The following is a 42,964-nucleotide window of genomic DNA, read 5'->3' as shown; positions in this document are numbered from 1 at the left end:
TCAAGTACTCGTTACGAACATTCTCAACGAATGCCAAGCATTGTGCGCTATCCGTTTCGCTCTCACCCAAAGCCTTGATGTTGAAACGACGATACAACGGAGCGTCATCGATCTCTACAGCGAAAGCCGAGTTACGAGCCTCATTGCTGTTTTCAGAGAAGAACTTATCATCGATGTCACCGTTTACCAAATCCAACGTGTTGTCATCAACAGAGACCTTCACTGAAGCGTAATCTACAGATTTCGATCCCGATAGATCATCCTCACCTACTTTCTTCAACGCGATCTTACCATCAACGTCCTGATAAGTGTAGAAGTCTACCTTACTACCATCAGCTACCAATGGCTTGCCATCTTTATCATAGATCGGAACACCAACAAAGTCACCATTTGGATCAACCAAATATTTGGGTGCGTCCTTACCTTCCTCACCTTCCTTATCATCACTCTCCTTCTCAGCCTCCTTATAATCAGGAGTTTCTCCTCCATAATACTTTGCGATAGTCGGTGCGTCATCTTTTTTCAGACCCTCACACCATTTCGGATACCATGCCTCTGCTTGCGTCTGCGTCACTTTTACGTAACGGAAGTTAGCCTCAACCAAAGTATAATATTCTTTTCCTTCGACATCGTTATTCTCTTTCAAGAAATACACACCATAAGCACTTTTTGACAAGACATACTTCTTCGTCTTTGAATCATAACCTAAGCAACGTCCCCAGTTATCAACAATGCGGTATACATTTCGAACCAACTTATCGCCATAACCATACTTATCCTCAAGAACGACCTCCAAACGGAAGTTAGACTTCGCACCATTCTCGTCTACACGTACGATGGAATCCTTATCGCTCGGTACGCTCAAGAACTTATCGTCTGCCAAGCCGTGCAAGTAGTTGAACAAGTAACGCTCTACATCCGTATCCAACTCCGTCACATACTTGTAACCCAGCTTATCGTTCTCTGCGCTTTCCTTAGATACCTTAACGAACTCCATAGTATCAGTATCAGCTAAGAATACGTTATCTCCAGCCTTGAACAACTGGCCACTAAACATCTTATCCCCAAACTCACGGTTATAGATCTCCACAGGAGCTGTAGCGGAAGTTCCATTCTTCTTAACCACCCACTGAGCGGCCGGCATGTGATCGAAGTTCTGATTCTTCTGCTGCGGCATATAACCATATGCACCCGCTAAGTTTGCGATGTAATAATCGCCATCAGATACACTTCTCTTCCCACCATTCGCATTTAAACCAGAAGTACGCAGCTTGATCATATAAATACCCTCTTCCAAAGTAGTCTGAGTCAAGCCCGTGAAGTTCGTGCCTAAAGTGATCTTCGTACGTTGCAACTCTTTTGTAATGTCGGTAGTTGTTGCGTCTCCAGTAGTAGTATTGACGAGATCTGCATCCGTATCATCCGTATTGACCGTCAGAACCTTGTTCCCAGCCAAGTTAGCCATGTAGATATACTTATTGGAAGCGGGGTCAGTAACCGTAACCGTGGTATTATTATCCTTCCATTCTTCTGACACTGAAACTGGCCATGCCGCATTCTCTGTATTAGCCTTCAACCAATTAGAATAGTCAGAAGCAGATACATCATCTTTCTTCTCAATCTTATAAACTACCTTCCGAACTTGAGCATACAACTCGTTCTCTTGAGCGTTGTAAGTGAATTTAAAGTGGTAAGACCACGGCTCACGACCTTTAGCACCCAGTTCATCATAAGTAAACTTCAACAACTTGGAATCCTCTGTAGCCTCATAGTAAGCCGTATCGACAACTACATAATGATACTTATTATTAACCTTATCTTTAAGCCGCAATTTGACATAGTCAGTAAGTATTGGCTCAGTAGCAGTTTCAGTAGCAGCTTCAGTAGCAGCCTTAGTAGCAGCCTCTTCCTTAACCTCCTCTGCCACCAATGCCTTAGCCGTCAAATGGTTTGTATTTCCATCTGAAACCTCGGGAGACATCGTCAAACCAAAGGATGATCCTGCAGGAGCAGATTGCAACAGCGTATTCAAATCAGCGGCATACAACGGCATGCTTGTAGGGATCTGATCCTGGTTGAAAGTGATAGCGACCTTGACATCGCTTTTGATCTCCTTATCTTTCACTAAGATTTTTCTCTCATCAGCACCCTCACCCTGTTTTGCCAAATACACGAAATTCTCACCATCCACATAAGAGACTAAAGTCCCGTCTTTAACAACCCATTCTGTAGCGCTACCGCCCAGGGTAACCTCTTTGGCCTCAGCCGTCTTATCTGAAGCGACAGCCATGGAAGGATCCACAGCGAAAGACAAACCCGTAGCCTTGTTCACGAAAGAGAATACATTCACACCCAGATTGCTCTTCTTTGCGGAAACCGTCCACATAGCCTGGTTCAATTGCGTCAATGTAAAGCTTTCTTTAGTGCCTTCAACTGTAACAAACTTACCAAAATCAGCCTTGTCTTTACCAGCAGCCAAGAATTTGAACCCGGCTTCAGTCTTATCACCACCCAAATAAAACAAGACTGTTTGATCTTTCGCCAACTTAGTTTCGTTAACCGTCGCCGGATTAGAACCATCAGCCTCTGGCTTAGGAGTTTCCTCTACTGCAGGAGCAACAGCCCCAACATACGCTGCTACCGAGCCTACTGAGAAAGCAGATACAAGCACGGCACTAGCCAGAAACGTTGTAAACTTTTTGTTCATAAATCGAAAATTTAATATTAATAATAGTGTTAATTAAGTACTTATCCACTTCTTCGATAGCCTACCGCCGCTCGAAAACGGCTAATCTAAACCATCGTTTAAATCTTGCGTTTTTGAAAGGGAAAAAGGGTGGGTTTGTCAGAGGAAGCGGCGGGTTTGTCAGCGATAGGCTATCCTATTGATAAGAAAGCGGATAAGGAATAAAAAAAATAGCCCGGAAGGGTTGCAAGTATTAAAGAAACGCGTACCTTTGCAAATGACGAATTTAAACGATCGTTTAAACTCGCCGTTTTCTACCTATAATTAATGTACGTGCGTACATTAAAGATATGCTAAGATCGTTTACGAACCCATCTATTCCCTTGTTATCGCCGTGGGACGTATAGACCACGCTGTGGTCTGTAGAATTATGTCGTATGCGAGCAAGAATCCATAGGCGATCCTATCGATATCCACGCGGAAGCAAGGAGGATTTCGTGCCTTAAACAATTCATGACTCTTTCGAAAGGATAATTGACAAGTAGTCGTTATCTTTGCCCGCTGACAAACTATTATTGTAACAGATATGAGACATTTCACTTGCGTACAGGATTTAGGTGACTTGAGACAAGCGCTTAATGAAGCTTTCGAGATCAAGAAGGATCGTTTCCGGTTTAACGAACTGGGGAAAAACAAGACGTTGTTGATGATATTTTTCAACTCAAGCCTGCGTACCCGCCTAAGTACCCAGAAGGCGGCCATGAACTTAGGCATGAATACCATCGTACTCGACGTTAACCAAGGGGCATGGAAGCTGGAGACAGAGCGCGGTGTTATCATGGATGGCGATAAGCCGGAGCATTTGCTGGAAGCCGTCCCCGTGATGGGCTGCTATTGCGACGTGATCGGCGTCCGCTCTTTCGCACGCTTTGAGAATAAGGAAGATGATTATAACGAGAAGATATTAAACCAGTTCATCAAGTATTCCGGCCGCCCGGTATTCAGCATGGAAGCGGCGACACGCCATCCGTTGCAAAGTTTCGCCGACTTGATCACGATCGAGGAATATAAGAAGACGGCTCGCCCGAAGGTGGTCATGACTTGGGCGCCTCATCCGAAGTCGTTGCCGCAAGCCGTACCGAACAGCTTCGCCGAATGGATGAACGCGACCGATTATGAGTTTGTTATCACTCATCCGGAGGGTTATGAGCTTGATCCCGCGTTCGTTGGCGACGCGAAAGTGGAATACGATCAGAAGAGGGCTTTTGAAGGCGCCGATTTCATTTACGCGAAGAACTGGTCCGCTTATAGAGATCCGTATTACGGACAGGTGATCAGCATGGATCGTAACTGGACCGTAGACGCGGAGAAAATGGCGCTTACGAATAACGCTTATTTCATGCATTGCCTGCCGGTCCGCCGCAATATGATCGTCACCGACGATGTGATAGAGAGTCCGCGAAGCATCGTGATCCCCGAGGCGGCAAACCGTGAGATCTCCGCGCAAACCGTATTGAGGAAACTGCTGATGGGGTTGTCCGGCCTTTAAAGAGGAAAGATAAAATAATGGCAGAAAAGTAGGGGTTTCTTACGATGGGCATTGTTAGGTGCTTACGATGGGCATTGTTAGGTGTTAAGAATGCCCATTGTAAGCGCCTAAGAATAGGCATCCGGGTTTTTCGATGTCGACGGGCTTGGCCCAACAAGAAAAGTACGCCCCCACTCCTGTAGGAACGTACTCTCCCTATGGCTGAGAACAGATCGGTCAAGCCTCTCCTGCCGGACCCGCGAAGTCCTCGAAATTAGCTGTTTTGTTATTACTATTTCCTGCTTGAAGTTGCTCTCCAAATTTCTTGATATTGTCTTGCAAAGCGAATAACAGACGTTGAGCGTTATCCGGAGTCAGGATCACGCGGCTTTTTACCTGTGCCTTAGGAGCTCCCGGAACCACCCGGATGAAATCCAGGATAAATTCAGAGCTTGAATGAGATATAATAGCCAAATTGGCGTAAGTTCCTTGTGCCATCTCTTCAGACAACTCGATCTGAATCTCGTTATTGGCCGGTTTGTTGTTTTCCATACGTTCTTCTTTTAAATTTATGGTGATTAAAAATTGCGAAGACAAATATACATATTTATTCCGGGTCGCAAAGGAATTGAAGGCTATAAACGCAAAAACGGCCACCTTCGCAGGCAGCCTCAAGAGCACGCGGATATACGCGGGTAGGAACTTCCGCGATCCCCTCATTATTTAACAAACAAATCATCGAGCCTGATCTCACTCTGGATGTTCCCACTATACATATTTTTCTTCACACCATAAGTAGTAACGAATGTCTGATGCAATGCCTTGCGGGTTTTCGTCGCTGAACGGAAGCTTTCTGCTCGTTCTCGCAGATGCGAGTCGTACTGTTTCGTAATCTCAAACTCACCTTGCGCGAATTTCATCTCGCAAAGATTGATGGTCTGATCCCTTCGATCAATCAGTAAGTCTATTTGACCGCCTTCTCCTTTCCATGCGCAAACATCGCTCTGCACGCCAGTGATGCCCAGTTTCTGTTTGATCTGGCGAATATGGTGCAGGCATAATTGTTCGAAAGAGTAGCCGCTCCAAGCTCTGCGGGAGGGAGAGTCGATCATATTTTGCCAGTGATGCTCGTCCTGCCCGCGGTAGCCTTTGACATAGCGCAAATGGAACAACGAAAACAAATCGGTCAGCTGATATATCGTTCCACGCTCACTTTTGCCAAATGCCGTATATTGGCGAATAAAATCACAATCGTTCAAGTTTCGCAAGGCTTTTGTCAAGACTCCCCCGTCTTCGATTTTCGCTACGGTCATAATTTCTTTTCGAGTCATTCCAATTGCTTTACTTGCCAACGTTTCGATAATCTGCCGGTGTACCGTAGCTTCATTAAACAGCGAGCGGAACAGGAAATCGTACTCTCGTGCCAATGGCGCGCCCTGTATAAAAAAGAGATTATCTATATTTTGCGTAAGGCTCAGATTACGTTCGAGCATTTGCAAATAAAGCGGCGTACCACCCAAAATCATATAACACTCCGCGATCTGACATCGATTCCAGCTAATGCCTCGCGAAAGAAGGTATTGTTCTGTCTCATGCAATGTGAAAGGAGCAAGATAGATACTACGCGTAGTACGATTGTACAATCCACCTTTATCGGAAAGCACATTTTCTCGCATCCATGTCGTGGCACTTCCACACACAATCAATTTTAGCCGTTTGTTTGTTACACCCCACGAATTCCAGAAATATTCGAGTGCCTTGATGAAGCGGCTTTTCTGAGTATCCATCCATGGCAATTCATCAAGGAAAACGACAATGGGTTTACAGCCATCTAACGATTCAAGGTATTCGCGCAGCTGGGCAAACGCATCGAACCAGTCCTTTGCGGACGTCCATTTATGTCCCGAATAATATTCCAACTGACGGTTAAACTCTCCGAGTTGTTCTTTCTTCGTACCTTGATAAATCCCAGTAGAATAGAAGCTAAACGCATCATTAAAATACTGACGAACTAAAAAGGTCTTGCCAACTCGACGACGGCCATAGATAGCTATTAGCTCAGAGGAATCTGAGCCTACGCGTTGGCGCAATATCTCCTGCTCGGTTGCTCTTCCTATAATTGCATCTGTCATCTTGCAATACTTTTAAATTCCATGCAAGGATAGTAAAATAAATCCGATTCTTTATCGGTAAATCAAAAAAAAATCGCGTTACCGATAAAGTATACGTAAAGAATCGGTCTTTGTGAGTCATCCCGGCAAACACGGACAGCACCGTCCGCTTGGCGACAGAGGCGAGTTTGAAGGCTATAAACGCAAAAACGGCCACCTTCGCAGGCAGCCGTTTTCCAGTTGTGTTTTTAATTCTCAATTCTTTAGACCAATGTAAAAATACCTTTAGTGTTTGATATACATGATTTTGGCGTTTTAGTTAAGGTCGTCTCGTTTAAGTGCCAATCTCTCTCACTTGAACTTTACAAAAGTAAGGCCTTTAGCGAAGACCTCCAAATACTATATGTGCAATAAGTAATACTATATCATCAACACTTGACTCAAATCAATGCAAACATGCTTTAAATCCTGTTTTAAATTATAAACCTCGAACGGGCATACTTCTCCCTGTACTCCGTAGGGGTACTCCCCCTGCGCCGTTTGAATACCCGGTTGAAATTCGACAGGTTATTAAAACCGCACCTATAACATATTTCAGAAATGCTGTCACTTGTATCGATCAGGCGGCATACCGCCTCGGCTACCCGGATCTCGTTCAAGTTATCGATAAATGTCTTTCCCGTCCACTTTTTCAAAAAACGCATCAATGAGGCATCACTCATATTTGTCGACTTGGCCACTTCCGACAAGGTGATACGTCTCTGATAGTTCTCGTGTAAATATAACATGATACTATCTAATCGATCGGTATCGTCATCATTATAGTTCTTTACCGTGTTCACGGCATTCAACCGACGGGCGGCTTTATCCAATGACAGGATTCTAAGGATCTCGATCAAACGCAACAGGTTCTGGAAAGAATCCGACTTGCTATCGTTCGACAGCATCCTTAAATTATCTTGGATACCCAGTATCATCTCCCGGCTGAAAACAAGACCGCTGGAGGCATTATCGAACATATCTTTCATCGTCTTGAAATGCCGCTTATTGATCAAGCTGTCAAATATGGATTTATGAAATTGTATCGTTATCTCAAAGATTCCATCACACGCACACTCGTGGTTCGAGTAAGCATGCTTCGTCCCACCCGCGATCAACACCAAGTCCAGATCATCGATTTCCTCGACCGAATCGCCGACTATCCGGATGGCGCCGGCGGCATTCTCCAGATAGTTCAACTCAAACTCCATGTGTACATGCAACGGAAAATTAAACCCCGATTTCAGGCGCTGCATGACCAAGAAGCAATCTTCTGATGAAAGCGGGGTCGTTTCCTTCCACACGTCGACTTTCCCCATACATACAAAGTTTTTCTTATTCGAGCACCAACGTACAGATTACCGGGCAATGGTCGGATGGGAACAGGTTATTCAACGTATCAGTCAATACACCATGACGCAATACCTTGATATCCCCTTTCACGAAGATATAATCGATTCCTTTACGCCGGTCATAGGGGATCTTCCCAAAATTATGGAATGTCCATTCCGGGCCGTAGGTCATTCCCGCGATCGTACGGGAATGGGTCAGATGGCGTGGATCACTCGGATGAGTCAATACCTGTATCGGATCATCGGAAGACTCGGCGTTGAAATCGCCCGTCACGATCACGGGCAAATCCTCGGATAATTGCTTCGCTTGCTCCAGCACCAAAGCAGCGCCTTCATGACGAGCCACTTTCCCTATATGATCCAAGTGTGTATTCAGGAAGAAGAATTTCTTCCCCGTATGCTTATCTCGCAAGATCGCCCAGGTAGCCACACGCTCGCACGCGGCGTCCCAACCTTTCTTGCCAACGGCATTTATATCTTCGGCCAACCAGAAATTACCGCTTTTCTCGACAGAGAAACGATCTTTACGATAGAAAATCGGAGCGTACTCCCCTTTTGTCTTGCCGTCCTCACGCCCGACACCCACATAAGCATATCCCGGTAAACGATCAAGCAAATCATTCAGCTGATTGTTCAAGACCTCTTGCGCGCCGAACACATCCGCCTCATGGAATTTCACCAAATCGGCGGCGAAGTCTCTTCTGAATTTCCATTGATTATCCTTATCCCCCGAATTATCGTAACGGATGTTATAAGACATTACATTCATTTTCTCATCGTTGTTTTTAGCGAATAAGCAGCCCCCGGCAAATAATGCCACCATCAAACAAAGTAAAATTCTCTTCATGACATTGATTATTATATGTTTTTTATAGGTCTCAGCATTTATCTATGGCCTTTGATACCCCGCAAAAGTAAAGTTTATCCATTGATTAAGCAAATAAGGGAGAACAAAAAAGGCCGACAGATGCTTCTGCCAGCCTTTCTTTATAGTTTATTAATGTTTCCTATTCCTCATCATCATCTTTGTCCACGGCACTGAAATCAACCACGCTCTTGCGATTTGAGACGATACGGTCGAACTCTTCCTTCGCGCCTACGATCAGCTTATCAAACTCACGCTGACCGGTACCGGCAGGAATCAGGTGACCGCAGATAACGTTCTCTTTCAAACCTTCCAAGCGATCTACCTTTCCGTTGATAGCCGCCTCGTTCAACACTTTCGTCGTCTCTTGGAAAGACGCGGCAGACATGAAGCTGTTCGTCTGCAAGGCGGCGCGTGTGATACCTTGAAGGATCTGGTTCGCTGTAGCGGGGATAGCGTCACGTACCTCGACCAACTTAAGGTCGCGGCGTTTCAACATACTATTCTCGTCTCTCAACTTCCGTGCGGTCACGATCTGTCCGGCCTGCAATGCCTGAGAATCTCCCGGATCGGTAACCACTTTCTTACCCCAGATACGATCGTTCTCGTCCATTACCTCCAACTTATCAACGACCTGCTGCTCCAAGAAGCGAGTATCTCCCGGATCAACCACCTCTACCTTACGCATCATCTGACGAACGATAACCTCGAAGTGCTTATCATTGATCTTCACACCCTGCAGACGATATACATCCTGAACCTCATTCACGATGTATTCCTGTACGGCCGTCGGACCCTTGATAGCCAAGATATCCGAGGGGGTGATAGCACCGTCTGATAGCGGCATGCCCGCACGGATATAGTCGTTCTCCTGCACCAATAATTGTTTAGACAGAGGAACCATATATTTCTTAACCTCACCCAACTTGGACGTTACGGTGATCTCGCGGTTACCGCGTTTGATCTTACCGAATCCTACCTCACCGTCGATCTCAGATACGACAGCTGGATTAGACGGGTTACGGGCCTCGAACAACTCGGTCACACGGGGAAGACCACCGGTGATATCACCCGTCTTGCCTACGGCACGAGGAATCTTGACCAAAACCTCACCGGCCTTCACTACATCACCATTGTCTTTCACGACGTGAGCGCCCAACGGCAAAGAGTAGTTCTTCAAGTAATTACCATTCTCGTCTACGATATGAGCGGCCGGAGCCTTCGTCTTATCCTTAGACTCAATGATGATCTTCTCCTTCAAACCGGTAGTCTCATCACTCTCAACCTTGTAAGTTACGTTCTCTACCAAACTCTCGAACTCGATCTTACCGGAGACCTCTGATACGATTACGGCATTGAACGGATCCCACTCGATGATTACGTCGCCCTTCTTTATTGAGTCACCGTTGTTGAAGAACAATTTAGAGCCATAAGGTATATTATGCGTCAGCAACACGATCTTCGTGTTCGGATCAACAATGCGCACTTCAGCCAGACGGCTTACCACTACCAAATGTTTCTTTCCGCTCACCTCGTCCTCCGCCTCAACAGCACGGAGCTCGTCGATCTCTAAAATACCATCGTATTTGGATGTAATACTATTCTCTGTAGCGATGTTGGACGCGATACCACCGACGTGGAATGTACGCAACGTCAACTGTGTACCCGGCTCACCGATAGACTGCGCGGCGATTACACCGACAACCTCTCCCTTCTGAACCATACGGTTCGTAGCCAAATTACGTCCGTAGCACTTAGCGCAGACACCTCTCTTAGACTCACAAGTCAATACGGAACGAATCTCGACGCTCTCGATCGGAGAGTCTTGGATTGCCTTAGCCGCATCCTCGCGGATTTCCTCACCGGAACGAACAATTATCTCGCCCGTGATCGGATGGATCACATCGTGGACAGATACACGACCTAAGATTCTCTCATACAAGGAAGCGATCACTTCCTCGTTATTCTTCAATTCCGTACAAACCAAGCCACGCAATGTACCACAGTCTTCCTCGTTTACGATCACGTCGTGAGAGACGTCGACCAAACGACGAGTCAAGTAACCTGCGTCGGCAGTCTTCAAAGCGGTATCGGCCAATCCCTTACGAGCACCGTGAGTAGAGATGAAGTACTCCAACACGGACAAACCTTCCTTAAAGTTAGATAGGATCGGGTTCTCGATAATCTGACCACCTTCAGCACCACTCTTCTGCGGTTTCGCCATCAAACCACGCATACCGGACAACTGACGAATCTGCTCCTTAGAACCACGGGCACCGGAATCCATCATCATGTAGATTGAGTTGAATCCATCGTTATCCGCCGTCAATTGCTTAATCAAGATATTAGACAAGTTACTGTTAACGTGTGTCCAAGTATCGATGATCTGGTTATAACGCTCGTTGTTGGTGATGAAACCCATATTATAGTTAGCCATGATCTGCTCAACCTCCTCATATCCCTTCTGAACCAACGCATCTTTTTCAGCAGGAATAAGCACATCGGCCAAGTTGAAAGACAGACCCCCCTTAAATGCCATATAGTACCCCAAGTTCTTGATGTCATCCAGGAACTGAGCGGTACGAGCCACACCACAAGCCTTGATTACCCGACCGATGATGTCACGAAGAGGCTTCTTACCCAACACCTCGTTTACATAGCCAATCTCTTTCGGAACAAACTCATTGACCATCAAACGTCCAACGGAAGTCTCGACCATCGTCTTCACAAAGTTACCGTTCTCATCCAAATCCTCCACGTAAACATGGATCGGAGCATGGATATCCAGACGTTTCTCATTGTAAGCGATCGTAGCCTCCTCCGGACCGTAGAAAGTCAAGCCCTCACCTAGTGTACCCTTGCGCAACTTGGTAATGTAATACAAGCCAAGCACCATATCCTGAGAAGGTACGGTAATCGGAGCGCCATTCGCGGGGTTCAAGATATTGTGTGAAGCCAACATCAACATTTGAGCTTCCAAAACAGCCTCATTACCTAACGGCAAGTGAACAGCCATTTGGTCACCGTCGAAGTCGGCGTTGAATGCCGTACATGCCAACGGGTGCAACTGGATAGCCTTACCCTCGATCAGCTTCGGCTGGAACGCTTGGATACCCAAACGGTGCAATGTCGGGGCACGGTTCAACAATACCGGATGACCCTTCATCACGTACTCCAAAATATCCCAAACGACAGGCTCCTTACGGTCAACGATCTTCTTGGCGGATTTCACCGTCTTCACGATGCCGCGCTCGATCAATTTACGGATAACAAATGGCTTATAAAGCTCGGCAGCCATATTCTTCGGCAAACCGCACTCGTGCATCTTTAATTCCGGACCTACGACAATAACCGAACGGGCGGAATAGTCAACACGCTTACCCAACAAGTTCTGACGGAAACGACCTTGTTTACCTTTCAAGCTGTCGGACAAGGACTTCAACGGGCGATTGGCATCTGTCTTAACGGCGCTCGATTTACGAGAGTTGTCAAACAAAGAGTCTACGGCCTCCTGAAGCATACGTTTCTCATTGCGCAAGATCACTTCCGGAGCCTTGATATCGATCAATCGTTTTAAACGGTTATTACGGATAATAACACGACGATACAAATCATTCAAGTCAGAAGTAGCGAAACGGCCACCGTCCAACGGAACCAACGGACGCAGCTCGGGAGGGATCACCGGGATCACCTTCATAATCATCCATTCCGGTTTGTTACGGCCTCTGGACGCACGGAAAGACTCAACCACCTGAAGGCGTTTCAAGGCCTCGTTTTTTCTCTGTTGGGATGTATCCGTGTTCGCGCGGTGACGCAACTCATACGAAAGAGAATCCAAGTCCAAGCGAGCCAACAGATCATAAACGGCCTCAGCGCCGATCTTAGCGATGAACTTGTTTGGATCCGTATCCTCCAGCAATTGATTTTCTCTTGGTAGGCTATCCAAAATGTCCAGATATTCCTCCTCTGATAACAGGTCTAACTCACCGACCGTGTCTACGCAACCCGGCTGGATCACGACGTAGCGTTCGTAATAGATGATGGAATCCAGTTTCTTGGTAGGAAGGCCTAGCAAGTAACCGATTTTATTAGGCAAAGAACGGAAATACCAAATATGGGCAACGGGAACCACCAAATGGATATGTCCCATACGTTCACGACGAACTTTCTTTTCCGTAACTTCCACTCCACAACGATCGCAGACAATGCCTTTGTAACGGATACGCTTGTACTTACCGCAATGGCACTCATAGTCCTTGATCGGACCGAAGATACGCTCACAGAACAAACCGTCACGCTCAGGCTTATACGTACGATAGTTAATTGTTTCCGGTTTCAAGACCTCACCGCTGGAGTTCTCCAGGATCTCCTCGGGGGATGCCAGACCAATGGTTATTTTTGAAAAGTTACTCTTTATCTTGTTTTCTTTTCTAAAGGCCATATTATTTATTTATAAAGAGTTATCAATAGATAAAGCAGACGGGCCGTAGCCCATCTACTTCTTTATTGTTATTGAATTAATCCAGAGTGAAACTCAAACCAAGTCCCCTCAACTCGTGCAATAATACATTCAGAGATTCAGGGATACCCGGCTGTGGCATCGGATCACCCTTCACGATCGCCTCATAAGCCTTCGAACGTCCTACAACGTCATCAGACTTAATCGTAAGAATTTCCTGAAGAACATGAGCGGCACCGAAGGCTTCCAGTGCCCAAACCTCCATCTCTCCGAAACGCTGACCACCGAACTGAGCCTTACCGCCTAACGGCTGTTGCGTAATCAAAGAGTACGGACCGATTGAACGGGCATGCATCTTATCGTCAACCATGTGACCCAACTTCAAGAAGTAAGTAACACCCACCGTAGCAGGCTGGTCAAAACGCTCACCGGTACCACCATCATACAAATAAGACTTACCGTAGCGAGGAATACCAGCCTTGTCTGTCCATTCGTTCAAATCATCCAAAGTCGCGCCATCGAAGATCGGAGTAGCAAACTTAACGTCCAACTCACGTCCAGCCCAACCCAACACGGCCTCGAAAATCTGTCCCAAGTTCATACGAGAAGGCACACCCAGCGGGTTCAAGCAGATATCTACCGGAGTACCATCTTCCAAGAACGGCATATCCTCCTGACGAACGATCTTTGATACGATACCCTTGTTGCCATGGCGACCGGCCATCTTATCACCTACCTGAATCTTACGTTTTTTGGCGATATAAACCTTAGCCATCTGTACGATACCTGTCGGCAACTCATCACCGATCGTCAAGTCGAACTTCTTACGTCTCAACTCAGCGTCAAGCTCCTTGTACTTCTTCAAGTAATTCAAGATAACCAGCTTGATCAACTCATTCTTCTGAGCGTCTGCCGTCCACTTGCTTACTTGGATGGAGTTATAATCCAATTCTTCCAGAGATTTGCGGGTAAACTTAGCACCCTTAGCGATAATCTCCGTATTCATATAGTCTTTAACACCTTGAGAAACCTTACCGTTTGTAAGCACTAACAACTTATCAACTAACAAAGTCTTCAAGCTAGCCATCTTTTCTTCGTATTCCTCGTCCAACTTCGGCAAGATCGCCTTATCAGTCAATCTGGATTTACGTTTCTTGATAGCCTTCGAGAACAAAGCAGTCTCGATAACCACACCGCGCAAAGACGGGGTAGCTTTCAAGGAAGCATCCTTCACATCACCCGCCTTATCACCGAAGATAGCACGCAACAGCTTTTCCTCCGGAGAAGGATCAGACTCTCCCTTCGGAGTGATCTTACCAATCAAGATATCACCCGGCTCGATACGAGCACCTACACGGACGATACCTCTCTTATCCAAATCCTTGGTAGCCTCTTCGCTGACGTTAGGGATATCGGAAGTCAATTCTTCCATACCACGCTTTGTCTCACGTACCTCAAGGATATACTCGTCAACGTGAACAGACGTAAAGAAGTCCTCGCGAACCATACGCTCGTTCAACACGATAGCATCCTCATAGTTATACCCCTTCCAAGGCATGTAAGCCACCTTCACGTTACGTCCCAAAGCAAGCTCACCATTCTGGGTTGAGTAACCTTCGGTAAGGATATCGCCGGCTTTCACACGCTGTCCGCGATGACAGATCGGTTTCAAATCGACCGTCGTGCTCTGGTTAGTCTTACGCCATTTCGGGATATTATATGTCTTAACCGCATCCTCGAAGCTAACGAATTCCTCATCCTCCGTGCGGTCATATTTAACCTTAATACAAGTAGCATCAACGAACACAACCTCACCCTCACGCTCAGCCATAATCTGAGTACGGGAGTCACGGGCAACCTGCGCCTCAATACCGGTACCAACAATCGGAGCGTCCGTACGTAACAAAGGAACTGCCTGACGCATCATGTTAGATCCCATCAACGCACGGTTAGCGTCATCGTGTTCCAAGAACGGGATCAAAGAAGCCGCGATAGAAGCGATCTGCTGCGGAGCCACGTCCATCAAGTCTATCTCTGAAGGAGGGACAACCGGGAAGTCGGCCTCAAAACGAGCCTTTACCTTATCACGGATAAACTTACCGTCATCATCCAATGGAGCGTTACCCTGAGCGATTGTCAACTCTTCCTCTTCCTCCGCCGTGTAGTATTGTAAGCCATCCTCTGAGAAGTCAACCCTTCCATCTGCCACCTTTCGATACGGAGTCGAGATGAAACCAAGATCATTGATCTTAGCGTATACACACAAAGAAGAGATCAAACCGATGTTCGGACCTTCCGGGGTCTCAATCGGACAAAGGCGACCATAGTGCGTGTAGTGAACGTCACGAACCTCGAATCCGGCACGCTCTCTAGACAAACCGCCCGGACCTAGGGCTGATAAACGACGCTTATGCGTGATCTCCGCCAACGGGTTCGTCTGGTCCATGAACTGAGACAAGGCATTCGTTCCGAAAAAAGAGTTAACCACGGAAGAAATCGTCTTCGCGTTGATCAAATCAATCGGAGTGAACACCTCATTATCGCGAACGTTCATACGCTCACGAACTGTACGTGACATACGAGCCAAACCAATACCGAACTGGTTATACAATTGCTCACCAACCGTACGTACACGACGGTTGCTCAAGTGGTCGATATCATCCACGATAGCCTTCGAGTTGATCAACTCGATCAGGTACTTGATGATCTCGATAATATCTTCTTTAGTCAAGACCTTAACATCAGCGTTTGTAGTAAGGCCTAACTTCTTGTTGATCCTGTAACGTCCTACCTCACCCAGATCATAACGTTTCTCTGAGAAGAACAGGTTCGTGATAACCTCGCGTGCGCTAGCCTCGTCAGCCGGCTCCGCATTTCTCAATTGTCGGTAGATATACAACACCGCTTCCTTCTCGGAGTTGCTCGGGTCTTTCTGGAGTGTATTATATATAATCGCATAGTCGGATAGATTCTGGTCCTCACGATGCAACAAAATATTTTGCGTACCTGAATCCAAGATAGCCTCGATATTATCGCTATCCAATACAGACTCACGGTCAATGATTACATCGTTACGTTCAATAGAAACCACCTCACCGGTATCCTCATCTACGAAATCCTCCACCCAAGTTTTCAAAACACGGGCGGCTAGCTTACGTCCGATAAACTTCTTCAGGTTTGCTTTCGTTACCTTCACCTCTTCCGCAAGGTTGAAGATTTCAAGAATATCTCTATCGCTTTCAAAACCAATAGCTCTCAAAAGAGTAGTTACAGGCAATTTCTTTTTACGGTCAATGTAAGCGTACATCACATTGTTGATGTCCGTAGCGAACTCGATCCATGACCCCTTGAACGGGATAATACGCGCGGAGTACAATTTCGTTCCGTTTGCGTGCGTGCTTTGCCCGAAGAATACGCCAGGAGAACGGTGCAGCTGAGACACGACGACACGCTCGGCGCCGTTGATCACGAAAGTACCTCTGTCCGTCATATACGGGATCGGACCCAAGTATACATCTTGGATCACCGTATCGAAGTCCTCATGATCCGGGTCCGTACAGTACAGTTTTAACTTCGCTTTTAAAGGCACGCTATAAGTTAACCCATGAGCGATACACTCATCGATAGTGTAACGAGGCGGATCTATATAATAATCTAAGAACTCCAACACAAAATTGTTACGGGTATCCGCAATCGGGAAATTCTCGGCAAATACCTTATACAATCCCTCCTTCTTTCTCTTTTCAGGAGGAGTGTCTAGTTGAAGAAAGTCTTGGAACGACTTCAATTGAACTTCGAGAAAGTCCGGATACGGGAACTGATTCTTTATCGAAGCAAAATTAACTCTTTGGTTTTCAGCTGTTGAAGACATCTAGTAAGGAATTTATTGAACTTATTGAAATTATAGACACAAAAAGGTTAAGAGTCTTCGTAGTCGGAGACTCTTAACCAAATCACCTGGAAACCAGGTTATAAATACTATTTAAGCTCAACTTCAGCTCCAGCCTCTTCCAACTGTTTCTTCAATGCCTCAGCATCAGCTTTGGCGATACCTTCCTTGATTGCATTAGGAGCGCTATCCACCATATCCTTAGCCTCTTTCAAACCAAGACCAGTTAATTCTTTAACTAACTTAACGATAGCTAACTTATTAGCACCAGCTGCTTTCAATACAACATCGAAAGAAGTCTTCTCTTCTACAGCGGCGGCGGCACCACCAACAGCAGGACCAGCGACAGCAACAGCTGCAGCAGCAGGTTCGATACCGTACTCTTCTTTAAGGATAGTAGCCAATTCGCTAACTTCTTTAACGGTCAAGTTTACTAATTGTTCTGCAAAAGCTTTCAAATCTGCCATTTTTGTATGATTTAAATGATTATTTACCTGTGTAATGTTTTAATGAAAAAAAATTATCTTTCTTCCAAAGTCTTCAACAGACCATGGATAGTTTGTCCTGATGACTGAAGAGCAGAGATAACGTTCTTCGCCGGAGATTCCAACAATGCGATAACATCGGCGATAAGTTCGTTTTTGCTCTTGATATTTACTAATGCCTCTAGATTCTCAGCACCTACGTAGAAACTTTCTTGTACGTAAGCAGCCTTCAAAGCCGGTTTAGCGACTACATCTTTCTTGGCGTCCTTAGTAAAATCCTTAATCAGGCGAGCGGGAGCATTAGCGACCTGTGAGAACATCACAGCCGTATTGCCCTTCAATGCTACGTTAAGAACGGAGAAGTCACCTTCAATGTTCTCCAACGCTTTCTTAAGCAAGTTATTCTTTACAACGACTAACTTAACCTCACGCTTGAAACACTCTCTTCTCAATTTGCTGGTTTTCTCAGCGTCCAGCGCCTCGATATCCGTCAAATAGAAATTAGGATATTCCTTTAATACCTCAGTTAATTGAGCGATAACAGTTCCTTTATCTTCCTTTCTCATTGTCCAATTGTTTTTTAGTTTTCTTCAACTGATTTGGGGTCAATTTTAATACCCGCACTCATAGTACTAGAAAGATAAATACTCTTTATATACGCACCTTTAGCCGCAGCAGGTTTCAACTTGATCAAAGTTGAAATGAACTCCTTAGCGTTGTCACGAATCTGTTCCGGAGTGAATGACACCTTACCAACAGAAGTGTGAACGATACCGCTCTTATCTACCTTAAAGTCGATCTTACCTTGCTTAACTTCCTTCACCGCTTTTCCGATCTCATTGGTAACCGTACCACTCTTTGGGTTAGGCATCAAACCACGAGGGCCTAACACGCGACCAAGAGCACCGATCTTACCCATGATAGAAGGCATAGTGATGATAACGTCAATGTCAGTCCAACCGCCTTTAATCTTATCAATATACTCATCCAAGCCAACATAGTCAGCCCCAGCGGCAGTAGCTTCAGCTTCCCTGTCCGGGGTACATAATGCGAGAACCCTAACCTGCTTACCAGTTCCGTGAGGCAATGAAACCACGCCTCTCACCATTTGATTGGCTTTACGGGGGTCAACACCTAAACGGACATCGACATCTACAGACGCATCAAACTTGGTTGTAGTAATTTCCTTCACCAAAGCTGAAGCTTCTTTCAATGTGTATGCTTTCCCAGCTTCAATCTTGCCCAAAGCCAACTTTTGATTCTTTGTAAGTTTACTCATCTCAATTGAAGTTTATTAATTATTACCCGGGAATGTCCCTTTAACAGTGATACCCATACTTCTGGCTGTTCCTGCAACCATTCTCATGGCTGACTCGACAGTAAAGCAGTTTAGATCGACTAATTTGTCTTCAGCGATAGCTCTCACCTGCTCCCATGTGATCTCAGCGATCTTAGCACGGTTAGGTTGAGCGGAACCGCTCTTCTTCTTGGTAGCTTCCAACAACTGGATTGCCACAGGAGGAGTTTTAACGACAAAGTCGAAAGACTTATCGACATAGTAAGTAATTACAACGGGTAATATCTTACCAGCCTTGTCTTGGGTCTTGGCATTAAATTGCTTGCAAAACTCCATAATGTTAATACCCTTAGAACCCAAAGCAGGTCCTACTGGGGGAGAAGGGTTTGCTGCTCCTCCTTTAATCTGCAATTTGATTTGTCCAGCAACTTCTTTAGCCATTGTTTCTAAATTTTTTTAGATATATAACATCAATAACAGAAAGGTAGCACTTTTCGTAACCAGAGCACTATTCTTTCTCAACTTGCATATAGCCCAACTCAAGGGGAGTCTTTCGTCCGAAGACCTTAACCATCACCTTAAGTTTCTTTTTCTCGGCGTTGACCTCTTCGATTATACCCATGAAACCGCTAAACGGTCCAAAAGTGATCTTCACACTCTCTCCAACATAGAACTGGATATCCAAATCCTCCTGTTGTTCCTGCAACTCGTCGACCGTACCTAAAATACGATTTACTTCCGCAGGGCGTAATGGCACGGGGGTATCAGAACCACCCAAGAAACCAATCACGTTCGGAATGTTCCGCAACCGATGGGCAACCTCACCGACCAAAGCGGCCTCGACCAGCACATAACCCGGCAGGTAAGCTCTCTCTTTCATGACCTTCTTGCCGTTTCGTACCGTAAAGATTTTCTCGGTCGGAATCAAGACTTGAGATACATATTCTCCCAGATCCGTATTCTTCAGCTCAGCCTCTAGATATTCCCGTACCTTGTTCTCCTTGCCACTAATGGCACGCAGAACATAAAATTTCTTTTGGATATCAGACATACCTCAACTGATTAGAAAATTTGGTTGTAGAAGAAACGCATAACAGCCTCGAAGACCCCGTCAACAACAAAGATCAATGCGGCGATGATAAGGGAAGCAAACATAACAACAACCGCACTATTAGAAAGCTCTGCTCTCGTAGGCCAAGAAACTTTATAAACAAGTTCGTTATAAGATTCCTTAATATAAGCAATTATCTTTTTCATCGAATCTATAGATTTTAGCACGGAAGGAGAGGCTCGAACTCCCGACACCTGGTTTTGGAGACCAGTGCTCTACCGACTGAGCTACTTCCGTAGAAATAGCCAGTCCCTAAAAGACTGGCTATAACATTATCTAGTGTTTGAATTAGTTCTCTAATTCTGTGATCTGGCCTGCACCTACCGTACGTCCACCCTCGCGGATAGCGAAACGAAGACCTACGCTACACGCTACCGGATAGATCAACTCAACCTCGATCGTTACGTTATCACCCGGCATTACCATCTCAGTTCCTTCCGGCAAAGCGATTTCACCAGTCACATCCAATGTGCGGATGTAGAACTGAGGACGATATTTATTGTGGAACGGAGTGTGACGACCACCCTCCTCTTTCTTCAAGATGTAAACCTCAGCCTTGAACTTAGAATGCTCTTTAACCTGACCCGGGTGGCAGATTACCATACCACGTCTGATCTCATTCTTGTCGATACCGCGAAGCAACAAACCAACGTTGTCACCAGCCTCTCCTTGATCCAATAATTTACGGAACATCTCAACACCCGTAACAACAGATTTCTTGCCGGCAGCGCCAAGACCGATGATCTGGATTTCCTCACCCACCTTAACGATACCTGTCTCGATACGACCTGTAGCAACAGTACCACGGCCCGTGATTGAGAATACGTCCTCAACCGGCATCAAGAACGGCTTGTCGATTTCGCGCGGAGGCAGAGGAATCCACGTATCACAAGCATCCATCAACTCCATCACTTTAGCTTCCCATTGAGGATCACCGTTCAATGCGCCAAGAGCAGAACCACGGATGATCGGAGTGTTGTCGCCGTCGAATTGATAGAATGAAAGCAACTCTCTCATCTCCATCTCGACCAATTCCAACATTTCCTCGTCGTCAACCATGTCACACTTGTTCATGAAAACAACCAATCTCGGAACGTTTACCTGACGAGCCAAAAGGATGTGCTCGCGAGTTTGAGGCATAGGGCCATCAGTAGCAGCCACCACGATGATAGCACCGTCCATCTGAGCAGCACCAGTTACCATGTTCTTTACGTAGTCGGCGTGACCCGGACAGTCTACGTGAGCATAGTGACGATTTGCGGTCTGATACTCTACGTGAGCAGTATTAATAGTGATACCTCTCTCTTTTTCTTCAGGGGCGTTGTCGATAGAATCGAATGAACGCAACTCTGAAAGACCTTTCTTTGCCAATACTGTCGTGATAGCAGCTGTCAAAGTTGTTTTACCGTGGTCAACGTGACCAATCGTACCAATGTTCACATGTGGTTTCGATCTGTCAAATTTCTCTTTTGCCATAACTTAATTGTTCTTTATTTGATTAATGATCATGTTCAATCTCCAATTGAGCCGGTGCCGAGACTTGAACTCGGGACCTCTTCCTTACCAAGGAAGTGCTCTACCGCTGAGCTACACAGGCAATACATAAGAGCGGAAGACGGGGCTCAAACCCGCGACCCTCAGCTTGGAAGGCTAATGCTCTATCAACTGAGCTACTTCCGCAAGACCGAATGAACCAACCGATTCCGTCCTTTGCTTCATCCGTGTGGGCAGTGATGGATTCGAACCACCGAAGGCGAAAGCCAGCTGAGTTACAGTCAGCCCCATTTGGCCACTCTGGTAACTGCCCTTTCCGATACATTCTCCGAGCCTCTTGTCGGATTCGAACCAACGACCCCGAGATTACAAATCACGTGCTCTGGCCAACTGAGCTAAAGAGGCGATACTTCTAAAAGCAGCCGTTTCGTCACCATGGCGAAACGGCTGCAAATTTAGACATTATTTCTTACATACCAAATTTATCTACCGTTTTTTTATTTGGCTCTGATTTTTTCTTTGAATTTAACCAGTTGTTTCTCCAAAGCCTCCACGCAATCGTCTATCGCCCCTTCGAAAGTATCGTTTATTTTATCAGCGAAACATTCCCCGTTCTTCACGGACAACATTACACTGGCCTGCTTATTCTTCACCGTCTCAGGCTTAACCACCTTCAACGTAACCTCTGCCAATATAATACCATCGAAGTATTGCTCCAATTTAGAAACTTTCTTCTGAATAAACGCCTCCAACTGTGCAGTTGCGTCGAAATGAATTGCTTGAATTCTAACGTCCATAATAACCTCCTTCTTTTTTTGCTCTTGGATGAGCATGATACACTTTTTTTAATTCCTCAAAGGTTGTATGCGTGTAAACACTCGTAGACGCCAAACTGCTATGACCTAACAAATCTTTCACAGCGTTCAGCTCGGCCCCGTTGTTTAACATACTCGTCGCAAATGAATGTCGCAACACGTGTGGGCTTCGCTTCGCCAACATAGGTATCTCCGACAATTGCTTTTTTACTATATTGTAAACAATCCCCGTCGACAACTGCTTCCCGTTCTTCCGAACGAAAAGCCACTCACTGGCTGCCTCAACCTCACGATCACGGACCTCCGTGTATGCAAGCATCAAGTTTTTTAAACCCTCCGCAAAAGGAATCAACCGCTGCTTGTTCCGCTTTCCAGTTACCTTGACCTGCATCGCCTCATAATCCACATCCACGTTGCGTATGCCGATTAACTCAGAGCGGCGCATCCCGGTATCGTACAGCATCTCTATGACCAATCGATTCCTCACACCTTCAAAATCCTCATCAAATCCGTCTCCGTCCAACAACGCCTCCAACTCGCTATCCTTAATAAAATAAGGTAAGGGCTTCTTCGTTTTCGGGCCGTGCACCAATCTCAACGGATTTGCGGAGACAATGCCCCGTTTCATGAGAAACTTAAAAAAAGACTTCAAAGAACTTAATTTCCGGTTTACCGATACAGGAGAGAGCTTCTCGTCCATCAAACTGACGACCCAACTTCTCACGAAATCCGAGTCGATTTCACCGGGTTCGAATACACCCTCCCGATGCTCTCTTACATACCTCTGGAATTGGTCTAAGTCTTTCGAATAAGCACCAATCGTATAATCGGAATAGTTCCGCTCATACCGGAGATAGTTTAAAAAGTCATCGATCAGCAATATTCTCGTCGCATCAACATTCATGCAACGAAAATAGGAATAAGAATTCAATAAAACAAGCCCAGAAGCTATAATTATTCTTCTACTTGTTGCAAATGCTGTACGTAGATAGCACGCATAGTCTGCTTTCTCTTCGTGACAGACGGTTTCTCGAAAGCCTGACGGCCTCTCAATTCCTTGACTACACCTGTTTTCTCGAACTTTCTCTTGAATTTCTTAAGCGCCTTCTCGATGTTTTCGCCTTCTTTTAATGGAACTACGATCATAATTTAAATTGTTATATTGTTTAGTTATTTATATCCTCAAATTGAGCGGCAAAATTACTGATTGTTTCGGGATTAGCAAAACTTTCAACGATTATTTTCATAAAAGATACCTTTCTCCGTAATTATCGCCGTGATCAGTTCGTGAGGCGTAATGTCGAAGGCAGGGTTGTAGACTTTCACGTTTTTCGGGGCCATACGCCTTGAATACCACATTTCGGTAATCTCATCAGGGTTACGCTCCTCTATCACAATGGAATCGCCGTCCGGACACGAGCTATCGATGGTAGATGTCGGACCTAATACATAGAAGGGAATCTTATAATGGCGGGCCAAGATAGCCACTCCGGACGTGCCGATCTTATTCGCCACGTCGCCATTGGCAGCTACACGGTCACAACCCACGACCACGGCTTGCACCCAACCTCTCCGCATGACGATGGAAGCCATATTATCGCAAATCAGCGTCACATCAACTCCGGCCCTGTTTAGCTCATAGGCTGTGAGACGGGCACCTTGCAACAAAGGGCGGGTCTCGTCGGCGAAAAGCTTGAAGCCATAGCCTCTCTCCTGCCCCAGATAAATCGGAGCCAGGGCGGTACCATATTCCGAGACCGCCAGATGTCCGGCGTTGCAATGCGTAAGGATTCCCATCCCGGGACGGAGCAGCTCCAGACAATTCTCGCCGATCTGCCGACAAGCGGCGGCATCTTCCTCACGGATCGCGATCGCTTCCTTATATAATAACCCTTTCCATTCCGGGACGGAGAAGGCAGGATGAGCGACCAACACCTGTTCCATCCGGTTCAGCGCCGCCACCAGATTCACCGCCGTCGGACGGGAACTGGCCAGATACTCCTTGATCCTCCGAAACTCATCCCTGAAAACAGATTTCTCCGTCGTATCGATCCGACGGGCGCAAACATAGATACCATAAGCGGCCGCTACCCCGATAGCGGGCGCTCCACGTACCTTTAATTTATAGATAGCGTCCCATATCTCCTCAGCAGTGGTAAGGGTCAGATACGCTTCCTTACCCGGCAGCAGCGTTTGGTCCAAAATTATCACGCTGTCCGCTTGCTCATTGAAACGCACGGTCCTTAAGTCAGATAGAGTTTGTATCATTCGCCTGAATCTATTAATAATTCACGGGACCCAGCGTAGCCTCTATCGCCACGCCTGCGGCGGTAACCGCTATCGCTCCTACGACAAGGCCAGCCGTAGCCCCATGAGTCTCTTTCACATAAAAGAAATCGCCGGATTGCTGTTGCCCCTCATCGAAATACTGGGGGGCCACGTCGCCGACCTTAATCAATTTCGCCAGATAGAAGTTCCGCTCAAAAGAGGAATGCCTCAAGGGCATCCCATTGGTCCCTCCGGCGAGCAACGTCAGGTAGCTGCGGAACTTCAGCGGAGAATCTTCTTCCGTAAAATCCTTTACACGGATATTTACGGTGGTGGCCGCCTTCGTTATCATTTGCTCCTTTACATACGCCTCCTTCGGGATCTCGTTGAACGGGAAGTTGGCTAAATGCAAAGGCGTATTGACTAATTTGGAATGCGGCGGGATAAACTCAACGCCTTTCGGCAAACTCACATTGCCGGAGAAGGCACCTTCCGAGTAGTTCCACCCGCTGCTGCTCCTATCGCTCCAATGGAAGGAGCTACCGGATGCCGCACCAGAGGTCTCTCCTCTCACCGAGACCTCTTTCGAGTCGTAGGTGGTAGCCACGTCATCGATAATCAGCGCCGACCGCCCCCAATCCACATACAAGGGTTCATCCAATTTGTTATAAATGGTGATAGTAATCGGGGCGTTCTCTCCCCAGAAACGATAAGAGATACGTACCGTATCGTTTTCCTGCACAAAATCACCTCTCTCATTCTTCTCCCCAACGGGGTCATTCGAGTTCAACATCGAATAATAGTAAGAAGAACATGCGCTCAAGCCGAGAAGCTGAGTCGCAAAGACAAAAAGATAAAGCAGATTCCTCATGGCACTTCCTATTTGTTACCACAAAACTAGCAAATTATTCCTTGATACCCTATTGGGTTCCTCATCTTTAACTTGATTTAAAGCAACAGGCTCACAAGCTTGTAAAACACAAAGTCATGAACGGATTGAATTGCCGACAGAGTGCATCATCTGTCTTAAGCCCACATAATTCGCGCCGCACCTCAATCTTGAGAACATAGGCTTTTGCGCAAATTGAATAATTCCTTAACTTTGCGAATATTAATGTTGACTAAAATAAAATGCGATGAAAACAAACATTCCTGAACGTATCGCCGCCCTACGGGAGGCTATGAGACAACAGAAAGTTGACGCTTATATCATACCCAGTTCCGACCCGCACCTAAGCGAGTATCCGGCCGATCGCTGGAAATCGAGAGAATGGATATCCGGCTTCACCGGCTCGGCGGGAACGATCGTGGTCACCGCAGACAGGGCAGGCTTATGGACCGATTCCCGGTATTTCCTGCAAGCGGCCAGCCAGCTGGAAGGTTCCGGTATCGAACTCTATAAGTTGGCGCTCCCGGAGACACCGTCTATCACGGAATTCCTCTCGCATGAGTTGCACGCCGGACAGACCGTGGGACTGGATGGGCAGACCTATAGCGTCGCCGAAGCGAATGCCTTGGCGAATAAACTAATCCGGAAAGAGATCAAGCTGGATACCTCGGCCGACCTGATCGAGAGTATCTGGAAGGACCGTCCCGCCGTTCCCGGAAACCCGATATTCGAGATGCCGGAAGCATTAAGCGGAGCCTCCGTGCACGAGAAACTAGACCTCATCAATAACCGGCTGCGGAGCGAAGGCGCCGACTGCTTGATCCTCGCCGCCTTGGACGAGATCGCGTGGACGTTCAATATCCGGGGCACGGACGTGACCTATAACCCAGTCGTAGTCAGCTACGCCTTCGTATCGGAAGACGAGAGCGTACTCTTCATCAGGCCGGAGAAGCTGACCGCCGAAATCGCCGAGCATTTGAAGAAAGAAGGGGTTACGCTTGCCGAATACGCCATGATCCGGAGATATCTGTCCCGCCTACCGGAAAACAGCCGGGTGTTCGTGGATATGAACAGGACGAACGTCTCCTTATACGACGCGATCCCGAGAAGCTGTACGATCGTGGAAGGGATCTCTCCCGCCAACCATTTGAAAAGCGTCAAGAACGAGACCGAGATCAAGGGATTCCAAAACGCTGTGGTAAAAGATGGCGTCGCCTTGACCAAATTCTATATCTGGCTGGAGAGACAAATGGCGGAAGGAGCCCAAGTTACGGAACTCGGCGCCGCCGAGAAGCTGACAGCCTTACGTGCGGAACAACCGCAATATATTATGGATAGCTTCGGTACGATCTGCGGCTACGCCGGGCATGGAGCGATCGTTCACTACTCCGCTACTCCGGAGACGGACGCGACCTTGAAACCGGAGGGTTTGCTTTTGATCGATTCCGGTGCGCAATATCTGGACGGTACGACAGATATCACCCGTACGATCGCCCTTGGAGAACCGACAGAGCAGATGAAGAAGGATTTCACCCGTGTATTGAAAGGTACGATCAGCTTGGCGAAAAGCAAGTTTCCCGTCGGTACGCGAGGTTCCCAGATCGATATCCTTGCCCGCAAGGCGTTATGGGATTCCGGCATTCATTATTTGCACGGGACTGGTCACGGTATCGGTCATTGCCTGAACGTACACGAAGGCCCCCAAAGCATCCGCATGGAGGAGAACCCGGTGACCTTGAAGCCCGGAATGGTGATCAGCGACGAGCCGGCCATGTACCGTACCGGCGAATACGGTATCCGTACGGAGAACATGATCTTGGTACGTGAGGACAGCGAGACGGAATTCGGGAAATTCTTGGGATTCGATACGCTGACGCTTTGTTTCATCGACACGAGCCTCATTATCATCCCCATGCTCTCTGTCCGTGAGCACGCTTGGCTGAATAAATACCACCAGATGGTCTACGACAAGATCAGCCCGTTCCTGAACGAGGAGGAGAGAGCTTGGCTGAAAGAGAAAACAACAGAAATTTAAATGACTAAACATGGCATTAATTAAATCCGTTCGTGGCTTTACCCCGAAGATCGGTAAAGACACTTTTTTAGCAGACAACGCCACGATTATAGGTGACGTAGAGATCGGGGAAGGTTGCAGTATCTGGTTTGGCACCGTGCTTCGCGGCGACGTGAACTCGATCCGCATCGGCAACGGCGTGAACGTACAGGACGGTTCCGTCCTTCACACCTTATACGAGAAATCAACGATCGAGATCGGCGATGATGTATCCATCGGCCACAACGTAACGATCCACGGGGCGAAGATTTGCAATGGCGCCTTGATCGGAATGGGCTCCGTGGTATTGGATCACGCCGTAGTAGGCGAGGGAGCAATCATCGCCGCAGGTTCCGTCGTGTTAAGCAAGACGATCGTCGAGCCGGGCAGTATCTACGCCGGAGTTCCCGCCAAGTTCGTCAAGAAGGTAGATCCCGAGCAAGCGAAAGAGATCAACCAGAAAATAGCCAAGAACTACCATATGTATTCTTCTTGGTATAAAGGATAAGGATCCGGTTGGACGCAGTGATGGACTCACTTCAACAAGAATCTATTTGTCGAACGATCTGAAAACAAACGAACATGAGAAAAACGATTATAATGACAGCGCCATTGACAGCACTCCTATTGCTTTCTTGCGCACAGAAACCAAGTACGCAAAAGCGGGACATCTCGTATATGCCGCAACCACCGTTCAGCCCGCCGACGTATGTTTGCTACAAGGCTCCCGCTCCCATAAAGATCGACGGGAAGCTATCTCCCGGGGAATGGGACGCGATACCTTGGACGGGCGACTTCGTGGATATCGAAGGAGACAAACGCCCGGCCCCTCACTTCCAGACCCGGGCCAAGATGACTTACGATGATAACGGAATGTATTTCGCCGTCCTAATGGAGGAGCCGCACGTTTGGGCGACCCTCACGGAGCACGACGCCGTGATCTTCCATGACAACGACTTCGAGATCTTCCTGAATCCTACGAACGACACCCATAATTATCTGGAGTACGAGGTGAATGCCTTGGGTACGGAATGGGACTTGTTCTTAACCCGCCCCTATCGGGATGATCCGCAAGTATTGAATAACTGGGAGTTTGCCGGGATGAAATCCGCGGTTCACGTAGACGGTACGCTGAATAACCCGAAAGACACGGATCAGTCATGGAGCGTAGAGGTATTCATTCCTTGGATCTCCATATTCCAAATGGACCGAGGAAAAGAAAAGCCGGAAATCGGTGAGCAGATCCGTGTGAACTTCTCCCGCGTGGAATGGACAACGGACGTGAAAGACGGTAAATACACGAAAATCCCTGTCCAGGGCGAGGATAAGATTCGCGAGTACAATTGGGTATGGGCTCCTACCGGGGTAATCAATATCCATATGCCCGAATACTGGGGGTATGTACAAATATCGGATAAGATAGCGGGAGAGGGTGAGACACCTTTCGTAAAGCATCCTTCGGAGGAGACGAAATGGATCTTGCGTAATTTATATTACCGCCAGAATGAGTTCGCCGCCACCTTCGGTCATTATGCCGACAACATCGACGACTTGAAGGCAAACGAGCTATGCCCGCAAGAGATCGCCAATCAACTGGAAATACATACGACCCCTTCTATGTACGAGATATCGCTACCCGCACCGGACGGGACGGTATGGCAGATCCGGCAAGACGGTCTGGTAGGGTCTAAAAAGGAATAACATCATTTATTAATCAATTTACATATCATGAAACAAACCAATTTATGGATAGCGGCCTTGACCTTAGGCATCACGCTATCGGCTCACGGGCAACAAAGCGGTGGAGGCATTTCACCGGCGATGCTGCAACAAATCAAACAGTCTTATCAAGGTACCCCCGCCGATAAGGCGATCCGTAACGCAATCACCAATAATGACATCAATAAGCTTGCCGTTAATGGGGAGAGCAAGAACAATCTGGATACGTACTTCTCTAACAAGGTAGAGAGCAAAGGGATCTCCAACCAACGCTCCTCGGGTCGTTGTTGGCTTTTCACGGGATTGAACGTATTCCGTGCGCAGGCGATCCATAAGTACGACATGGGTGAATTCCAATTCTCCCAGAATTATTCTTTCTTTTGGGATCAATTGGAGAAAGCGAACCTTTTCTTACAGGGTATCATCGATACTCGTCTGAAACCCATGGACGACAAGATGGTGGAATGGTTATTCAAGAACCCGATCGGAGACGGCGGGCAGTTCACGGGTGTCTCCGATCTCCTGACTAAGTATGGCGTGGTTCCCGCCGAGGTCATGGTAGAGACCAACAGCAGTAACAGTACCGGACGCATGAGCAACCTGATCGGATTAAAGCTGAAAGAATACGGCCTGCAACTCCGTGACCAGTCTACGACCAAAGGCACAACCGTAGCGGATCTGGAGAAAAAGAAAACAGAGATGTTAGGCACGATTTACCGTATGCTCGTATTGAACTTGGGAGAGCCGCCTACGAAATTCACATGGACTCGCAAAGACGCTAAGGGGAATCCGGTAGAGACGAAGGAATATACGCCTCAGTCTTTTTTCCAAGAATATATCGGGGACGATTTGAAAAACAACTATGTTATGTTGATGAACGATCCGAGCCGCGATTATTATAAGCTGTATGAGATCGATTACGACCGCCACGCTTACGATGGCAAGAACTGGACGTACGTGAACCTTCCGATCGAGGATATCAAGCAAATGGCTATCGCTTCCATCAAGGACAGCACCATGATGTATTTCTCTTGCGACGTAGGCAAGTTCTTCGATCGCGATAGAGGTATTCTGGATGTAAACTTCTACGATTACGGTTCATTGCTGGGTACCACATTCGGCATGGACAAGAAACAACGTATCCAGACGTTCTCCAGCGGTTCCTCACACGCCATGACCTTGATGGCAGTTGACCTCGACGCGAATGGGAAGCCGAAGAAATGGATGGTCGAGAATAGTTGGGGACCCGGAGCGAACGCCGGCCACCTCATCATGACAGACCAATGGTTTAATGAGTATATGTTCCGTCTGGTAGTCAACAAAAAGTACATCACGGATCAAGTAAAAGAGATCTTGAGACAAACACCGACTCGTCTTCCCGCTTGGGACCCGATGTTCGCTGAAGAGGACTAAAATAAAACACGGATGAGACAGACAACACGGATCGTTCAATTACCAGTCCGCACGTCTGTCTCATCCATATTTCATCGCTATAGCAAAAGAGTCCGGGCATACAATCACTCGAGTAGTAAACCTGGCTTTATCGATTAACGGATGTGGATTTGCCGTAAGATTTGGTCCGTCGCTCCTACACTGTTTTTCACAAAATCACCGGCAGCTTGCCCGGAGGTTTCCAAAGCAGTCGGATCGGTCAATAACTCGTCCATCTTCGTTCGGAAGGAGGTATCGTCGGTGATGGAGAAACCACCACCTACGGCGATCAGATCCTTCGCCTCCTTAAATTTATAGTATCTCGGGCCGAATAAGACCGGAACTCCATAAACGGCGGCTTCCAACGTATTGTGGATACCTGCTCCGAAACCACCGCCGATATAAGCGATCTGCCCGTAGCGATAAATCGAAGATAAGAGCCCGAAACTGTCAATGATCAAGCAATCTTTATCGGCCAGATCCTCCTCGTGCGCCTCCGATAGACGGACGGACGGACGTTTTAGCATCGCCTCGATAGAGAGGAGATGTTCCCGGTGAATCTCATGCGGGGCGATAATCAACTTCATCTCCGGATGTTCTTGGAAATAAGTGATAAAGATCGCCTCGTCTTGCGGCCATGAACTGCCGGCCACCATCACGATCGGCCTTTTCCCCTCCTTGCTTTCCAAAAAACGTTCGATAAACGGAAGCTCACGAGCCTGCTTACGGACATCCAATACCCGGTCAAAACGGGTATCGCCGGTCACCGTCACATTCGTGATACCAAACTCTTTCAAGAGTTTCATCGAACGCTCGTCCTGCACGAAAAGATGATCAAAATAAGATAGCATCTTCCGGTACGGCTTTCCGAACCATTGGAAAAATAACTGGTCGGGACGGAATATGGCGGAAATGATATAAACCGGTATTCTCCGCTTATGCAACTCACGTAAATAGTTCCCCCAAAACTCATACTTGATAAATACGGCGATCGCCGGGTTCGCCAGATTCAAGAACTTCTTCACCCGGAAAGGCGTATCGAAAGGGAGATAGCAAATCACGTCCGCTCCTTTGTAATTCTTCCGTACCTCATAGCCGGAGGGAGAAAAGAAAGTCAGCAACACCTTATACTCTGGATGTTTTACCTTGATCTTCTCGATCATAGGACGCCCCTGCTCGAACTCGCCCAACGAGGAAGCATGGAACCAGATGTATTTAGCGTCCCGGTCGATCTTCTCACGAAGTATGGAATTTGTTTTCCATTGTCCGAATCGCATCAGTCTCGCTTTTTTATGGAAAGGCGAGATCAGAGCAACCACAAAAGCGTAGAGATGTATCGCTAAACTGTACATGATTATTTTAGAATCTCGATAGCCCGTTGGATACGGCGGATAGACTCCTCTTTACCCAAAGCCTCGGTGATATCAAAGATACCGGGGCCTTTCCCCTCGCCAACCAAGGCCAGACGGGCGGCGTTCATGATATTCCCCAAATGATATCCCTTACTCTCGATCCAAGCCTTGCACTCGTTCTCCGTACCTTCTACATCGAACGGCTCACGGGCACGCAGTTGTTCGATAAACTCACCCAATCGCACAGCGGAATCCTCTTTCCAGCGTTTCTTGCGGGTTTTCTCATCGTACTCCGTCGGAGCGATAAAGAAGAAAGAACAAAGATCCCATAACTCACTTACGAAATTGACACGGCCTTTCATCATGCCGACTACCTTCTCTACATAAGCATGGGTAGTCCGGATACCGTGGCTTTCCACGATCGGCAAGAATAGGTCAGCGATCTCCGCATTACGCTTCTCTAGTAAATAGTGGTGGTTAAACCATCTGCCTTTCTCATAATCGAACTTAGCGCCGCTCTTGCTGCAACGAGACAGGTTGAATAAACGGATCAAATCATCCATGCTCATCACCTCTTGATCGTTACCTGGGTTCCAACCCAGCAAAGCGAGAAAGTTTACGACAGCCTCGGGGAAGTAGCCACTCTCACGATAGCCCGATGAAACATCACCCGTCTTCGGATCGTGCCATTCCAAGGGGAATACTGGGAAGCCCAGACGATCGCCGTCACGCTTGCTCAACTTACCGTTACCTTCCGGTTTCAATAGCAAGGACAGATGAGCGAAACTAGGCATCGTATCCTCCCAACCGAAGAAACGATATAATAATACATGAAGCGGCGCGCTCGGCAACCACTCCTCACCACGGATCACATGGGTAACTTCCATCAAATGGTCGTCCACGATATTCGCCAAGTGGTAAGTAGGCAATTGATCGGCCGATTTATATAATACCTTATCATCCAAGACTGAGGAGTTGATAACGACCTCGCCACGGATCAAGTCGTTCACGTGGATGTCCTCATTCGGCTCGATCTTGGCACGAACTACGTACTGATGACCGGACTCGATCAGGTTCTGAACCTCTTCCGGGGAAAGCGTCAACGAGTTACGCATTTGCGAACGGGTAGAGGCATCGTATTGGAAATTGGCGATCTCCTTCCGTTTCTCCTCCAACTCGGCAGGCGTATCGAACGCCATATAAGCATGGCCGGCGCTCAACAATTGATCGACATATTTCTTGTAGATCTCACGGCGCTCGCTCTGGCGATACGGACCGTAGTTGCCGCCGAAGCTCACGCCTTCGTCGAACTTGATACCTAGCCAAGTCAGAGCCTCGATGATATAGTCTTCCGCCCCGGGAACGAAGCGCTGGGAATCCGTATCCTCGATACGGAGAATCATATCACCGCCATTCTGTTTAGCGAATAAATAGTTGTACAAGGCCGTGCGAACACCTCCGATATGCAACGCTCCCGTAGGACTAGGCGCAAAGCGTACTCTTACTTTTCTTTGAGTCATAACACTTACATTCTATAATAACGCGGCAAAAATACGCCTTTTTTTCGGTTAGTGAACTATTTTACGTATATTTCGGACGCTAAATGAGAACGCATATGAAACAAAAGAATTACAACATACCGACCGTGGTCTACTTCGTCGTGGCCGCATTACTTATCGCCTACTTTTTCCCCCGGGAGGGAAAATTCCGATATCAGTTCCATGAAGGCAAGCCTTGGAGGTACGGGTTGCTCACCGCCCCGAACGATTTCCCGATCTACAAGACCGACGACGAGGTAAAAGCGGAGAAAGACAGCGTACTCCGTAAGTTCGAGCCTTATTACCGCATGAACCCCGACATCCAGGAGCAAGAGGTCGAGAAACTGCGTGCCAACTACAACAACGGCAATAACCTGCGAAGCAAAGCATCCCCCGCTTACATGCAGTATATCGAGGGCAGCCTGATCAACTTATACAAGAACGGCATCATCTCGTCGCAGGATCTGGACGAGCTACGGAAAGAGGGATACTCCCGTGTCAACCTCTTGGAGAATGCCGTCGCGCAACCCCGTTACGTGAGCGACTTTTTCACCGTTCGCACCGCCTACGAGTTCATTATCAACAACTGCCCGTCACGACTGGACAAATCCATCCTGCAATCGTGTGACATCAATAACTACCTCTCCGAGAACATATCTTATGACGCCGACATGTCCGACAAGATCAAGGAGGATATGCTACAAAGCGTATCTATCGCCAACGGCATGGTACAAGCCGGAGAGCGCATCGTAGACCGGGGCGAGATCATCGACAACCATACCTACAACGTACTCCGCTCCCTAAAGGCCGTACACGAGGCCAAGACCGGAGGTACGCAGACGCAAGGTATCATATTGGCCGGTCAATTCGGACTCGTCTTCGGGCTAATGTTCTGTTTCTGGCTCTACCTATGGTCCTTCCGGTTAAAGATATTCCATAACCGGAAGAACGTACTATTCTTGATCCTCTGCATATTCGTGAGTTGCATCCTCACGGAGCTATGCGTTACCTATGCGTTATTCAACGTATATATATTGCCGTTCGCCATCGTACCGATCGTGGTACGTACCTTCTTCGACTCCCGGACGGCGCTTTTCACGCACCTTATTATCGTGCTGATCTGCTCGTTGATGGTACCTTTCCCGCATGAGTTTCTATTGCTACAAGCCATAGCGGGCATGGTCGTGACGTTCAGCCTGAGAAACCTGAGCGAACGCTCGCAACTGATCCGGTGCGCATTCTTCATCTTCCTCTCGTACGCCATCTGCTACACAAGCCTCACGCTGTTCCAAGAGGCGAACCTGAGTAAGATCAACTGGATGATGATGCTCTATTTCGGCATCAACTTCATCCTCGTCATGTTCACCTACATATTAGTATATATACTGGAGAAGACGTTCGGCTACGTATCGGACATCACCTTGGTGGAATTGTCCAACATCAACAACCCGATCTTGAAGAAGCTCAGCGAGACCTGCCCGGGTACGTTCCAACACTCTTTGCAGGTATCCATCCTCGCCTCCGAAGCGGCTGTCAAGATCGGCGCCAACTCGCAATTGGTCCGTACCGGCGCCCTTTACCATGACATCGGAAAGATGAGTAACCCTGTCTTCTTCACCGAGAACCAAACGAGCGTGAACCCACATAACCAGCTGGCGTTCGACCAAAGCGCGCAAATCATCATCAGCCACGTCACCGAGGGCGTGAAGATTGCCGAGAAGGCCCTGCTACCCAAGGCGGTTATCAGCTTCATCCGTACTCACCACGGACGTGGCAAGGCGAAGTATTTTTACAACTCTTTCAAGAACCAATACCCTGACAAGCCGATTAAAGACGAGCTATTCACCTACCCCGGCCCGAATCCCTTCTCGAAAGAGACCGCCGTACTGATGATGGCCGATTCTGTGGAAGCAGCCTCCCGCAGCCTGAAGGAACATACCGAAGAGAGTATCAGCGCCTTGGTGAACAAGATCATCGACGGGCAGATCGCCGACGGCTTGCTAAAGAGCGCTCCATTGACCTTCAAGGACGTGGAGACCGTGAAGAGCGTATTCGTAGACAAACTGAAAACCATGTTCCATACCCGAATCAGCTATCCGGACTTGAAGAAATAAAGACAAACGAGCACGATATCAAGCAGATCTTTTCTTCTGCTTATCGCAAGCATTCCGGAAAAATCTATGAAGTGGAATTGAACACGGGCATTATCATCAGTCCGATGATAATGCTTCTGAATGAAGGAATCGCCTTATGAGAGAGAAGTTTACCCCTGAGAACCAGGTAAGAAGCCCCAATAAAACCATAATGCCCATCGTAAGGTTCTTATAATCGCAGTTATAAGCATCTTACAATGGGCATTCTTGTAACCTTACGATGGGCATTGTAATAATCTACAATATTCCAACAACCCGGCGCAAGCATCTTCCAATAGATCCAAGACCAACTCAAAACCTTCGGCACCGCTATAATAAGGATCCGGGACGTGATCGTACAACTTATTCCGGGAGAACTCGGTCATTCGATGTATCTTATCGACGGATTCCAGATCGGGAGCCATCCGCTTCAAGTCCGTTATATTTTGGTCGTCCATGCCTATAATTAAGTCGAAATCATGGAAGTCCCACTGACGTACCGGACGGGAGATCGAATCCAATGAATATCCCCTACGGGTCGCATGCGCCCGCATCCGACTAACCTATTCTTTTCGATCATCATCCAACAATTTACACGCAGGCTTATACCCTATTATACGATACGGCAAACTCGTTTCCATTCCTAATAGACCGCGAAGGTAGGAAAATTAAATCTCTTTACAGCCCGGCGATCGCGCAATAGACAAAATACCCGCAAAGCCCCACCTTCAACATCACGCTGATCACAAAACCAAGAAACGCTCCAAAACCGGCTTTCATCGCCTCGCCAAACACCTTGCCTCCCAGCAACTCCCCCGCTAACGCCCCCAAGAAAGGTCCCAACAAGATACCCCAAGGAGCGAACAAGAATATACCTGCCACCGTACCGATCACGCATCCCCAATTGCCCCACCTGCTTCCTCCGCTGTATTTCGTGCCCAATATCGGAGTCACATAATCCAGCACTTGCGCCACGACAACCAACAATCCCCATACAACCAATTGCCCAAACGTAAACTCATAACGTTCCGTCGCCTGCAACAACAACAAGCCCCCATACGCCACCGGAGGCCCGGGCAATACGGGCAGGAAACAACCGGCAAAACCCAATAGCAAACAGAGGCTGGCCAGTACATAGAGTAATAGATCCATATCCTACAAAATTTGAAAGCACTAATTTAAGGCATTCTCTCAATAATACATTGCGAGTGGAAACTCAGCCGCCTATCAATTCATGGATTTCTTTTATGTGCAGGCGCAAATGTCCCAAATAGCCTTCTATCATTTCTCTTAATGTAACCTTTGCTCCTGTAAAGTCGCACCAATAACTATCCAGCCTGTTCTTATCTGCCGAGTTAATTACTTGGATGATGTGCAGATTGTAAAACTTCCATAACTGGACTAAGTTAGGCCAGTCTGCATTCTGATAATCCTGCAAAGCTATCCACAAATCATTATCCTGTGTATAATCAGGGAAGAAAAGCAGATCTTTGCTATATTGCAACCGAACCATGCGTTGATGATTATTGGATGCTGAATCAATCAAGTGGCCGAGAATCTGCTTAATGTTGCGATTCTGCGTATTTCGCCTTTGCGTGATAACCTCTACAGGCAAATCATTTAACAATTTCTCTTCTGTTTCAATAACCTGTGCAATGCCATCGGTTATATGCATAAAATTACTATCTCGCATAACTTTCTAATTTTAAATACTTCTGCAAAAATAAGTTCTTTGCCTATCATCCACTTGTAAAAAACTGACTTTATTCCAGATAGCTACGCACGACTATGCGACTTAATAACATTCAGCCTGCAATCTTCGGAGAAAAATGTAGAATACGGAGAATGGGAAAATAGATATTGAGTAGGCGAACAGCCTGTAAACTCTTTAAAGTCTTTCACCAAGTGCGAAGGATCGTAAAAGCCACATGAATAAGCCAAGTCTATAAATTCCATCTCCGGATTATTCTGCAACAGATACAATGCTCGCTGAAAGCGAACTACCCGATAATATTCTTTAGGACTCATTCCTACATAGTTGGTAAATACTCGCTTGAATTGCCTATATCCCAAACAAGCATTCTCAGCAAGAGCATTCACTTCGATTCGCGGTTGATTGATTATTTGGCAGATAGCGTTCCGCGTTCTTTGGTAATTACAATCTACACCAACCAACCGTTGTATAAGGAAGATTTCAATCAGCCGTAAGCAGGTTTCAACGACTGGTTCGGCAGAAATATTTAGCTTCAGGTGGTTTAATTCTATATCTTCCAAATCTTCTACATTTATATAACGATTGTAAATCTCACTCATGGAACACCGCACAAATGGATTCAAACCTAGAGGGTGAAATATAACAGCAATCATATTAATGTTGCCCTTTGAGATCAAACACCCATAAGTTGAGAACTGTCCTCGAATAAAATTCTTTGGTTGCAAGCCTTTTGATTGGATATTCAGATTCTCACCCCGATGAAAAACAAGATGTACGCACCCCGATGGAATAGTCTGTATCATTACTGGCTCTACTTCATCGGTCTTCAACACCCAATAGTATTTTATGTATTGGGAAAGTACGGGAGACGGATATAGAATTTTGCTTTCTCTCATGTTATTTCGAACTGTTTCCAACCTGCTCGCCCTCATGACACCAATAATCCCGACGAACAGAAATTCTCCTTCCTCTTAAATTCTCCATTTTCAATTCTCAAGCCGGATCCACATCGTAATGAACCAGCAACTGCTTAAACGGCGCATACCCCTGCATCTCCGTATGAATACCCTCCAATATCTCACGAAGCGGAGCGATCCCGGCGGAGATCTCGATTTTCAAGACGATCTTCTTGATATGAAGCGTCTGCACCCGGGTGATAGGCGGCGTAACCGGCCCCAACACCCGCTCGCCCAAACGAGCACGAAGTTTCTCCGCATATAAGGCAGACATCTCCTGCAAAGCCTCCGCATTCCGACCCCGAAGGGTCAAGACGATCAAACGGTAGTAAGGCGGGTAACGGAACATACTACGCTCACTCAATTGCAAGCGCACCATTTCCTTGTAAGCGAAATGCTGCACCATACGGATCAAAGGATGCTCCGGCTGGGTAGTCTGCAAGATCACCGTACCCCGCTTGTCCCGTCGCCCGGCACGTCCGCTCACTTGTACCATCAATTGATAAGCCCGCTCGTGCGCCCGGAAGTCCGGGTAATTCATCAGGCTATCGGCGCTCAGGATTCCCACCACGCTGACATTACCGAAATCCAGTCCCTTCGACAGCATCTGGGTACCGATCAAGATGTGTGTCTTTCCCTTCTCGAAATCCGAGAGGATCCGCTCGTAAGCCGTGCGGGTACGGGCCGTATCGAAATCCAGCCGATCCACCTTCGCCGAGGGGAAAAGGGCGGCGATCTCCTCCTCCACCTTCTCCGTACCGAAGCCTTGCATCTTGAACTCCGTCCCTTTACACGCAGGACACACCTGCGGCAAACGGTAGGTATAACCGCAATAATGGCAAACCAATTGATTATGCGCCTTGTGATAGGTAAGGCTCACGTCGCAATTCACGCAATGAGGCACCCATCCGCACCCCCGGCATTCGATCATCGGGGCGAATCCCCGACGGTTCTGGAACAGGATCGCCTGCTCACCCCGGGATAAAGCCTCCCGCACCTTCTCCACCAGCGGCGGGGAGAAAAGGGTATCTTTCATGATTTTCTTGCGCTTTAACTCCTTCACGTCCACCGCAATAATCTCTGGCATCAAGCATTCGCCGTAACGAGTGGATAGCTCGACCAGACCGTATTTTCCCGCCATAGCGTTGAAATAAGAATCGATGGAGGGGGTGGCGGAACCCAATAAGGTCTTGCCGCCATGCATGCCTGCTAGAACGATGGCAGCGTTACGGGCATGATAGCGGGGTGCCGGATCCTGCTGTTTGTACGTATTCTCATGCTCCTCGTCCACGATAATCAGACCCAAGTCCTTAAACGGAAGAAAAAGGGAAGAACGAACCCCCAATACCAGCCTAGGCTCATCGCTATGCAATAGTTTATTCCAAACTTCCACCCGCTCGTTATCCGAGAATTTGGAGTGGTAGACCAATAGCTTATCCCCGAACCGTTTCGCCAACCGCTCCGTGATCTGGGTCGTGATGGCGATCTCCGGCAACATATACAAGACCTGCCGCCCTAATCGCAAGACCTCATGGATCAAACGGACGTATATCTCGGTCTTACCGCTGGAGGTCACGCCGTGAAGCAGGCATACCTCCTTCGTCTTGAAGGCCTCATGGATCTCTCCGTAGGCTTTCTCTTGCGCCGGGCTGAGCGGATTCGGCTCTTGCAAGCGGCAGACGGATACTTGTAAACGACCCACCTCTTTCTCGTAACACTCCAAGATACCTCGTTTCAGCAGCCCATCCAACACCGTAGAGGTATAACCTCCGCGTTCCAATAGCTCTTTCTTGGAAAGTTCCTTCGATAAAGCGAGATTCAACGTATGGCTCAAATCCAAGAAACGGATCAACAGAAGTTCTTGCTTCTTCGCTCGTCTCAATTCCCCGAACACCTCCCGCAATTTCGTCTCATCCCGGTAAGCCTCGGCCAAACGGATAAACGCCTGTGTCTTGGGAACGAATCCTCGCTTTAGCTCCTCACTTACCTCGACCGCCCCTTTCCCCATCAAGGAAGAGACGATCGGGACAACATTTCGGAGGCCGGTCTTCTTCTCCAACTCCGAGATCGTCAATTTCGAGACCCCGTTGAAGGCATCCAGTACCGCTTGCTCGTTCGGGCGCACGGGAGCGGTGGCCTCGAAATCCTCATTGTAAGTAACGGCTGTCTCGCTTTCCAACTTTAAGCCGGAAGGCAAGGCCGCCTTATACACGTCGCCCAACTTACATATATAATAGGAAGATATCCATTTCCAAAAACGGAGCTGCGGACGACGGAGCACCGGCGTGGCATCCAGCAAGGCGTAGATCTCCTTCATCTCGAAATCGGCTACCGGCTCCCGGTCGTGTATCTCCATGACGATGGCCGTGTAATATCGTCTCGTCCCGAAATGCACGATCACCCGGCAGCCGGGAGTCACGGCTCTTTCCAAATCTCCGGGTATCCGATAGGTATAGCTATTCTCCAAAGGAAGAGGAAGTATGACGTCCGCGTATCTCATTCAAACAGGTGTTTCATTACGAGTCCAAAAGTAACAAAAAAGGCCGGACTTCGAAAACCCGGCCTCTCTCATTTTATTTTTACCTACCTAGAATAAGATCGCTGCCGTGATAGACCATCCACGGTTCTTTCCGGATTCTACCATATCAACCACTCCGGTCAAACTACTACTCAAGCTCTTGCTTTCCAACGCATAATTATCGGTCAGTCCCAGACCATAGCTGAAACCCACCTGCAAGTGGCTGATTAACTCCACGCCGGCACCGAAGTTAAGGCCCGCGCTAAAAGTCTTCGCCTTCACCTGATCCACTACGGAACCCGGGATATCCCAAAACTTATCACCGCCTACACGAAAACCGATATACGGACCGGCTGCCAGATACGCCTTGACAATAGGCAACCCGAATTTCCATTTCAAGTTGACCGGGACATCGATATAATCGGTCTTCATCGAAGTCTTCACTCCGCCAACCGAAGTCGCCTCCAAACCCTTTTGCGAATACAACACCGCCGCGTCGATCCCGACACCAACCAAGGGCAAGGTCGTCTCGATCATCGGACCCACCTGGAAGCCGGTTACATTATCCGCTTTCAACATGTCCGAGTTGAAATGGACAGACGATATATTCAAACCGCCCTTGATACCGAATTTAAGCTGAGCGTTGGCCGGAAGCGCCATCAACGCTAGCGAGGCAACCATAAGAAGTCCTACAATTTTCCTCATACTCATACGCATACTTCTTTTGTTAATTACTTATCGCGAATAAACGCACTTTTCTACTAATAAACAAATATTCTCATTGGAGTGTTCACGGAATACCTCAGTCCTTTAAACGTAAAGAAAGCATGCATCTTACACACGGAGCTCATCCCGTCGGCCAGATTCATGCTTCTTTCCCTAATTATTATGGCAAAATAATTATCCGATACCATGAGACGGCTGAGAAGAAAATGTTGGATAAAGAATAGTAAAAACCAGATGCGGCTCTTGCGTTCTCTTCCGGCCTTTCCTCGAAGCCGTCGAAAATATACACGCCTTGCAGGTCTTCTGACTTACTTCCGGTCCTAAGCGCCTTCCCATTCACTTGAATGAACAGTGGCAACAGTATTGCTTAACCCGTTTATGAAGCTTACAGCAGCGGGACTGTCCGGGATTCTCACCCGATTCCCTTTTAATCCCTATCCGGCGATTGCCGAAAGGGAACAAAGCATGTAGCAAAGATACGGAAAGTTTTGATGTAGCCTAACACTTTCCACAAAAAATGTCCCTATATTCCCGATTCCGGATATAGCATAAAGCCGCCCCGATAGCCGTGCGATACTCGGCATACTCCGGTATCTTGAAATGGACATCGCACATATTCTCCAGACGGGGGAAAATATCCGGGCATTGCGGCAAGCGAGTCAGGTTGCCGATCAAGACGATATTCTTGATATCACCATTCAACGAGGCAAAAACAGCCCCTTGCCCAATTGTCTGCAAGACCATATGAACGATGCCGAGAGCGATATCCTCAACCTTGGCGTTCGCGTCCGCTTTTCCAAAAATAGAGGCTGTCACATCCAGCGGCAGGCCGGGTAGCGGATGCGGCGTAATATCCCGGATATGCAAGTCGATATCATTCAAGGAACCATGCTCGGCCAAAGACGCTATTTGGTGAAAGTCATGTGTTTTCAATAATAGCTTAGACAAACCGAGAATGGTTCCGCCACCGATCCCCAATCCTCCGATATGCTCGACCGTGGAGCCTTGCACCTTGACAAAAGAGGTACCTGTTCCCATGCTGACCACCAACAGGCTTTCCAGTCCCGTATTATACTGCGCCCCTAGCCCATTCGCAAGGAACTCATCCGTCTTTGCGGTAGGCAAACCATATAGCGGTTGATCAATATAAGCACTACCTACACCTGTCAAGATCACTTTCTCTATATTCGAGAGCGAAATGTTATTATCATAAATATATTTACCGAAGGCCCCGAATAAAGAGGTTACCGGATCGGTAGCTTTCACGAACATCGGGTTCTTGATCTTCTTATCCTCCACGCCGACAATCTTGGTCGTGCTACCTCCCACATCTATACCTATAACGATTCCCATGATTCTTTTCCTTTTAATTGAATAATCGCCCACAAAAGTACATAAACCCGCATACAAATCGAGTAGGTAGGGAAACAAAATAAGTTTTCCTGCCTATTTTGTTTCCTTCCCTCTCACACCACCGTACGTGCCGTTCGGCATACGGCGGTTTCGTGCTGTCCTTGCCTTTTGTAGATGCCACATT

At 47.4% G+C, this 42,964-nt stretch carries 33 protein-coding genes, 5 tRNA genes, 1 pseudogene and 1 riboswitch; of the genes and pseudogenes, 6 read left to right on the top strand and 33 right to left on the bottom strand.

All coding sequences use genetic code 11. The annotated features are described in order from the left end of the window. Positions 1 to 2,707, bottom strand: a 2,707-nt coding sequence (locus G7Y39_RS09355) for a hypothetical protein (RefSeq protein ID WP_165157195.1), incomplete at its 3' end; no start/stop codon positions are given. A 565-nt stretch (positions 2,708 to 3,272) separates the two neighbouring features. Here G7Y39_RS09355 and G7Y39_RS09350 point away from each other — a divergent pair. Further along, on the top strand, positions 3,273 to 4,235 hold the full coding sequence (locus tag G7Y39_RS09350) for an N-acetylornithine carbamoyltransferase (RefSeq protein WP_165157193.1): 963 nt from the start codon (positions 3,273 to 3,275) through the stop codon (positions 4,233 to 4,235). Positions 4,236 to 4,451: 216 nt separating this feature from the next. On the opposite strand, the gene G7Y39_RS09345 is transcribed toward G7Y39_RS09350, so the two are convergent. The 23 genes from G7Y39_RS09345 to G7Y39_RS09235 all read right to left on the bottom strand — a co-directional run bounded on the left by G7Y39_RS09345 (position 4,452) and on the right by G7Y39_RS09235 (position 25,270). Then, positions 4,452 to 4,766: a DUF3467 domain-containing protein gene (locus tag G7Y39_RS09345; RefSeq protein WP_165157191.1), complete on the bottom strand. Its 315-nt coding sequence runs from the start codon at positions 4,764 to 4,766 to the stop codon at positions 4,452 to 4,454. A gap of 167 nt (positions 4,767 to 4,933) precedes the next feature. After that, positions 4,934 to 6,346 (bottom strand): ATP-binding protein, encoded by a 1,413-nt coding sequence (locus tag G7Y39_RS09340; protein WP_165157190.1) that lies wholly within the window; start codon positions 6,344 to 6,346, stop codon positions 4,934 to 4,936. 452 nt (positions 6,347 to 6,798) lie between these two features. Next, positions 6,799 to 7,683, bottom strand: coding sequence for an AraC family transcriptional regulator (locus tag G7Y39_RS09335; RefSeq protein WP_165157188.1), 885 nt, complete (start codon positions 7,681 to 7,683; stop codon positions 6,799 to 6,801). 16 nt (positions 7,684 to 7,699) lie between these two features. Then, positions 7,700 to 8,563 (bottom strand): endonuclease/exonuclease/phosphatase family protein, encoded by an 864-nt coding sequence (locus tag G7Y39_RS09330; RefSeq protein WP_165157186.1) that lies wholly within the window; start codon positions 8,561 to 8,563, stop codon positions 7,700 to 7,702. A 160-nt stretch (positions 8,564 to 8,723) separates the two neighbouring features. After that, the gene (rpoC, locus tag G7Y39_RS09325) at positions 8,724 to 13,022 is read right to left on the bottom strand and encodes a DNA-directed RNA polymerase subunit beta' (RefSeq protein ID WP_165157184.1); all 4,299 of its coding nucleotides are present in this window, start codon (positions 13,020 to 13,022) and stop codon (positions 8,724 to 8,726) included. 76 nt (positions 13,023 to 13,098) lie between these two features. Continuing rightward, positions 13,099 to 16,911: a DNA-directed RNA polymerase subunit beta gene (gene rpoB, locus G7Y39_RS09320; protein WP_165157182.1), complete on the bottom strand. Its 3,813-nt coding sequence runs from the start codon at positions 16,909 to 16,911 to the stop codon at positions 13,099 to 13,101. 107 nt (positions 16,912 to 17,018) lie between these two features. Further along, positions 17,019 to 17,396 carry a 50S ribosomal protein L7/L12 gene (gene rplL / locus G7Y39_RS09315; protein ID WP_165157180.1) on the bottom strand — a complete coding sequence of 126 codons (378 nt, stop codon included), beginning with the start codon at positions 17,394 to 17,396 and terminating at the stop codon, positions 17,019 to 17,021. A 53-nt stretch (positions 17,397 to 17,449) separates the two neighbouring features. Further along, the gene (gene rplJ / locus G7Y39_RS09310) at positions 17,450 to 17,980 is read right to left on the bottom strand and encodes a 50S ribosomal protein L10 (protein WP_165157178.1); all 531 of its coding nucleotides are present in this window, start codon (positions 17,978 to 17,980) and stop codon (positions 17,450 to 17,452) included. A gap of 14 nt (positions 17,981 to 17,994) precedes the next feature. Beyond that, positions 17,995 to 18,693, bottom strand: coding sequence for a 50S ribosomal protein L1 (gene rplA / locus G7Y39_RS09305; protein WP_165157177.1), 699 nt, complete (start codon positions 18,691 to 18,693; stop codon positions 17,995 to 17,997). A gap of 15 nt (positions 18,694 to 18,708) precedes the next feature. After that, positions 18,709 to 19,152 carry a 50S ribosomal protein L11 gene (gene rplK, locus G7Y39_RS09300; RefSeq protein WP_165157175.1) on the bottom strand — a complete coding sequence of 148 codons (444 nt, stop codon included), beginning with the start codon at positions 19,150 to 19,152 and terminating at the stop codon, positions 18,709 to 18,711. A gap of 67 nt (positions 19,153 to 19,219) precedes the next feature. Beyond that, positions 19,220 to 19,762 (bottom strand): transcription termination/antitermination protein NusG, encoded by a 543-nt coding sequence (gene nusG / locus G7Y39_RS09295; RefSeq protein WP_165157173.1) that lies wholly within the window; start codon positions 19,760 to 19,762, stop codon positions 19,220 to 19,222. Between the two features lie 11 nt (positions 19,763 to 19,773). Beyond that, positions 19,774 to 19,968 carry a preprotein translocase subunit SecE gene (gene secE / locus G7Y39_RS09290; protein ID WP_165157171.1) on the bottom strand — a complete coding sequence of 65 codons (195 nt, stop codon included), beginning with the start codon at positions 19,966 to 19,968 and terminating at the stop codon, positions 19,774 to 19,776. Between the two features lie 18 nt (positions 19,969 to 19,986). After that, a tRNA-Trp gene (locus tag G7Y39_RS09285) sits at positions 19,987 to 20,059 on the bottom strand. A 51-nt stretch (positions 20,060 to 20,110) separates the two neighbouring features. Further along, positions 20,111 to 21,298 carry an elongation factor Tu gene (gene tuf, locus G7Y39_RS09280; RefSeq protein ID WP_165157169.1) on the bottom strand — a complete coding sequence of 396 codons (1,188 nt, stop codon included), beginning with the start codon at positions 21,296 to 21,298 and terminating at the stop codon, positions 20,111 to 20,113. Positions 21,299 to 21,347: 49 nt separating this feature from the next. Further along, a tRNA-Thr gene (locus tag G7Y39_RS09275) sits at positions 21,348 to 21,419 on the bottom strand. A gap of 10 nt (positions 21,420 to 21,429) precedes the next feature. Beyond that, a tRNA-Gly gene (locus G7Y39_RS09270) sits at positions 21,430 to 21,502 on the bottom strand. A gap of 44 nt (positions 21,503 to 21,546) precedes the next feature. Further along, positions 21,547 to 21,629: transfer RNA gene (locus G7Y39_RS09265), tRNA-Tyr, on the bottom strand. An 18-nt stretch (positions 21,630 to 21,647) separates the two neighbouring features. Beyond that, positions 21,648 to 21,721, bottom strand: a tRNA-Thr gene (locus G7Y39_RS09260). A gap of 92 nt (positions 21,722 to 21,813) precedes the next feature. Then, on the bottom strand, positions 21,814 to 22,113 hold the full coding sequence (hpf, locus tag G7Y39_RS09255) for a ribosome hibernation-promoting factor, HPF/YfiA family (protein WP_165157167.1): 300 nt from the start codon (positions 22,111 to 22,113) through the stop codon (positions 21,814 to 21,816). Further along, positions 22,103 to 23,011 carry a tyrosine-type recombinase/integrase gene (locus G7Y39_RS09250; RefSeq protein ID WP_165157199.1) on the bottom strand — a complete coding sequence of 303 codons (909 nt, stop codon included), beginning with the start codon at positions 23,009 to 23,011 and terminating at the stop codon, positions 22,103 to 22,105. The genes hpf and G7Y39_RS09250 overlap by 11 nt, the downstream gene beginning before the upstream one ends. A gap of 74 nt (positions 23,012 to 23,085) precedes the next feature. Then, a complete protein-coding gene (gene rpsU / locus G7Y39_RS09245; protein ID WP_005854174.1) occupies positions 23,086 to 23,277 on the bottom strand; it encodes a 30S ribosomal protein S21 in 192 nt (63 codons plus the stop codon). 84 nt (positions 23,278 to 23,361) lie between these two features. Continuing rightward, positions 23,362 to 24,399, bottom strand: a complete 1,038-nt coding sequence (mtnA, locus tag G7Y39_RS09240) for an S-methyl-5-thioribose-1-phosphate isomerase (RefSeq protein ID WP_165157165.1) — start codon at positions 24,397 to 24,399, stop codon at positions 23,362 to 23,364. 13 nt (positions 24,400 to 24,412) lie between these two features. Continuing rightward, on the bottom strand, positions 24,413 to 25,270 hold the full coding sequence (locus tag G7Y39_RS09235) for a hypothetical protein (RefSeq protein WP_165157163.1): 858 nt from the start codon (positions 25,268 to 25,270) through the stop codon (positions 24,413 to 24,415). Positions 25,271 to 25,535: 265 nt separating this feature from the next. Between G7Y39_RS09235 and G7Y39_RS09230 the strand changes: the two genes are divergently transcribed. The 4 genes from G7Y39_RS09230 (at position 25,536) to G7Y39_RS09215 (ending at position 30,473) form a co-directional block, all read left to right on the top strand. After that, entirely contained in the window at positions 25,536 to 27,323 is a 1,788-nt protein-coding gene (locus G7Y39_RS09230) for an aminopeptidase P family protein (protein ID WP_165157161.1), read from the top strand. Positions 27,324 to 27,333: 10 nt separating this feature from the next. Next, positions 27,334 to 27,849: a gamma carbonic anhydrase family protein gene (locus G7Y39_RS09225; RefSeq protein WP_165157159.1), complete on the top strand. Its 516-nt coding sequence runs from the start codon at positions 27,334 to 27,336 to the stop codon at positions 27,847 to 27,849. A gap of 74 nt (positions 27,850 to 27,923) precedes the next feature. After that, positions 27,924 to 29,042 carry a carbohydrate-binding family 9-like protein gene (locus G7Y39_RS09220; protein WP_165157157.1) on the top strand — a complete coding sequence of 373 codons (1,119 nt, stop codon included), beginning with the start codon at positions 27,924 to 27,926 and terminating at the stop codon, positions 29,040 to 29,042. Positions 29,043 to 29,069: 27 nt separating this feature from the next. Beyond that, entirely contained in the window at positions 29,070 to 30,473 is a 1,404-nt protein-coding gene (locus G7Y39_RS09215) for a C1 family peptidase (RefSeq protein WP_165157155.1), read from the top strand. Positions 30,474 to 30,607: 134 nt separating this feature from the next. Here the strand turns inward: G7Y39_RS09215 and G7Y39_RS09210 are convergent, their stop codons facing one another. Together G7Y39_RS09210 and gltX are read right to left on the bottom strand one after the other, a co-directional pair. Continuing rightward, entirely contained in the window at positions 30,608 to 31,843 is a 1,236-nt protein-coding gene (locus G7Y39_RS09210) for a 3-deoxy-D-manno-octulosonic acid transferase (RefSeq protein WP_165157153.1), read from the bottom strand. Between the two features lie 2 nt (positions 31,844 to 31,845). Then, positions 31,846 to 33,363, bottom strand: coding sequence for a glutamate--tRNA ligase (gene gltX, locus G7Y39_RS09205; protein ID WP_165157151.1), 1,518 nt, complete (start codon positions 33,361 to 33,363; stop codon positions 31,846 to 31,848). A 95-nt stretch (positions 33,364 to 33,458) separates the two neighbouring features. Here gltX and G7Y39_RS09200 point away from each other — a divergent pair, with 95 nt between their 5' ends. Next, the gene (locus G7Y39_RS09200) at positions 33,459 to 35,495 is read left to right on the top strand and encodes an HD family phosphohydrolase (RefSeq protein ID WP_165157149.1); all 2,037 of its coding nucleotides are present in this window, start codon (positions 33,459 to 33,461) and stop codon (positions 35,493 to 35,495) included. A 254-nt stretch (positions 35,496 to 35,749) separates the two neighbouring features. Here G7Y39_RS09200 and G7Y39_RS09195 read toward each other — a convergent pair. The 7 genes and pseudogenes from G7Y39_RS09195 to coaW form a co-directional block, all read right to left on the bottom strand. Next, positions 35,750 to 36,073: pseudogene (locus G7Y39_RS09195) on the bottom strand (low molecular weight phosphotyrosine protein phosphatase); the annotation flags it as partial. Between the two features lie 118 nt (positions 36,074 to 36,191). Next, positions 36,192 to 36,665, bottom strand: a complete 474-nt coding sequence (locus tag G7Y39_RS09190; protein WP_165157147.1) for a DUF456 domain-containing protein — start codon at positions 36,663 to 36,665, stop codon at positions 36,192 to 36,194. Between the two features lie 64 nt (positions 36,666 to 36,729). After that, complete coding sequence (locus tag G7Y39_RS09185; protein ID WP_165157145.1) at positions 36,730 to 37,206, bottom strand: DinB family protein; 477 nt, start codon at positions 37,204 to 37,206, stop codon at positions 36,730 to 36,732. Between the two features lie 83 nt (positions 37,207 to 37,289). After that, on the bottom strand, positions 37,290 to 38,123 hold the full coding sequence (locus G7Y39_RS09180) for a helix-turn-helix domain-containing protein (protein ID WP_165157143.1): 834 nt from the start codon (positions 38,121 to 38,123) through the stop codon (positions 37,290 to 37,292). A gap of 97 nt (positions 38,124 to 38,220) precedes the next feature. Further along, positions 38,221 to 40,683 carry a primosomal protein N' gene (priA, locus tag G7Y39_RS09175; protein ID WP_165157141.1) on the bottom strand — a complete coding sequence of 821 codons (2,463 nt, stop codon included), beginning with the start codon at positions 40,681 to 40,683 and terminating at the stop codon, positions 38,221 to 38,223. An 87-nt stretch (positions 40,684 to 40,770) separates the two neighbouring features. Next, positions 40,771 to 41,406, bottom strand: a complete 636-nt coding sequence (locus G7Y39_RS09170; protein ID WP_165157197.1) for a porin family protein — start codon at positions 41,404 to 41,406, stop codon at positions 40,771 to 40,773. 296 nt (positions 41,407 to 41,702) lie between these two features. After that, a riboswitch (cobalamin riboswitch) is annotated at positions 41,703 to 41,906 on the bottom strand. A gap of 19 nt (positions 41,907 to 41,925) precedes the next feature. Further along, complete coding sequence (gene coaW / locus G7Y39_RS09165; RefSeq protein ID WP_165157139.1) at positions 41,926 to 42,780, bottom strand: type II pantothenate kinase; 855 nt, start codon at positions 42,778 to 42,780, stop codon at positions 41,926 to 41,928. Positions 42,781 to 42,964 lie beyond the last annotated feature (184 nt).

Origin of the sequence: Parabacteroides sp. ZJ-118, assembly GCF_011038785.1 — a bacterium.
In the GTDB taxonomy this organism is placed as follows: Bacteria; Bacteroidota; Bacteroidia; order Bacteroidales; family Tannerellaceae; genus Parabacteroides.
This window is presented reverse-complemented; position numbering and strand designations above follow the sequence as displayed.

Excerpts from the sequence above, each read along its gene's own strand:
- G7Y39_RS09210 (WP_165157153.1), bottom strand. The coding sequence starts at position 31,843 with ATGTACAGTTTAGCGATACATCTCTACGCTTTTGTGGTTGCTCTGATC.
- G7Y39_RS09220 (WP_165157157.1), top strand. The coding sequence starts at position 27,924 with ATGAGAAAAACGATTATAATGACAGCGCCATTGACAGCACTCCTATTG.
- G7Y39_RS09190 (WP_165157147.1), bottom strand. The coding sequence starts at position 36,665 with ATGGATCTATTACTCTATGTACTGGCCAGCCTCTGTTTGCTATTGGGT.
- rplL (WP_165157180.1), bottom strand. The coding sequence starts at position 17,396 with ATGGCAGATTTGAAAGCTTTTGCAGAACAATTAGTAAACTTGACCGTT.
- hpf (WP_165157167.1), bottom strand. The coding sequence starts at position 22,113 with ATGGACGTTAGAATTCAAGCAATTCATTTCGACGCAACTGCACAGTTG.
- G7Y39_RS09235 (WP_165157163.1), bottom strand. The coding sequence starts at position 25,270 with ATGAGGAATCTGCTTTATCTTTTTGTCTTTGCGACTCAGCTTCTCGGC.
- coaW (WP_165157139.1), bottom strand. The coding sequence starts at position 42,780 with ATGGGAATCGTTATAGGTATAGATGTGGGAGGTAGCACGACCAAGATT.
- secE (WP_165157171.1), bottom strand. The coding sequence starts at position 19,968 with ATGAAAAAGATAATTGCTTATATTAAGGAATCTTATAACGAACTTGTT.
- G7Y39_RS09345 (WP_165157191.1), bottom strand. The coding sequence starts at position 4,766 with ATGGAAAACAACAAACCGGCCAATAACGAGATTCAGATCGAGTTGTCT.
- G7Y39_RS09180 (WP_165157143.1), bottom strand. The coding sequence starts at position 38,123 with ATGAGAGAAAGCAAAATTCTATATCCGTCTCCCGTACTTTCCCAATAC.
- G7Y39_RS09350 (WP_165157193.1), top strand. The coding sequence starts at position 3,273 with ATGAGACATTTCACTTGCGTACAGGATTTAGGTGACTTGAGACAAGCG.
- G7Y39_RS09170 (WP_165157197.1), bottom strand. The coding sequence starts at position 41,406 with ATGAGGAAAATTGTAGGACTTCTTATGGTTGCCTCGCTAGCGTTGATG.
- rpoB (WP_165157182.1), bottom strand. The coding sequence starts at position 16,911 with ATGTCTTCAACAGCTGAAAACCAAAGAGTTAATTTTGCTTCGATAAAG.
- G7Y39_RS09230 (WP_165157161.1), top strand. The coding sequence starts at position 25,536 with ATGAAAACAAACATTCCTGAACGTATCGCCGCCCTACGGGAGGCTATG.
- rpoC (WP_165157184.1), bottom strand. The coding sequence starts at position 13,022 with ATGGCCTTTAGAAAAGAAAACAAGATAAAGAGTAACTTTTCAAAAATA.
- rplA (WP_165157177.1), bottom strand. The coding sequence starts at position 18,693 with ATGAGTAAACTTACAAAGAATCAAAAGTTGGCTTTGGGCAAGATTGAA.
- gltX (WP_165157151.1), bottom strand. The coding sequence starts at position 33,363 with ATGACTCAAAGAAAAGTAAGAGTACGCTTTGCGCCTAGTCCTACGGGA.
- G7Y39_RS09330 (WP_165157186.1), bottom strand. The coding sequence starts at position 8,563 with ATGAAGAGAATTTTACTTTGTTTGATGGTGGCATTATTTGCCGGGGGC.
- G7Y39_RS09200 (WP_165157149.1), top strand. The coding sequence starts at position 33,459 with ATGAAACAAAAGAATTACAACATACCGACCGTGGTCTACTTCGTCGTG.
- rplJ (WP_165157178.1), bottom strand. The coding sequence starts at position 17,980 with ATGAGAAAGGAAGATAAAGGAACTGTTATCGCTCAATTAACTGAGGTA.
- rpsU (WP_005854174.1), bottom strand. The coding sequence starts at position 23,277 with ATGATCGTAGTTCCATTAAAAGAAGGCGAAAACATCGAGAAGGCGCTT.
- nusG (WP_165157173.1), bottom strand. The coding sequence starts at position 19,762 with ATGTCTGATATCCAAAAGAAATTTTATGTTCTGCGTGCCATTAGTGGC.
- tuf (WP_165157169.1), bottom strand. The coding sequence starts at position 21,298 with ATGGCAAAAGAGAAATTTGACAGATCGAAACCACATGTGAACATTGGT.
- G7Y39_RS09185 (WP_165157145.1), bottom strand. The coding sequence starts at position 37,206 with ATGCGAGATAGTAATTTTATGCATATAACCGATGGCATTGCACAGGTT.
- G7Y39_RS09335 (WP_165157188.1), bottom strand. The coding sequence starts at position 7,683 with ATGGGGAAAGTCGACGTGTGGAAGGAAACGACCCCGCTTTCATCAGAA.
- priA (WP_165157141.1), bottom strand. The coding sequence starts at position 40,683 with ATGAGATACGCGGACGTCATACTTCCTCTTCCTTTGGAGAATAGCTAT.
- G7Y39_RS09215 (WP_165157155.1), top strand. The coding sequence starts at position 29,070 with ATGAAACAAACCAATTTATGGATAGCGGCCTTGACCTTAGGCATCACG.
- rplK (WP_165157175.1), bottom strand. The coding sequence starts at position 19,152 with ATGGCTAAAGAAGTTGCTGGACAAATCAAATTGCAGATTAAAGGAGGA.
- mtnA (WP_165157165.1), bottom strand. The coding sequence starts at position 24,399 with ATGATACAAACTCTATCTGACTTAAGGACCGTGCGTTTCAATGAGCAA.
- G7Y39_RS09340 (WP_165157190.1), bottom strand. The coding sequence starts at position 6,346 with ATGACAGATGCAATTATAGGAAGAGCAACCGAGCAGGAGATATTGCGC.
- G7Y39_RS09225 (WP_165157159.1), top strand. The coding sequence starts at position 27,334 with ATGGCATTAATTAAATCCGTTCGTGGCTTTACCCCGAAGATCGGTAAA.